This is a genomic window from Cupriavidus sp. CPT47-8839-RL05A, from assembly GCF_058792255.1.
In genome coordinates this window covers 1-55273 of record NZ_JBYTEG010000022.1, presented here as the reverse complement: position 1 = coordinate 55273, position 55273 = coordinate 1, and the positions used below count along the sequence as shown (strand labels likewise).

51 protein-coding genes, 3 pseudogenes and 2 riboswitches (1 of these 56 cut by a window edge) are annotated in these 55273 nt (G+C 67.4%); of the genes and pseudogenes, 16 read left to right on the top strand and 38 right to left on the bottom strand.

The window, feature by feature from the left end; genetic code table 11:
• Both AC3WVS_RS24455 and AC3WVS_RS24450 read left to right on the top strand, forming a co-directional pair.
• On the top strand, positions 1 to 424 hold the final stretch of the coding sequence (locus AC3WVS_RS24455; protein WP_492320678.1) for a serine hydrolase. 1301 nt of this gene lie to the left of the window's left edge; 424 of the gene's 1725 nt are visible here — the last part of the coding sequence; its start codon lies beyond the left edge, outside the window; it ends in the stop codon at positions 422 to 424.
• A 6-nt stretch (positions 425 to 430) separates the two neighbouring features.
• Positions 431 to 529 (top strand): annotated as a pseudogene (locus AC3WVS_RS24450) (SAM-dependent methyltransferase); the annotation flags it as partial.
• 37 nt (positions 530 to 566) lie between these two features.
• Here AC3WVS_RS24450 and dmpG read toward each other — a convergent pair.
• From dmpG to AC3WVS_RS24365, 17 genes are all read right to left on the bottom strand, one after another.
• A complete protein-coding gene (gene dmpG / locus AC3WVS_RS24445) occupies positions 567 to 1631 on the bottom strand; it encodes a 4-hydroxy-2-oxovalerate aldolase (RefSeq protein WP_492320677.1) in 1065 nt (354 codons plus the stop codon).
• Between the two features lie 17 nt (positions 1632 to 1648).
• On the bottom strand, positions 1649 to 2593 hold the full coding sequence (locus tag AC3WVS_RS24440) for an acetaldehyde dehydrogenase (acetylating) (protein WP_492320676.1): 945 nt from the start codon (positions 2591 to 2593) through the stop codon (positions 1649 to 1651).
• A gap of 24 nt (positions 2594 to 2617) precedes the next feature.
• Positions 2618 to 2836, bottom strand: coding sequence for a 2-hydroxymuconate tautomerase (gene thmT, locus AC3WVS_RS24435; RefSeq protein WP_492320728.1), 219 nt, complete (start codon positions 2834 to 2836; stop codon positions 2618 to 2620).
• On the bottom strand, positions 2833 to 3621 hold the full coding sequence (gene dmpH, locus AC3WVS_RS24430) for a 2-oxo-3-hexenedioate decarboxylase (RefSeq protein ID WP_035816275.1): 789 nt from the start codon (positions 3619 to 3621) through the stop codon (positions 2833 to 2835). The genes thmT and dmpH overlap by 4 nt, the downstream gene beginning before the upstream one ends.
• Before the next feature lie 36 nt (positions 3622 to 3657).
• The gene (dmpE, locus tag AC3WVS_RS24425) at positions 3658 to 4440 is read right to left on the bottom strand and encodes a 2-oxopent-4-enoate hydratase (RefSeq protein ID WP_492320675.1); all 783 of its coding nucleotides are present in this window, start codon (positions 4438 to 4440) and stop codon (positions 3658 to 3660) included.
• Positions 4441 to 4449: 9 nt separating this feature from the next.
• Positions 4450 to 5904 carry a 2-hydroxymuconic semialdehyde dehydrogenase gene (locus AC3WVS_RS24420; RefSeq protein WP_492320674.1) on the bottom strand — a complete coding sequence of 485 codons (1455 nt, stop codon included), beginning with the start codon at positions 5902 to 5904 and terminating at the stop codon, positions 4450 to 4452.
• A 48-nt stretch (positions 5905 to 5952) separates the two neighbouring features.
• On the bottom strand, positions 5953 to 6888 hold the full coding sequence (locus AC3WVS_RS24415) for a catechol 2,3-dioxygenase (protein ID WP_492320673.1): 936 nt from the start codon (positions 6886 to 6888) through the stop codon (positions 5953 to 5955).
• Positions 6889 to 6957: 69 nt separating this feature from the next.
• Positions 6958 to 7281: a 2Fe-2S iron-sulfur cluster binding domain-containing protein gene (locus AC3WVS_RS24410; RefSeq protein WP_492320672.1), complete on the bottom strand. Its 324-nt coding sequence runs from the start codon at positions 7279 to 7281 to the stop codon at positions 6958 to 6960.
• Between the two features lie 12 nt (positions 7282 to 7293).
• The gene (locus AC3WVS_RS24405; protein WP_492320671.1) at positions 7294 to 8370 is read right to left on the bottom strand and encodes an NADH:ubiquinone reductase (Na(+)-transporting) subunit F; all 1077 of its coding nucleotides are present in this window, start codon (positions 8368 to 8370) and stop codon (positions 7294 to 7296) included.
• Positions 8371 to 8407: 37 nt separating this feature from the next.
• Complete coding sequence (locus AC3WVS_RS24400; protein WP_492320670.1) at positions 8408 to 8767, bottom strand: phenol hydroxylase subunit P4; 360 nt, start codon at positions 8765 to 8767, stop codon at positions 8408 to 8410.
• 32 nt (positions 8768 to 8799) lie between these two features.
• Positions 8800 to 10320 carry an aromatic/alkene/methane monooxygenase hydroxylase/oxygenase subunit alpha gene (locus AC3WVS_RS24395; RefSeq protein WP_492320669.1) on the bottom strand — a complete coding sequence of 507 codons (1521 nt, stop codon included), beginning with the start codon at positions 10318 to 10320 and terminating at the stop codon, positions 8800 to 8802.
• 35 nt (positions 10321 to 10355) lie between these two features.
• On the bottom strand, positions 10356 to 10637 hold the full coding sequence (locus tag AC3WVS_RS24390; RefSeq protein ID WP_492320668.1) for an MmoB/DmpM family protein: 282 nt from the start codon (positions 10635 to 10637) through the stop codon (positions 10356 to 10358).
• Positions 10638 to 10669: 32 nt separating this feature from the next.
• Entirely contained in the window at positions 10670 to 11665 is a 996-nt protein-coding gene (locus tag AC3WVS_RS24385; protein ID WP_492320667.1) for an aromatic/alkene monooxygenase hydroxylase subunit beta, read from the bottom strand.
• Positions 11666 to 11715: 50 nt separating this feature from the next.
• Complete coding sequence (locus tag AC3WVS_RS24380) at positions 11716 to 11940, bottom strand: phenol hydroxylase subunit (RefSeq protein WP_013952185.1); 225 nt, start codon at positions 11938 to 11940, stop codon at positions 11716 to 11718.
• Positions 11941 to 12426: 486 nt separating this feature from the next.
• The gene (gene poxR, locus AC3WVS_RS24375) at positions 12427 to 14154 is read right to left on the bottom strand and encodes a phenol degradation transcriptional regulator PoxR (RefSeq protein WP_492320666.1); all 1728 of its coding nucleotides are present in this window, start codon (positions 14152 to 14154) and stop codon (positions 12427 to 12429) included.
• A 143-nt stretch (positions 14155 to 14297) separates the two neighbouring features.
• A complete protein-coding gene (locus tag AC3WVS_RS24370; protein ID WP_492320665.1) occupies positions 14298 to 15293 on the bottom strand; it encodes a tripartite tricarboxylate transporter substrate binding protein in 996 nt (331 codons plus the stop codon).
• A gap of 62 nt (positions 15294 to 15355) precedes the next feature.
• Positions 15356 to 16474, bottom strand: a complete 1119-nt coding sequence (locus tag AC3WVS_RS24365; RefSeq protein WP_492320664.1) for a muconate/chloromuconate family cycloisomerase — start codon at positions 16472 to 16474, stop codon at positions 15356 to 15358.
• Positions 16475 to 16585: 111 nt separating this feature from the next.
• Between AC3WVS_RS24365 and AC3WVS_RS24360 the strand changes: the two genes are divergently transcribed.
• Entirely contained in the window at positions 16586 to 17476 is an 891-nt protein-coding gene (locus tag AC3WVS_RS24360; protein ID WP_492320663.1) for a LysR family transcriptional regulator, read from the top strand.
• A gap of 7 nt (positions 17477 to 17483) precedes the next feature.
• On the opposite strand, the gene AC3WVS_RS24355 is transcribed toward AC3WVS_RS24360, so the two are convergent.
• Both AC3WVS_RS24355 and AC3WVS_RS24350 read right to left on the bottom strand, forming a co-directional pair.
• On the bottom strand, positions 17484 to 18242 hold the full coding sequence (locus AC3WVS_RS24355) for an enoyl-CoA hydratase/isomerase family protein (protein ID WP_492320662.1): 759 nt from the start codon (positions 18240 to 18242) through the stop codon (positions 17484 to 17486).
• Positions 18243 to 18319: 77 nt separating this feature from the next.
• Complete coding sequence (locus AC3WVS_RS24350) at positions 18320 to 19300, bottom strand: quinone oxidoreductase family protein (protein WP_492320661.1); 981 nt, start codon at positions 19298 to 19300, stop codon at positions 18320 to 18322.
• Between the two features lie 242 nt (positions 19301 to 19542).
• On the opposite strand from AC3WVS_RS24350, the gene AC3WVS_RS24345 reads away from it, so the two are divergent.
• Together AC3WVS_RS24345 and AC3WVS_RS24340 are read left to right on the top strand one after the other, a co-directional pair.
• On the top strand, positions 19543 to 20778 hold the full coding sequence (locus AC3WVS_RS24345) for a CaiB/BaiF CoA transferase family protein (RefSeq protein WP_492320660.1): 1236 nt from the start codon (positions 19543 to 19545) through the stop codon (positions 20776 to 20778).
• Positions 20779 to 20833: 55 nt separating this feature from the next.
• Positions 20834 to 21811 carry a Bug family tripartite tricarboxylate transporter substrate binding protein gene (locus AC3WVS_RS24340; RefSeq protein WP_492320659.1) on the top strand — a complete coding sequence of 326 codons (978 nt, stop codon included), beginning with the start codon at positions 20834 to 20836 and terminating at the stop codon, positions 21809 to 21811.
• 25 nt (positions 21812 to 21836) lie between these two features.
• On the opposite strand, the gene AC3WVS_RS24335 is transcribed toward AC3WVS_RS24340, so the two are convergent.
• A complete protein-coding gene (locus AC3WVS_RS24335; RefSeq protein ID WP_492320658.1) occupies positions 21837 to 22523 on the bottom strand; it encodes a GntR family transcriptional regulator in 687 nt (228 codons plus the stop codon).
• A gap of 387 nt (positions 22524 to 22910) precedes the next feature.
• Between AC3WVS_RS24335 and AC3WVS_RS24330 the strand changes: the two genes are divergently transcribed.
• Positions 22911 to 23120 carry a hypothetical protein gene (locus AC3WVS_RS24330; protein ID WP_492320657.1) on the top strand — a complete coding sequence of 70 codons (210 nt, stop codon included), beginning with the start codon at positions 22911 to 22913 and terminating at the stop codon, positions 23118 to 23120.
• 47 nt (positions 23121 to 23167) lie between these two features.
• Positions 23168 to 25372, top strand: coding sequence for a phosphocholine-specific phospholipase C (locus AC3WVS_RS24325; RefSeq protein ID WP_492320656.1), 2205 nt, complete (start codon positions 23168 to 23170; stop codon positions 25370 to 25372).
• A gap of 83 nt (positions 25373 to 25455) precedes the next feature.
• On the opposite strand, the gene AC3WVS_RS24320 is transcribed toward AC3WVS_RS24325, so the two are convergent.
• A complete protein-coding gene (locus tag AC3WVS_RS24320; RefSeq protein ID WP_492320655.1) occupies positions 25456 to 26427 on the bottom strand; it encodes an aliphatic sulfonate ABC transporter substrate-binding protein in 972 nt (323 codons plus the stop codon).
• Between the two features lie 155 nt (positions 26428 to 26582).
• Here AC3WVS_RS24320 and AC3WVS_RS24315 point away from each other — a divergent pair, with 155 nt between their 5' ends.
• Entirely contained in the window at positions 26583 to 26948 is a 366-nt protein-coding gene (locus AC3WVS_RS24315; protein ID WP_492320654.1) for a glyoxalase superfamily protein, read from the top strand.
• Positions 26949 to 26988: 40 nt separating this feature from the next.
• On the opposite strand, the gene AC3WVS_RS24310 is transcribed toward AC3WVS_RS24315, so the two are convergent.
• The 5 genes from AC3WVS_RS24310 to AC3WVS_RS24290 all read right to left on the bottom strand — a co-directional run bounded on the left by AC3WVS_RS24310 (position 26989) and on the right by AC3WVS_RS24290 (position 32894).
• Positions 26989 to 28365: a DUF1214 domain-containing protein gene (locus AC3WVS_RS24310; RefSeq protein ID WP_492320653.1), complete on the bottom strand. Its 1377-nt coding sequence runs from the start codon at positions 28363 to 28365 to the stop codon at positions 26989 to 26991.
• Between the two features lie 178 nt (positions 28366 to 28543).
• The gene (locus AC3WVS_RS24305; RefSeq protein ID WP_492320652.1) at positions 28544 to 30340 is read right to left on the bottom strand and encodes an ATP-binding response regulator; all 1797 of its coding nucleotides are present in this window, start codon (positions 30338 to 30340) and stop codon (positions 28544 to 28546) included.
• The gene (locus AC3WVS_RS24300; protein WP_492320651.1) at positions 30337 to 31026 is read right to left on the bottom strand and encodes a LuxR C-terminal-related transcriptional regulator; all 690 of its coding nucleotides are present in this window, start codon (positions 31024 to 31026) and stop codon (positions 30337 to 30339) included. The genes AC3WVS_RS24305 and AC3WVS_RS24300 overlap by 4 nt, the downstream gene beginning before the upstream one ends.
• A gap of 125 nt (positions 31027 to 31151) precedes the next feature.
• Positions 31152 to 32189 (bottom strand): hypothetical protein, encoded by a 1038-nt coding sequence (locus tag AC3WVS_RS24295; RefSeq protein ID WP_492320650.1) that lies wholly within the window; start codon positions 32187 to 32189, stop codon positions 31152 to 31154.
• 96 nt (positions 32190 to 32285) lie between these two features.
• Positions 32286 to 32894, bottom strand: a complete 609-nt coding sequence (locus AC3WVS_RS24290) for a glutathione S-transferase family protein (RefSeq protein WP_492320649.1) — start codon at positions 32892 to 32894, stop codon at positions 32286 to 32288.
• A gap of 116 nt (positions 32895 to 33010) precedes the next feature.
• On the opposite strand from AC3WVS_RS24290, the gene AC3WVS_RS24285 reads away from it, so the two are divergent.
• Genes AC3WVS_RS24285 through AC3WVS_RS24270 form a run of 4 tightly spaced genes read left to right on the top strand, consistent with a single transcriptional unit; the run spans position 33011 to position 38231 of the window.
• The gene (locus tag AC3WVS_RS24285) at positions 33011 to 33751 is read left to right on the top strand and encodes a DUF3348 domain-containing protein (RefSeq protein WP_492320648.1); all 741 of its coding nucleotides are present in this window, start codon (positions 33011 to 33013) and stop codon (positions 33749 to 33751) included.
• Between the two features lie 10 nt (positions 33752 to 33761).
• Complete coding sequence (locus tag AC3WVS_RS24280) at positions 33762 to 36899, top strand: DUF802 domain-containing protein (RefSeq protein ID WP_492320647.1); 3138 nt, start codon at positions 33762 to 33764, stop codon at positions 36897 to 36899.
• Positions 36896 to 37543, top strand: coding sequence for an OmpA family protein (locus AC3WVS_RS24275; RefSeq protein WP_492320646.1), 648 nt, complete (start codon positions 36896 to 36898; stop codon positions 37541 to 37543). The genes AC3WVS_RS24280 and AC3WVS_RS24275 overlap by 4 nt, the downstream gene beginning before the upstream one ends.
• Entirely contained in the window at positions 37536 to 38231 is a 696-nt protein-coding gene (locus AC3WVS_RS24270; protein ID WP_492320645.1) for a DUF2894 domain-containing protein, read from the top strand. The genes AC3WVS_RS24275 and AC3WVS_RS24270 overlap by 8 nt, the downstream gene beginning before the upstream one ends.
• 16 nt (positions 38232 to 38247) lie before the next feature.
• On the opposite strand, the pseudogene AC3WVS_RS24265 reads toward AC3WVS_RS24270, so the two are convergent.
• Together AC3WVS_RS24265 and AC3WVS_RS24260 are read right to left on the bottom strand one after the other, a co-directional pair.
• Positions 38248 to 38863: pseudogene (locus tag AC3WVS_RS24265) on the bottom strand (zinc-dependent alcohol dehydrogenase family protein); the annotation flags it as partial.
• A gap of 107 nt (positions 38864 to 38970) precedes the next feature.
• Positions 38971 to 39825: an amidohydrolase family protein gene (locus AC3WVS_RS24260; protein WP_492320644.1), complete on the bottom strand. Its 855-nt coding sequence runs from the start codon at positions 39823 to 39825 to the stop codon at positions 38971 to 38973.
• Positions 39826 to 39944: 119 nt separating this feature from the next.
• Between AC3WVS_RS24260 and AC3WVS_RS24255 the strand changes: the two genes are divergently transcribed.
• From AC3WVS_RS24255 to AC3WVS_RS24245, 3 genes are all read left to right on the top strand, one after another.
• Complete coding sequence (locus AC3WVS_RS24255) at positions 39945 to 40694, top strand: GntR family transcriptional regulator (RefSeq protein ID WP_492320643.1); 750 nt, start codon at positions 39945 to 39947, stop codon at positions 40692 to 40694.
• Between the two features lie 26 nt (positions 40695 to 40720).
• The gene (locus tag AC3WVS_RS24250; protein ID WP_492320642.1) at positions 40721 to 41701 is read left to right on the top strand and encodes a tripartite tricarboxylate transporter substrate binding protein; all 981 of its coding nucleotides are present in this window, start codon (positions 40721 to 40723) and stop codon (positions 41699 to 41701) included.
• A gap of 61 nt (positions 41702 to 41762) precedes the next feature.
• A complete protein-coding gene (locus tag AC3WVS_RS24245) occupies positions 41763 to 42752 on the top strand; it encodes a Bug family tripartite tricarboxylate transporter substrate binding protein (RefSeq protein WP_492320641.1) in 990 nt (329 codons plus the stop codon).
• 30 nt (positions 42753 to 42782) lie between these two features.
• On the opposite strand, the gene AC3WVS_RS24240 is transcribed toward AC3WVS_RS24245, so the two are convergent.
• The 5 genes from AC3WVS_RS24240 to AC3WVS_RS24220 all read right to left on the bottom strand — a co-directional run bounded on the left by AC3WVS_RS24240 (position 42783) and on the right by AC3WVS_RS24220 (position 49288).
• Complete coding sequence (locus AC3WVS_RS24240) at positions 42783 to 43787, bottom strand: MBL fold metallo-hydrolase (RefSeq protein WP_492320640.1); 1005 nt, start codon at positions 43785 to 43787, stop codon at positions 42783 to 42785.
• A gap of 39 nt (positions 43788 to 43826) precedes the next feature.
• The gene (locus tag AC3WVS_RS24235; protein ID WP_492320639.1) at positions 43827 to 44918 is read right to left on the bottom strand and encodes a porin; all 1092 of its coding nucleotides are present in this window, start codon (positions 44916 to 44918) and stop codon (positions 43827 to 43829) included.
• Between the two features lie 293 nt (positions 44919 to 45211).
• Positions 45212 to 45715, bottom strand: coding sequence for a TlpA family protein disulfide reductase (locus AC3WVS_RS24230; protein ID WP_492320638.1), 504 nt, complete (start codon positions 45713 to 45715; stop codon positions 45212 to 45214).
• On the bottom strand, positions 45712 to 46935 hold the full coding sequence (locus tag AC3WVS_RS24225; RefSeq protein WP_492320637.1) for a sialidase family protein: 1224 nt from the start codon (positions 46933 to 46935) through the stop codon (positions 45712 to 45714). The genes AC3WVS_RS24230 and AC3WVS_RS24225 overlap by 4 nt, the downstream gene beginning before the upstream one ends.
• Before the next feature lie 25 nt (positions 46936 to 46960).
• Entirely contained in the window at positions 46961 to 49288 is a 2328-nt protein-coding gene (locus tag AC3WVS_RS24220; RefSeq protein WP_492320636.1) for a TonB-dependent receptor, read from the bottom strand.
• A 156-nt stretch (positions 49289 to 49444) separates the two neighbouring features.
• A riboswitch (glycine riboswitch) is annotated at positions 49445 to 49543 on the top strand.
• Positions 49544 to 49662, top strand: a riboswitch (glycine riboswitch).
• Between the two features lie 11 nt (positions 49663 to 49673).
• Here AC3WVS_RS24220 and AC3WVS_RS24215 point away from each other — a divergent pair.
• On the top strand, positions 49674 to 50987 hold the full coding sequence (locus AC3WVS_RS24215) for a D-amino acid dehydrogenase (protein ID WP_492320635.1): 1314 nt from the start codon (positions 49674 to 49676) through the stop codon (positions 50985 to 50987).
• 351 nt (positions 50988 to 51338) lie between these two features.
• Here AC3WVS_RS24215 and AC3WVS_RS24210 read toward each other — a convergent pair whose 3' ends face one another.
• The 5 genes and pseudogenes from AC3WVS_RS24210 to AC3WVS_RS24190 all read right to left on the bottom strand — a co-directional run.
• Entirely contained in the window at positions 51339 to 51932 is a 594-nt protein-coding gene (locus AC3WVS_RS24210) for a type VI secretion system amidase effector protein Tae4 (RefSeq protein WP_492320634.1), read from the bottom strand.
• A 583-nt stretch (positions 51933 to 52515) separates the two neighbouring features.
• A complete protein-coding gene (locus AC3WVS_RS24205; protein WP_492320633.1) occupies positions 52516 to 52929 on the bottom strand; it encodes a PAAR domain-containing protein in 414 nt (137 codons plus the stop codon).
• A gap of 292 nt (positions 52930 to 53221) precedes the next feature.
• Positions 53222 to 54166 (bottom strand): branched-chain amino acid ABC transporter permease, encoded by a 945-nt coding sequence (locus AC3WVS_RS24200; RefSeq protein ID WP_492320727.1) that lies wholly within the window; start codon positions 54164 to 54166, stop codon positions 53222 to 53224.
• Positions 54167 to 54237: 71 nt separating this feature from the next.
• Complete coding sequence (locus AC3WVS_RS24195) at positions 54238 to 55122, bottom strand: branched-chain amino acid ABC transporter permease (RefSeq protein WP_492320632.1); 885 nt, start codon at positions 55120 to 55122, stop codon at positions 54238 to 54240.
• A 10-nt stretch (positions 55123 to 55132) separates the two neighbouring features.
• Positions 55133 to 55273 (bottom strand): annotated as a pseudogene (locus AC3WVS_RS24190) (ABC transporter ATP-binding protein); the annotation flags it as partial.

Below are 55273 nucleotides of genomic sequence, written 5' to 3'. Positions count from 1 at the left end.
CGAGATCTATCCCGACAACCTGGCCCTCACCTTCCTCTACAACCGGGAAGGCACCATTGACCGCATTGCGGCACCGCTGGAGCCGCTGGTCGACGATATTGTCTTCCACCGCATGGCAAGCGGCGACGCAACCACGGCCGCCTTCCGCGCACGCTGCGTCGGCGAGTACCGGCACAGCGTGCAGCGCATCGAGGTCGCACTGGATGCGGCCGGGCACCTGCACATGACCATTACCGGGCAACCCCGCTACCACCTGCTGCCGTCCGAGGGACGGACCTTCGAGATCGTGGAGTTGCCCGGCTGGCGCGTGGAGTTTCGTGCGCCGGCAGAAGGCTGCGTCGACGCGCTGGTGTTTTGCCAGCCGAACGGGACGTTCCTGGCGTTGAAGGCTGAAATCGACCTCCTTCATGGGGGTGCAACATGACTTGCGCACGTGGAGGAATGGGGACCGACTGACGCGCAGGTTGCCGCGCAGCCGGCCCTGGCCATGGAGCGTGAGCGCCCGATGCTGGCGATCGTTGCGGCAAGGGCCGCGCCGGCGTCGCCCCGACCGCCCCTGCCGACGGTCAGGCCACCGCCGCCGACGACACGCCCTGCCCCGCCTGCGCACTGCGCCGCGCCAGCAAGTCCAGCGCCACATCCACGATCATGTCTTCCTGCCCGCCCACCATGCGCCGCCGGCCCAGCTCGACCAGGATGTCGACCGTGCCCAGGCCGTAGCGCGCCGCGGCGGCCTCGGCATGGCGCAGGAAGCTGGAATAGACCCCGGCGTAGCCCAGCGCCAGGGTCTCGCGGTCGACGCGCACCGGGCGGTCCTGCAGCGGGCGCACGATGTCGTCGGCGGCATCCATCAGCGTGTAGAGGTCGCAGCCATGCTGCCAGCCCAGGCGCTCGGCGGCGGCGATGAAGACTTCCAGCGGGGCGTTGCCAGCGCCGGCGCCCATGCCGGCCAGGCTCGCGTCGATGCGGTCGCAGCCCTCTTCCACCGCGACGATGGAGTTGGCCACGCCCAGGCTCAGGTTGTGATGGGCGTGCATGCCGGTCTGGGTTTCCGGCCTGAGCACGTCCTTGAAGGCGCGGAAGCGCTCGCGCACGTCCTGCATGCCCAGCGCACCGCCGGAATCGACCACATACACGCATTGGGCGCCGTAGCTTTCCATCAGCTTCGCCTGCTGCGCCAGCGCCGCGGGCGTGGTCATGTGGCTCATCATCAGGAAGCCAACGGTGTCCATGCCGAGTTCGCGCGCATATTCGATGTGCTGGCGCGAGACATCGGCTTCGGTGCAGTGCGTGGCCACGCGCACCACGCGCGCGCCGGCGTCGTAGGCGGCGCGCAGGTCGTGCACGGTGCCCACCCCCGGCAGCAGCAGCGTGGCCACGCGGGCATGGCGCACGGTCTCGGCCACGGCGGCGATCCATTCCAGGTCGGTATGGGCGCCAAAGCCATAGTTGAAGCTGGAGCCCGACAGCCCGTCGCCGTGCGCGACCTCGATCGAATCCACGCGCGCGGCGTCGAGCGCGGCCGCGATGCGGCGCACGTGGGCCAGGCTGTACTGGTGGCGGATGGCGTGGCTGCCGTCGCGCAGCGTCACGTCCGAGATGTAGAGCTTCTTGGTGGGTTGTGCGGTCATCTTTGTCTCCCTGCGGCTCATGCGGACAGCCGGGTCTCGGCCAGGCGCTCGGCGCAGGCCAGTGCGGCGCTGGTCATGATGTCGAGGTTGCCGGCATAGGCCGGCAGGTAATGAGCGGCGCCCTCCACTTCCAGGAAGATCGAGGTCTTGAGCCCGCTCATCGGTCCCAGGCCGGGGATATTCAATGGCGCCGACGCGGCGATACGCTCGAACTGCACGCGCTGCTTGAGCCGGTAACCCGGTACGTAGCCCTGCACTGCCTGCGCCATCGCTTCGACGCTCGCCGCAATTTCCGCTTCATCGCCGTCCTCCGACAAGGTGAAGACCGTGTCGCGCATCATCAGCGGCGGTTCCGCCGGGTTGAGCACGATGATGGCCTTGCCGCGCGCGGCACCGCCCACCGAGCACAGCGCCTGGCTGGTGGTCTCGGTGAACTCGTCGATATTGGCGCGCGTGCCCGGCCCGGCCGACCTGCTCGAGATCGACGCCACGATCTCGGCGTAGTGCACTCTGGCCACGCGCGACACCGCCGCCACCATGGGGATGGTGGCCTGGCCGCCGCAGGTGACCATATTGATGTTGGGGGCGTCCAGGTGCTGGTCCAGGTTGACCACGGGCACCACGTACGGGCCGATCGACGCCGGCGTCAGGTCGATCACGCGCACGCCGTGCTGCTGCAGCACGCGGTTGTGGTGCGCATGGGCACCGGCCGAGGTGGCATCGAAGGCGATGTGGATATCGCCGAAGCCCGGCATGCCGACCAGCCCGTCGATGCCCGCGGCCGTGGTCGGCACGCCCAGGCGCGCGGCGCGGGCCAGCCCGTCCGACGCGGCATCGATACCCACCATGGCGCCCATCTCCAGGCTCCGGCCGTGGCGCATCACCTTGATCATCAGGTCGGTGCCGATATTGCCGGACCCGATGATGGCCACCTTGTGGCGGCAGCTTGTTTTCATGTCCATGTCGTTGTCCTTTTCGCGTGGGTGTCAGCGGCCCAGTTCCATGGCGGTCTTGCCGCCGATGCCGAACTGCGCCTTCGGCACCTCGGTGATCATCACGCGCACGGTTTCCACCGGCGCGCCCACCGCTTCGACCGCGGCATCGGTGAGCGCGCGGATCAGGCGCGCCTTCTGTTCGTCGGTACGGCCTTCGATCAGGAAGACCTGCATGATTGGCATGGTGTGTCTCCTTGCTACGCGGTTCAGGTGAAGCGCATCGATACCGTGCCCAGGTGCTGGTAGCGAACAGTGATGTTGTCGCCGGCCGCCACCGCGATGGCCTCGGTCACGCCGCCGGTCATGATGAAAGTGCCCGCCGGCAGCTCGCGCCCGCGCGCCCCCAGCATGTTGGCCAGCATGGCGACGCTGTTGGCCGGATGCCCGAGCACCGCCGCGCCGGCGGCGGTGGCCACCACCTCGCCGTTCTTCTCCAGCACCACGCCCAGGTTCTTCAGGTCCAGCCCCTCGGCGCCGCGGTGCGTGCCGCCCACGACGAAGCGCGCCGACGAGGTGTTGTCGGCAATCACGCTCTTCAGGTCGAAGCGGAAGTTCTCGTAGCGCGAGTCGATCACCTCCACCGCCGGCACCACGAAGTCCGTCGCGGCCAGCACGTCGCCGATATGGCAGCCTGGCCCCTTGAGCGGCGCCTTCAGCACGAAGGCGATCTCCGCTTCCACCTTGGGGTGGATCAGCGTGCCGGTATCGATGGCCGCGCCGTCCATGCAGGCGCCATAGTCGGTGAGGAAGCCGTACACCGGGTCGCTCACGCCCATCTGGCGCATCTTGGCGAACGAAGTCAGGCCCATCTTGAGCCCGGCGATACGGGTGCCGCGCGCCTCCTTGCGCGCGCGGATGGCGTCCTGGATGGCGTAGGCATCGTCCCAGTCCATGTCCGGGTATTCGTCGGTGATCTTGCGCACCGCCTCGCGCTGCAGCTCGGCGTTCTCCAGGTGCTCGGCGAGCCGGGCAATGGTGTCTTGTGTCAGGTTCATGGCTTGTCCTGCGCTGAATTGGAAAAAGGGTCGGGTTCAGACGAAGCGCACGCCGGCCGAGCCGATGCCGCCCAGGCTGATGCGCAGCTGGTCGCCGGCGGTTACGGGCACCATCGCGGCAAGAGAGCCGGACAGGATCACCTCGCCCCGCTTCAGGCCAATGCCCAGCCGGCCAAGGGTATTGGCCAGCCACGCCACCGCATTGACGGGATGCCCGAGCGCGGCCGCGCCGGCGCCGGTGGCGACGATCTCGCCGTTCTTCTCCAGCGTCATGCCGACCGTGCCCAGGTCCACGCTGCGCGGGTCCACCGCGGCATCGCCCAGCACGAACACGCCTGACGATGCGTTGTCAGCCACGGTGTCCTGGATGCGGATCTTCCAGTCGCGGATGCGCGAATCGACGATCTCGAAGCAAGGCAGCACATAGGCGGTGGCGCGCAGCACGTCGGCATTGGTCACGCCCGGCCCCTCCAGGTCTTCCTTCAGCACGAAGGCAATCTCGCCTTCGGCCTTGGGCGCGATCAGGGTGTCGGCGGGAATCGCCGCGCCGTCGGGGTAGACCATGCCGGACAGCAGGTGGCCAAAGTCGGGCTGGCGCACGTCGAGCATGTCCATCACCACGCGGCTGGTCACACCGATCTTCTTGCCGACCACGCGCTCGCCGGCGTCGAGCCGGTGCTGCACCATCGCCAGCTGGATGCGGTAGGCATCGTCGATGCTCAGCTCCGGCCACGATTCGGTCAGCGGCGCCACCGGGCGACGGGAGGCCAGAGCATGGTGCAGGCTGGCGCCGATCTCAAGGATAAGTTCGTTATGCATGACGGAACCTCACAGGCGGACGCAGACGTTGCGCAGCTCGGTGTAGAACTCGAGCGAATGGACACCGCCCTCGCGGCCGATGCCGGACTGCCTGGCGCCGCCAAAGGCGGTGCGCAGGTCGCGCAGGAACCAGGCATTGATCCAGCAGATGCCAACGTCCAGCGCGCTGCCCATGCGGTGCGCGGTGCCGAGGTCGCCGGTCCAGACCGTGGCGGCCAGGCCGTACGGGGTGTCGTTGGCCAGCGCGATGACTTCCTCTTCGGTGTCGAACGGGGCGATATGGCAGCAGGGCCCGAAGATCTCCTCGCGGATTACGGCGGCGCTTTCCGGCAGGCCGGTCCAGATGGTGGGCTGCACCCAGGCGCCTTCGGCCAGCGCCCCCGGCATCTGCGGCACGCCACCGCCGGTGACCACGGTCGCGCCGGCCTCGGCGGCCTTGCGGTAATAGGACAGCACCTTGTCGCGATGCTCGTGCGACACCAGCGGGCCCATGTTCACGCCGGGCTCGCTGGGCCGGCCCAGCTTCAGGCCCTCCGCCTTCGCCTTCAGCGCGGCGACAAAGCGCTCGAAGATCGGCCGCTGCACGTAGACGCGCTCGGTGCCCAGGCACACCTGGCCGCTGTTCTCGAACGCCGAGCGCATGATGCCGGCCACGGCCTTGTCGAAGTCCGCATCGGCGAACACGATGCCCGCGTTCTTGCCGCCCAGCTCGAACGACACCGGCCGCACGCCGTTGGCCGCGGCCTTCATGATGGCCTCGCCGGTGCGGGTCTCGCCGGTGAAGGTGATGCCGTTGACCTGCGGGTGCGCGGTCAGGAACGCGCCGGCCGAATCCGGGCCAAAGCCGTGCACCACGTTGTAGACGCCGGGCGGCACGCCGGCCTCGTTCATCACCTCGCCCAGCAGCGTCGCGGTGGCAGGGGTCTCCTCCGAGGGCTTGACCACCACGGTATTGCCGCAGGCCAGCGCCGGCCCGACCTTCCACGTCATCAGCAGCAGCGGCAGGTTCCACGGGCACACCACGCCGATCACGCCGCGCGGGCTGCGCACCGCGTAGTTGATGGCCTTGCCGCCATCGGGCGTGTCCATGGCAAAGCTCTCGGTCGGCACGTTGCGGATCAGGTCGGCAAAGACCTTGAAGTTGGCCGCGCCGCGCGGGATGTCGATATGGCTGGCCAGCCCGAAGGGCTTGCCTGTATCGGCAATCTCGGCCTGCACGAATTCGTCGAAGCGGCGGTTGATGCCGTCGGCCACCGCGTGCAGCAGCTCGACCCGCTGCGCGACGGTCATGCGGCCCCAGGGGCCGTGCAGCGCACGGCGCGCGGCCTGTACCGCGGCGTCGACCTCGGCCTGGCCGGCCTCGTGCACGTGGCCGATCACGCTGTTGTCGGCGGGGTTCCGGTTCTCGAACGTGCGTGCGGTGCCGACCCACTCACCGTTGATGAAGTTCTTGAAGTCTTTCATGTTGGTTCTCTTGAGTTTCAGCCTCTTCGATTGAGCCAGGGCGGGGACTCAGGTCAGCACATTCAGGAATGCTTCGTTCAGCTTCCTGTCGTGGTAGAAGATCGCGCGCCCGAGTTCGTTGTCGGTCCAGGTGATGGTGGGCTTGTCCGGATAGTGGATATAGCCGCCGGAGAAGACCTCGTTGCGGTTGCCGGAGGGGTCGAAGAAATAGATCGTCGCGCCGCGCGTGATGCCGTGGCGGGTCGGGCCGATATCGAGCGAGACGTCCTTCTTGGAGATGATGTCGGCCGCCTTCAGCACTTCGCTCCAGTTGTCGAGCAGGAACGAGGCGTGGTGGAAGCGGTTCTTCTCCGGGTGGCGGATAAAGGCGATGTCGTGCGCCTTGTTGGAGCAGGTCAGGAAGGCGCCGATCAGCATTTCGCCGTCCGGCCCCGCCACCACCTGCTCGGCCAGCGAGAAGCCCAGCACTTCGCGGAACAGCCTGACCGTGCCGTCGACATCGTCGCCGTACAGCAGGCAGTGGTCGAAGCGGCTGGGCGCCATGCCGCGCAGGTCGTCCGGCCAGGGATCGGGGTTGAGGTCGCCGGTGTTGCAGCCGAGCTTGTCCTTGTCGGCGAACAACTCGATGGCATGGCCGGTCGGGATGGTGAAGCGAAAGCGCACGCCGGTGTGCGGATGCTCGCCGGCGGGGATCCACTGGCAATCGGCGGCCAGGCCGGATTGCTCCACCTCCCGCGCCAGCCGCTCCAGCGTGTGGCCGCTGTCGACGCGGAAGCCCATGTAGTCCATGCCCGGGCTGTCGGCCTCGCGCAGCACCACGCTGTGATGGTCATGCTCGTCCCAGGCCTTCAGGAACACCCGGCCCTGCGCATCGCGCGCGGTTTCGATCAAGCCGAGCACCTCGGTATAGTGTTTCAGCGCCGGCTCCAGCTCCAGCACGCGCAGGGCCACGTGCCCCGGTCGCAATACGCCTGTCAATGCCATGATGGGTCTCCTGGTGTGGTGGTGGCGTTGTGTGGGTGCCACCTTCTTTGCTTGTGCTTCGTTCGCTTGCTACCGGCCCTGCTCGCGCCGCCACTGCTTTTCCAGGCAGCGCTGCAGCAGGGCCACCGGCTGCAGCCGGATATCGCTGTCCGGATAGGTCTTGCAGGCCAGCACCAGTCCGTCGCGCTCCTCCGCTTCGGACAGGCAGGCCCGGCTGACCTTGCCGGCGTGGTAATGCCCGGCCTCGATGCGGACCTTGCACACGCCGCAGCCGCCGCCGCGGCAGCCGGCGGGAATGCCGCGCCGGCCCAGCACTTCCATGGCCCGCAGCAGGTTCTGCTCCGGTGCGCACGGATAACGCAGCCCGCTGCCGGCGATCTCGACGGTATGCATGGCGCGCCTCCCTCAGATCTTGAACAGCGGGCTGCGCGCGCTGTTCTGCGCATCGGCCGCGGACAGGAACTTCTCGGTGTGGATGTCCGCCTCGAACAGCCGCCCCTGCATCAGCGTGCGGATACACGCTTCGATCATCGGCGGCGGCCCGCACAGATAGGCTTTGTGGCCGCGGAAGTCAGCGTTGCCGTCCTCGTTCCCGTTCGCGTAGAGCTGGCGCAGCACATCGTGCACGTAGCCGCGCGCGCCGTTCCAGCCGCTGTCTGCGGGTTCCTCCGACAGCGCCGCCACGTAGCGGAAGTTGGGGTGGGCCTGCGCCAGCGCCTGGAACTCCGCGTCGTAATACAGCTCGCTGCGGTTGCGCGCGCCCTGCACCAGCGTGATCGGCAGGGTTTCGCCGGCGGCCAGCAGGTCCAGGATCATCGCGCGCGGGCTCGACAGGCCGGACCCGCCCGCCAGGAACAGCATCGGCACCTGCGCCGACTTGCGCACGAAGAAGCGGCCATAGGGCGCCGAGAACGATAGTTCGTCGCCGACCGCCAGCTGGTCGTGCAGGTAGCCGGTGGCCTGCCCGTCCGGCACGCGCCGCACGTGCAGCTCGACCAGGTCGTCGCCCGGCGCGTTGGCCAGCGAGAACGCGCGCGGCTGGTCGCAGCCCGGCACGTTCAGGTTGACGTACTGACCGGCCTGGAAGGCCGTGCGTCCGCCATCCTTCACACGCAGCCAGATGCCCAGGATGGTGGGCGTCAGGGCGCGCGTCTCGACAACTTCGGCGCGATAGTCGGCCAGCGGCAGGCCCAGCGCATCGGCGTCTTCCTCGATGTCGGCCTCGATCACCAGGTCCGACTGCGCGGTCGCGCAGCAGGCCAGGCACTGGCCGTTGTCGCGCTCGAAATCCATCAGCGCGAAGCTGGAGGCCTCGCCCTGCTCGACCTCGCCGTCCACCACCTGCACCTTGCAGGTGGCGCACAGCCCGTGGCAGCAGGCATGGGGCAGCCACACGCCGTTGCGCAGGCACGCGTCCAGCACGGTCTGCCCGGGAGCGATGGGGATGGTCTGCCCGATCGGTTCAATCGTCAGCGAATACATCTTGGTCTCCTTCCGGTGGTGCCTTCGCCCGTGTGGGTCAGCTGCGGCTGCCGCCGATGCCGTCCAGCCCCGGCGTGCGGAAGCGGATCACGTCCTTGTGGCCCAGGCCGTTCTCTTCCAGCGAGCGGGCCAGGTCGGGCTGCCAGGGCTGGCCGCCGCGCAGCCACTGCACCTGGCCCCAGTCGATGCGGGCAAAGTCGGGGTGGTAGCCGTAGACGCCGGGCAGCACCTTGTCGACCACGTCGCGCAGCGGCATGGACGGCGGGAACGGGAAGCAATGCGGCGCGCAGAACAGCAGGTGGCCGTCCCAGCCGATATAGAGCAGCCGGTTGCCGTGGAACACGGCCTCGCGGTCGGCCGCCTCGAAGGCGTAGTCGCCGATGGATACGACGGGCATGGTTGTCTCCTTGTCTTGTGATGTGGGCCGCTTCAGGCGGCGTCCGCGGCAGGCCCGATGCCCTTCCACGCGTTCCAGTTGCGCTGGTCCTGCGAGCCCTCGAAGTCCAGGTTGTCAGCGCCCGGGTTCAGCCGGTACCACTTGAGCACGTCCTCCAGCGTGGCGCCGCCGCAGTTGCCCTGGTAGATCTGGTGCACCGGCAGCCAGGCCTGCGCGTACTTGGCGGGTTCGTCGTCGAAGATGTCCTTGCAGCCGTCCGAGCAGAAATGGAACTTCATGCCGTGGTAGCTGCTTTCGCGATAGCAGGTCTGGGTCGGGTCGTCCGGCTCCGAGAACACCATCGGGATCTGGCAGGTCTGGCACAGCATCGGCAGCGTGGCGTTGTAGAAGCGGTCGCCGGCCTCCTGGCGCTCCTGCCAGTGGTCCAGGCGCGGCTTGTAGTAGCGCTCGAAGGTCTGCGGATACTTCTCGGCCAGCCATGCCATCTCGTCGGCCTTGGGCACCCAGGTGTGGAAGCCGGCCGCGCCCGCGTAGTTGTAGAAGGTGGCCCAGGCCTCGTGCGTGATGCGGTCCTTGGTCTGGGTGGCCACTTCGTGGTACTTGGGCATGCGCAGGCCGTAGCGCTCCAGGTCCTTGAACAGCGCCCCGCCCGCCTGCTCGAAGTACATCTCCCAGGCCTCGGCCCACGACATCACGCGCTTGGGCAGCATGTAGTCCATCATCATGCCGACCAGCGTGAGCAGGCGGAAACCGCGCCAGAACCACTTGTCCAGCCACTTCTGCAGGATCGGGATATTGCCGGGATCCTGCTCGCACAGGAACTTGACCACTTCCAAACCAAGCGTCATGTGGCGCGACTCGTCGGACTGCGCGGAGAAGCCGAAGGTCACCGTGGCCATGTCGCCGTTGTAGGCGGCGCCCGACATGAACGGCATGAACAGCAGGTTGGTCAGCACATACTCGAACGAGAACGAGATCGCGGTGATGAACTCGAACGGCCCCGCGCTCATCGCGTCCTCGAAGTAGGACTTGGGCACCGACAGGTACCAGACCCGGTCATGCATGTGGCGCCATTCGCCAAAGCCGTGGAAGTACTTGTTGTAGACCGACAGCGTGTGCAGCTGGGTCTGGGCGTGGCGCAGTTCGTCGACCGACTGCATCTGCGCCGCCACGCGCGCGCCGGCGCCGCGGAAATGCCTGCCCAGGTGCGCGTAGCCGCGGTGGGCGGCGTATTCCAGCGGCGTCACGCCGGTCAGGAACAGCCGCAGCGCGTTCAGGTAGCGCGGATCGGATACGTTCAGGTGGCCGTTGTTCTGCACGAACGAGTCGATGATCGCGTACAGCTTGCGCTCCTTCTCCGACTGGTATTTCCAGTAGGCATCCATGGTCATGCGGAACGGGTCTTCCCATTTGTCCCAGTCGTGGATGCGGATGCCCTCGTACTTGTCGAACGGGAAGACCTTGTCCATCGGCTCGTAGGTCGTTTCCCAGGCCAGGTCCCGCGTCATCGAGGCGTACTTCTCGCGCAGGTTGAGCTTCTTGCGTGCGTCCATGATGTCTCCGTGATGTTCTCTATGCCGCGGCCGGGTCAGGCGTTCCAGCGCAGCGTGAAGGCGTCTTCGTCTTCGTCGATGTTTCCGCACAGCGAGATCAGGTTCAGGTGGATCTCCTGCAGGTCCCAGTCGCGGCCGAGCTTGCCGGCCACCAGTTCGCGCACGATGGTCAGGTGGCCGGGGGCGTCGATCTTGACCATGGCGGGGAACTGCGACACCAGCGCATGCGGGTTGGCTTCAGTGATGGCGTCGATGATGGGTCGGGTGTCGTCGTTGTTCTGCAGGGCGATGTAGACGTTGGCAGCGGTGGCTGACATGGCGTGTCTCCGTGGGGTTCGTTGTGGGCGGATCAGGCAGCCAGGCCGAGCTTGCCCAGGCGGACTTCGAACTGCTCGCGGCACAGCGCCACCATCTGCGCGCCGTCTTCGCCGGTGAGCGCATCGGCCACCGGCACCAGCGCCTGCGCCACCTCGGCGCAGGCGGCGCGCGCCCAGCCGGACAGCAGCACGCGGTTGGCATCGGACTCGGCCGCTGCGGCCTGGATCACGGCATCGACCCAGCGTGCGTGCTCGTCGCGCCAGTCGTTCATGAATTCGGTCAGCACCGCCAGCCCGGTGCCGCAGGCGCGCGCGATCACCGCGTCGGCATGCTGGTAGACCAGCGGGTAGAGCAGCCCGTCGAGCACCAGGTTCTGGGCGACGAAGGTCTCGAACCAGTCCCCGGTGACAAAGGTGTGCTCGACAAAGCGGCGCAGCGGCTGCCACGCGGCGCTCTCCAACCAGGCCACCCTGGCACGCTCCAGCGCCACGCCGGTATTGCCGTCCAGCAGCATGCCGATGCGCGACAGGTATTGGGCGATACCCAGGCGGTCCATCGCGCAATAGGTGCAGGCCTGCGTGATGGCCGTGCCCCAGCCATAGTCGGCGCAGTAGAAGTTGTTCATGTTGGCGCCCCACTCCACATGGCGCAGCGGCAGCAGGCCGGTGGCCAGGCGTTCCTGCCATTCGGCCGGCAGCGCCTGCAGCAGCCCGCGCTTCTCGACGAAGGCAAAGCTCTTTTCGGTGGCATCCTGCTGGCGCCCGCGCGCGGTCACGTAGGCGCCGTAGTAGAACTGGCGCGGGTCCTTCAGCGCGTACCAGTCCTGCATCACGATCGCCGTGCGGCGCTTGTCATACAGCTCGAAGCCGGGGTCCCAGGTGGGGCGGTAGTGGAAGTTCACCTCCGACTGCACGTCGTAGGTCGCCTCCTGGTAGCGCGACGCCGGCTTGTCGCCGAAGCGGCGCGCGACATGGCCGTAGGTCTGGCGCAGCGGCTGGATCTGCTGGGTCTTGATATCGACTTGCATCGCTTGGTCTCCTGTATCCCTTCTCTCTTTGTGATGCGGTGGCTGCGGCGTCAGTCGTCGGCTTGCGGCTGCGGCGCGGCTTCCAGCGGGGGCAGGAAGCGCACGCGGTTGACGCAGCAGAAGGCTTCGAACATCGGCTCCGGCATGATCAGTTCGACGTTGAGCTCCGGGTCGGCCACGCTGAAGGCGAACTGCACAAACCCTTCGGGGGTGCGGCCCTCGACCCGCACATAGCGCGGCGTGGCTTCGAACAGGGGAACCGACGGGGTGTTCATGGCGCGCTCCTTTGGCTGGACGCAGGCCTTACTGCGAAGACCGTGCCAGCGAGCGCGAAGCGTTGTCGGACAAGGGTTGCGGGGAATTGGCGATGACGAGCGTGCGCGTTAACCCGGAAAGGTCCGCGCGAAACCTGTCGATGAATTGATGAAGCTGTCCGCAAGCCTTGATCAAATCATCAAAAGCCGCGCCGGGCGGGCGTTTGCGGGCAGCGAGCCAATGCGGATGGGATTGCCCTGCGGCGCAGCAGCGTGCCTGGGCAAGCTGGGTGAGAAGACTTGATCTGGCAGGGAAAAATCGCTGGCGCGGTGCAGCATCGGGCAACTTCGGGCCGATGCGCGGCCGGGCGGGGCTGCATCAAATGATCAAGGGGGGAAATGCGAGGAGCCGGGAGAAGCGGAGGAGATGGGTGGCGCAGGGGATCGTGTGGACGCGCTTGATCTACGCGGGTGTGCTCCCTCAGCATTTGAAGCTTGAAAGCGGCCTCAGTTACCGTTGCCGTGCCCGTTGCCCCCACGCGTGCCGCGCATCTTCCACCGATACGCCAGCTGCGGCCGCGTAATGCCCAGCAACCGCGCCGCCTGGCTCATATTGCCGTCGGCCCGCTGCATGGCCGCCTCCATCAGCACGGTCTCGACGTCGCCCAGCGCCAGCTGCTGCTCTGACATCTGGTCCAGCAGCGCATGGACCGCGGCTTCGCGCAGGTCTGGCAAGGTGCCGCCCGCGCCCAGCCGCGGCGCGGTATCCACCACCGGTGCCACGGTGCCCGGCAGGAACAGGTGGTCGGCGGTGATCTGGCCGCCCTGGCTGGCCAGGATCACGCCGCGCTCGATCACGTTCTCCAGTTCGCGCACGTTGCCGGGCCAGTCATAGTGGCGCAGCTCGGCCAGCGCGCGGTCGGTGATGCCGACGATGCGCTTGCCGTGGCGCGCGCCGTAGCGGGCCACGAAGCGCTCGGCCAGCGGCCGGATATCGTCCAGGCGCTCGCGCAGCGGCGGGATCGTGACCGGGTAGACATTGAGGCGGTAGTACAGGTCCTTGCGGAAAGTGCCCTGCTTCACGGCTTCGGCCAGGTCGACATTGGTGGCGGCCACCAGCCGCACGTCCACCTTGCGCGTGCCGGTGCCGCCCACGCGCTCGACCTCGCCCTCCTGCAGCACGCGCAGCAGCTTGGACTGGGCCGAGGCCGAGAGTTCGCCCAGTTCGTCCAGGAACAGGGTGCCGCCATGTGCACGCTCGAAGCGCCCGGGGCGCGACTGGCTGGCGCCGGTGAAGGCGCCCTTTTCCACGCCGAACAGCTCGGACTCGATCAGCTCATCGGGAATTGCCGCGCAGTTCACGGCAATGAAGGGCTTGTCGGCGCGCCCGCTCACGCTGTGCAGCGCCTGCGCGAACCGCTCCTTGCCCACGCCGGTCTCGCCCAGCAGCAGCACCGTCACGTTGCTGGCCGCGGCGCGTTGCAGCAGGCTCCAGGCGGCGCGAAAGCCTGGCGAGGTGCCGACCAGGTCGGCCGGCGTGGCCGGGGTGCCCTGCAGCGCGCGCAGGTGCTCGACCTCGCTCTGCAAGGCGATGATGGTTTCGATCACGGGATCGGGCTGGTACAGCGCCAGCGCCTGCGCGCCGTCTTCCCAGGCTTCCACCGGCTTGCCGATGATGCGGCAGTGCGCGTGCCCGCAGGCGATGCACTCGACCTCGCGATACAGGATGGTGCGCCCCATCAGCGCCGAGGTGTAGCCGGTGGCGTAGCCGATCTGCATCCAGCAGGCAGGCTCGTCGACGATGCCGAACAGCTGGCGGTGGACGTCGCCCTCGAAGGAGTCTTCCCACAGGAATTCGCCATCGTAGATGCCGGCGGCGATGTCGATGTCGACCTTGACCGGCGTGACCCGCACCACCCCCTCGATGGTATGCAGGCAGGGCCCGATCTCCAGCTGGCCGAAGTCGCTGTGGCCGGCGCGCAGCTTGCGCGCGACCTCCGCATCGCGCATGCCCGAATGGAAGCCCATGCGCATGAACAGGCCGCGCGCCCGCTCCATGCCCAGGGTGTCCACCAGTTCCTTGCGCAGCGCGCCCAGGGCGGCGGTATGGATCAGGATCATGCGCTGCTCGTCCAGCCAGATCGCACCCTCCTCCATGGCGAAGCGCAGGCGGCGGGCAAGATCGGCCAGGCCATCGCGCATGGTGGCCGAGAACTTGTCGGTTGAACTGCTCATTGTCTCCCCTCAGTGCCGGCGGGTGATCCGCTCGAGTGTGCCTTTCGGCTGGCAGCTTATGCACATTATGTGCCAAGGGAAACGGGGGTGGGCAATGACATTGCCCGGGGACTACCCCAACCGGCCGCGCTGGGCCGGGCCGCTCAATCCGCCCGGATACCCCGCTGGCGGATCAGCACACCCCACTTATCGGTTTCCTTCGCCAGGTGCTCGCGCAGCACCGCCGGTGAACTGCCGATCGGCTCGGCGCCGATCAGCGCCAGCCGCTTCTGCACGGCCGGCTTCCCCAAAGCCTCGAGCATGGCGCGGTTGAGCGCGTCGATGACCGGCTGCGGCGTCTTCGCCGGCACGAAGGCGGCAAACCACGGCGACAGCTCATAGCCCGGCAGGCCGGCCTCCGCCACCGTCGGCACGTTGGGCAGCGCGCTGGAACGCTTGCTGGTGGTGACCGCGATCGCCGTCAGCTTGCCCGATTCGATATGCGGCCTGGCCGAGGTGATGCTGTCGAACATGTAGTCGACCTGGCCGCCCAGCAGATCCGTCATGGCCGGGCCGCTGCCCTTGTAGGGGATATGCAGCATGTCGACGCCGGCCATCGAGGTGAACAGCTCGCCCGCCAGGTGGATCGAGGTGCCGTTGCCGGCGGAGGCATAGGTGTACTTGCCCGGCGCCGCCTTGGCGTGCGCCACCACATCCTTGACGGTGCTTTCCTGGCGCCGCGCCTTGCTGGCCACCAGCACGTTGGGCACCACCGCCAGCAGCGACACCGGCGCGAAGTCCTTGACCGGGTCGTAGCTCAGCCGGCCGTACAGCGCCGGGTTCACGGCCATGCCGTTGGCGACGATGATCAGCGTGTAGCCGTCGGCGGGCGCGCGCGCCACCAGTTCGGCGCCGATATTGCCGCCGGCGCCCGGCCGGTTCTCGACCACGATGGCCTGGCCCAGCGTGCGCGACATGTCTTCGCCCAGCGTGCGGGCGATGTTGTCCATGGCACCGCCCGCGGGGAACGGCACGATCCAGCGGATCGGATGGTCGGGATAGGCCGCGTGCGCGGCCGGCGCTGCGAACGACAGGCCGGCAGCCAGTGCCAGCGCCCCTGCGCGGCTGGTGCTTGCCAGCCGCTGGAATAACGTCTTCATTGGTCTCCTCACTTGATGCGTGCAGGCACCGGTGTGCCATGCGGGGGGCGCGGCCTGCCAGTTCAGCCGCGCCGGTAGTGCGCCAGCTTGTCTTCGTCCAGCGCCAGCCCCAGGCCGGGGCCTTCAGGCAGGTGCAGGCTGAAGTCGCGGTACTCGGGGCGCTGCTGCACGATATCGTCCTTGAGCAGCAGCGGTCCGAACAGCTCAGTGCCCCAGGCCAGATGCGGCAGCGTGCAGAAGCCATGCGCCGCGGCGATGGTGCCGACGCTGCCCTCCAGCATGGTGCCGCCGTACAGCGCGATGCCGGCGGCGTCGCCCACCGCGGCGGTGCGCAGCATGCCGAAGATGCCGCCGGCCTTGGCGATCTTCAGCGCGAACACGTCGGCGCCGCCGATGCGCGCCAGCTCCATCGCGTCTTCCGGGCCGCACACCGCTTCATCGGCCATGATCGGCACCACGAAGCGCGCTGCCAGACGCGCCAGCGCCATGCGCTGCTCACGCGGAGTCGGCTGCTCGATCAGGTCGATGCCGGCGGCTTCCAGCATGGCGATGCCGGTGGCGGCGTCGGCCTCGTTCCAGGCCTGGTTGACGTCGACGGTGACGCGCGCCCGCTCGCCCAGCGCGCGCTTGATCGCGGCCACGTGGGCCACGTCGTCGCGCACGCTGCGCCGGCCGATCTTCAGCTTGAAGGTATGGTGGCGGCGCTCGGCCAGCAGTTGCTCGGCCTCCGCGATGTCGCGGGCGGTGTCGCCGCTGGCAAGCGTCCACAGCACCGGCAGGGTCGAGCGCACCGCGCCCCCCAGCAGCGTGGCCAGCGGCACGCCCAGGCGCTTGCCCTGCGCATCCAGCAAGGCGGTCTCCAGCGCTGACTTGGCGAAGCGGTTGCCGCGCGCGACCTTGCCCAGGCGCGCCATCGCGCCATGCACGTTGGTGGCATCCTGGCCGGCCAGCGCAGGGGCCAGGTAGGTGTCGATGGTCAGCTTGATGCCTTCCGGGCTTTCGTCGCCATAGGACAGGCCGCCGATGGTGGTGGCCTCGCCGATGCCCTCCACGCCGTCGCTGCAGCGCAGCCGCACGATCACCAGGGTCTGCTGCTGCATGGTGGCCATGGCCAGCTGGTGTGCCCGGATGGTGGGCAGGTCCACCAGGATGGCCTCCACCGAAGTGATAGTCGTGGTCATACCTTGTCGATGCAAATGGATATTGGGGCCAAGTATGCGGCTTGACTTTGCCTGCGTCCAAGACCGATGATGTCTCGATCGATACCTTGCAGGTATGGAAACAGGACAGCAATGGAACTCCGGCACCTGCGTTATTTCCAGGTCGTGGCCCAGGAACTGAACGTCACCCGCGCCGCCGAGCGGCTGCATATGGCACAGCCGCCGCTGTCGCGCCAGATCCGCCAGCTGGAAGATGAAGTGGGCGTGGCGCTGTTCGACCGCGTCGGCCGCGGGCTGCGCCTGACCGAAGCGGGCCGCTTCCTGCTGGAGCAGACCACGCAGCTGACGCAGCGGCTGGAAGAGACCATCGAAGGCACGCGCCGCATCGGGCGGCAGGACAAGCGCTGGTTCGGCATCGGCTTCGTGCCGTCAGTGCTGTATGGCGTGCTGCCGGAACTGATCCGCGAGCTGCGCGAATCAGACCGGCACGACCAGCAGGTAGAGGTGGGACTGGCCGAGATGATCACCGTCGAGCAGATCGAGGCGCTCAAGGCCGGCCGCATCGACCTGGGCTTTGGGCGCATCGCGCTGAACGACCCCGCCATCCGCCAGCAGGTGGTGATGGCCGAACCCCTGGTGGCCGCGCTGCCGGCACGCCTGCCCGCGCCGCGCCGCAAGGCGCTGACGCCACAGGCGCTGGCGGCGCAGCCGTTCATCCTTTACCCGGCCCGGCCGCGGCCCAGCTATGCCGACCACCTGCTGTCGCTGTTCCGCGCGCAGGGCCTGCAGTTGCGTGTGGCGCAGGAGGCCAACGAGCTGCAGACCGCGCTGGGGCTGGTGGCGGCCGGCATCGGCATCACCCTGGTGCCGGCATCGATCCAGCGCCTGCATCGCGACGACGTGCGCTACTGCCCGATCGACGCGCCGGGCTTCGTCTCGCCGGTGATCATGAGCTATCGCGAAGGCGACACGTCACCGTTCCTGGCGCGGGCGGTGGAATGGGTGATGCGGCAGGCGCAGTAGGCCTACATCAGGTGCCGGTGAACTGCGGCTTGCGCTTTTCCTTCCAGGCCAGCGCGCCTTCGCGGATGTCCTGCGACTGCGTGGCCCGGCTGATGTCGGCGGCCAGCGCCTCGGCATCCAGCGCGCCGCGCCCGATCGCGTTCAGGTGCCGCTTCATGCCTTGCACCGCCAGCGGCGCCAGCCCGGCCACGGTGTCGCTGAGCTGGTCGGCGCGCTCGCGCAGGCGCTCCGCCGGCAGCAGCTCGGTCAGGAAACCGCGGCGGAACATCTCGTCGGCGTCGATGCGCTCGGCGGTCAGGAACAGGTGCTTGGCGTGGTTCAGGCCCAGCCGGCTGATATAGCGCTCCATGCCGCGCTGGTAGAAATGCAGCCCCAGCCGCGCCGCGGGCATGAACATGTCCGCCGCGGCGGTGCCGAGCCGGAAATCGCACGCCAGCGCCAGGTCCGTGCCGCCGCCGTAGACGCCGCCGTGGATCTCGGCAATGGTCACCGCACGGCAGTCTTCCACCGCGTTGACCAGGGTCTCGAAGCCGGCGCCGCGCTGCCCGGCCGCGAGCCTGCCGATATCGAAGCCGCTGCAGAAGTACTTGCCGGCGCCGCGCAGGCGCAGCACGCGCACGTCGCTGTCGTTCACGGCATCGACATGCCGTTGCAGCTCGGCCAGGTCATCCGGCCCGAGGCGGTTGGCCACCGCCGGGCGGCGCAGCGTGATCGTGGCGACATGACCGGCAATGTCGAGCGAAGGAAGGGAACCATCAGTGTGCATCGGGAAAACTCCAGGTAGGGATCATTGGGCACCGGCCTGCGGGGCGCGACGGCGATTCATCTTGTGCTCGCCGGGGTTCAGGGAATCAGCACGGCCGAGCCCGTGGTGGCCCGGCCCTCCAGGTCGCGGTGCGCGTCGCGCACGGCGGCCAGCGGGTAACGGTGGTTGACCTCCAGGCGCAGCTGCCCGGCAGCGACCGCGGCGAACAGTGTGGCCGCGGCATTGGCCAGCGCCTGCGGGCTCGCAATGTAGGTGCGCAGCGTCGGCCGCGACACGATCAGCGAGCGCGCGTGCAGCAGCTGCAGGTCGAAGGCCTCCACGTCGCCCGACGCGGTGCCGTAGTTGATCGCCATGCCGCACGGCCGCAGGCATTGCAGCGACGGCACGAACACGTTCTTGCCGACGGCGTCGTAGACCACCGCCACGCCCTCGCCGCCGGTCAGCGCCTGCACTTCGGCCACGAAGTCCGCCTCGCGGTAATTGATGACATGGTGGCAGCCATGTGCCAGCGCCACCGCGCGCTTGGCCTCGCTGCCCACGGTGCCGATCACGGTCGCGCCGAGTGCGCGCGCCCACTGCGACAGCAGCACGCCCATGCCCCCGGCCGCGGCGTGCACCAGCACGGCGTCGCCCGGCTGCACTGCGTAGAGCCGGCGCAGCAGGTACTCGGCAGTCAGCCCGCGCAGCAGCGTGGCGCCGGCCACCTCTTCCGGGATTGCGTGCGGCAAAGGCACGACCCGGCCCGCTGGCACGTTGCGCGTCACCTGGTAGGCGCCGGGATGCATGCAGGCGACGCGCTGGCCGACCTCGAACCCTTCTACATGAGGACCAACCGCGGTCACCTCGCCGGCGCCAACCGAGCCCAGCGTGACCGGGAACGGCGCCGCGGTGTGCGGGCCATGCGCGCCCTTGCGCTGGTAGATGTCCGCGAAATTCAGGCCGATGGCCGACTGGCGCAGCTGCAGTTCGCCAGGACCGGGCGGCGGTACGGGGACCTGGCAGGACTCGAGCACCTCAGGTCCGCCCACCCTGTTAATACAGACGGCATCTGTCAGCATACAAATCCTCAAATTCGGGCGTCGGTCGGACACAGGGGTGATTGGACCCGGCCGCCTGGCCGCCGATCGCTCTATTCCATATGACTCGAATGGCATTTCCATGGGATCCAGGTGACGCAAATCCGCATGAATGCCCTCGCAGCCTACGCCTTCCCGCAGCGCTCCGCATCGTGGAAACTCCGTATACGTATTTTTATGATTGTTATTTGTATACTCTCACAATCCATCGCCAAGGAACTGCCATGACGTCTTTGCCTCCCGGCACTGAAGCCGCCGGGCCTCACGCCCCGCCTGCGGACCTGCCGCTGTCCGGCATCACCGTGCTGGACCTGTCCATCGCCCGCGCCGGCCCGGCGGCGGTGCGCCTGCTGTCGGACTGGGGCGCCGACGTGATCCGCGTGGAGCCGCCCCCGCCGCAGGACCGCGGTTCCGTCACCGGGCGGCGGCGCGGCTCGGACGAGCAGAACCTGCATCGCAACAAGCGCAGCCTGTGCCTGGACCTGAAGACGCCGCAGGGCGCCGAGGTGCTGGCGCGCCTGGTGCGCCGGTCGGACGTGGTGGTGGAGAACTTCCGCTCGGTGGTCAAGGAACGGCTGGGGCTGAGCTATGAGCGCCTGAGCGCGATCAATCCGCGCGTGATCCTGGCCAGCATCTCGGGCTTCGGCCAGGACGGGCCCTATTGCGAGCGCCCGGGACTGGACCAGATCGTGCAGGGCATGTCGGGGCTGAGTTCGGTCACCGGCGAGCCCGGCAAAGGCCCGCTGCGCGTGGGCATTGCCATCTCCGACACCACCGCGGGCATGTTCCTGGGCCAGGGCATCCTGCTGGCGCTGCTGCACCGCGCGCGCACCGGCCGCGGCCAATGGGTCCATACCTCGCTGATCGAGGGCATGCTCAACAAGCTGGACTTCCAGGCCACGCGCTACACCGTCGACGGCGAAGTGCCGAGCCAGCAGGGCAATGCGCACCCGACGCTGGTGCCGATGGGCACCTACCGCTGCCGCGACGGCGTGGTCAATATCGCCGCCAGCACTGACCGCATGTGGGCCAACTTCTGCCGCACCGTCGAGGCCGTCTGGCTGCTGGAAGACCCCGCGTTCCAGACCGCCGCGGGCCGTGCCGCCGACCGCCACCGGCTGGACCAGGCCATCAACCAGTGCACCGCTGCTTTCACCGCGGCCGAACTGACTTCGCGCCTGAATGCCGCCGGCGTGCCGTGCGGGCCGGTGTTCGATATCGGCCAGGCCTTCGAGGATGCGCAGGTGCGCCACCTGCGCATGACCCGGCCCGCCGAGCACCCGGCGCTGGGGCCACTGGAACTGCTGCGTTCGCCGATCAACCTGTCGGCCGCGCCGCACCCCGAGCGCTTTGCCCGCGCCGCACCCGATCCCGGCGAGCACACCGACGAGATCCTGCGCGGGCTTGGCTATGACGAAGCCGGCGTCGCGGCCCTGCGCGAAGCCAAGGTGGCGTCCTGAGCGCCAGCGGCCAGGACACGCGATAGCGACAACGAGAACACAAAAGGAGACAGCAATGAAACACACCCTCGGGCGCGCCGCGATCGGCACCGCTCTTGCCACCCTGGCTGCGTTGCCCGGCATGGCCGCTGCGCAGGACTACCCGACCCGGCCGATCCGGCTGCTGGTGGGCTACACGCCGGCGGGCGCGGCCGACTATGTCGCGCGCGTGTTCGGCGAGGCCTTGTCGAAGGAGCTTGGCCAGACCGTGCTGGTGGACAACAAGCCCGGCGCCGGCAGCACGCTGGCTTCCGCGGCACTGGCGCAGGCGGCCCCCGACGGCTACACCCTGGGCCTGGCCACGGCCACGCTGTATGGCATCGACCAGCAGCTCTACAAGGCCCGCTACAAGGCGACCGACTTCACCCCGGTGACGCGGCTGACCGTGTCGCCGCTGATCCTGGCCGTCAACAAGAACCTGAACGTCAACGACGTCAAGACCCTGGTGGCCAAGGCGCGCGCGCAGCCGGGCAAGTTCAACTACTCGTCGTCCGGCATCGGCGGCTCGCCGCATATCGCCGGGCTGCAGTTCGAGAAGGCCACCGGAGTCAAGATGACGCACGTGCCCTACAAGGGCGGCGCACCGTCGCTGCAGGCCGTTGCCGCGGGCGAGGTGGAGTTGTCGTTTGGCACGGCGGCGTCGGTGTTGCCGATGGGCACGCAGGGTGTGGTGAAAATGATCGGCGTGACCACGCCCAAGCCATCGGCGGTGGCGCCAGGCCTGCCGGCGCTGGCGGAGATGGGGCTGCCGGGCTTTGATTTCACCTTCTGGTTCGGGCTGTACGGGCCGGCCGGGCTGCCCGACGGCATCCGCGACAAGCTCTTTGCCGCCACCGCCAAGGTGATGGCTGATCCGCAGCTGCGCGCGAAGCTCGCTTCCAATGGCAGCGAGGTCTCCACCTCGGCGTCGCCAGCGGAGTTCGGCAAATGGGCCGCGGCTGACGGCAAGTCGGCCGTGACGCGGATCGAGCAGGCCGGCGTCAAGCTGGACTGAGCCTGCCTGCCCCCGCGGTCATTGACTAGCGCCGGCCGCGCTTGCCGCCGGCCTCGTCGCCGGGCATGGAAGCGATCATGTCCGCGTAGACGTCGCCCCCGGTGGCGATATGCCGGACCATCGCGGCCGCGGCATCATCCTCGTTGCCGCGCACGATGGCGCTCATCACCGCCTCATGCTCGGCCAGCGAGGCCAGGATGCGGGCGGGCTTCTCGAAGCGCAGGTCGCGCATGCCGCGCATGCGCGCGCGCATGGTGCGGATCTGCCGCGACAGGATGTCATTGCAGCAGGCCGCGTAGATGACGTCATGGAAGGCATCGTTGGCTTCGCGGTAGCGGTCGGAATCGGCACGCTCCGCGGCCGCGCGGCAGTCTTCGAACGCGGCCTGCATCGCCGTGCGCTGAGCCGCCGAGATACGGCGCGCCGCCAGCCGCGCCGCCAGCGCCTCCAACTGCACCAGGATCTCGTTCATCGCCGCGTACTCGCGCAGGGTGATCGACGATACGATCGCGCCCTGGCGCGGGACCAGGTCCACCAGGCCGGCCGACTCAAGCTGGATCAGGGCCTCACGCACCGGCGTGCGGGACACGCCGAAGCGCGCCAGCAGTTGCTGCTCTTCCAGCTGGGTGCCGCTGGGAAGCTTTCCAGAAAGAATCTCCTGCTCGATCGCGGCGCGGATGGTTTCGGACAGGCTCTTCTTTTCTTCAGACATGGACTGCGGCGGCGTGCGGAGGACGGGGATGGCGTGATTCTACCCTGCCCTGCGTATTCATTGATGCCTGTTGTGTGCACACGATGTGGCCTCACGGCACGCCAGCTTGACTAAGAGTGGGCGGGGCCAGCCAGCAATGGCAACTCTGCCAGTGCGACACTTTTGGTTACAAAACCAAATCGCCAAATGTGTTTGATGTCAAACATCTGACATTTGACCAATCAACAATCGCCCGCTGTCGCGACAAGCCAAGGCCAACCGCACCCGAACCGGCCAGTTCCCCGCACTTGTCGTCCGCGCTGCGGAAGTCCATGCGCCTGCATCTGATGTCGGCGCATGGGCTCGGCAATCGTTATCCCCCTCAACGACTACAAGGCAATGCACCAAATGAGACCCTCATTGCTGTTGCGTCCCACCCGCCCATGGCTGGCGGCCGGCACCATCACCCTCGCACTGATGCTTGCCGCCTGCGGCGGCGGCGACTCGCCGGGCGCGAGCGGCGGCACCCTGCAGCCCACCGCCGCCAACGGCAACCAACCGGAAAACGCCGGCAAACCTGACCAGCCCGGCGCCTGCTCCACGCGTTGCGCCCCGTGAAGCGGGCCCCTTTTTCGATCCAGCGACAGACCGACCCAGCCACAGCCATGACCTTCAACCCGTCAAAAAGACAGTTCCTGAAGACCAGCCTCGGCACCGGCGCCGCCGCCGCGGTGCTGGCCAGCTTTCCGCCCAGCATCCGCCGCGCGCTCGCGATCGAGGCCAACAACGCCACCGGCACCATCCAGGACGTCAAGCACGTCGTGATGGTGATGCTGGAGAACCGCTCGTTCGACAATTACTTCGGCACCTTCAAGGGCGTGCGCGGCTACGGTGACCGCTTCGCGATCCCGTTGCCCAATGGCAAGAACGCGTTCTACCAGACCGATGCCAACGGCAATCTCCTGACGCCCTACCACCTGGACGAAACCCTGGGCAACGCGCAGCGCGCCGGCGGCACGCCGCACACCTGGCCCGATGCGCAGGCCGCGTGGGACCACGGCCGCATGGACCGCTGGCCGGTGGCCAAGAAGGCGCTGTCGATGGGCTACTACGATGACGCCGAGATCCCGTTCCAGCGCGCGCTGGCCGACGCCTTCACGCTGTGCGATGCCTACCACTGCGCGATGCACACCGGCACCATCCCCAACCGCCTGTTCTACTGGACCGGCAGCAACGGTCCCACCGGCGACAACGTCGCGGTGATGATCAATGAGTTCAACGCGGGCGCCGATGTTGGTCCCTCCACCGAAGGCTGGACCTGGAAGACCTACGCCGACCGCCTGCAGGCCGCGGGCGTGGGCTGGAAGGTCTACCAGAACGTGCCGGACAACTATGGCTGCAACCAGATGATGAGTTTCCGGCACTGGCGCGCCGAGATGGAGAAGATGCCCGTCGGGCGCAAGCTCTCCAACACCGCCGGCACCGGCGTCAACCCGCCCTACAACCCGGACATCGACGACCAGTACAGCCCGCTGGCCAAGGGCTTCTGCAACACCATGCCCGACGGCGGCTTCCTGCAGTCGCTGCGCGACGACGTGCTCAACGGCAAGCTGCCCGAGGTGTCGTGGATCATCCCGCCGGCCGAGTTCAGCGAGCACCCCGGCCCGTCCAGCCCGGCCAAGGGCGGCTGGTACGTGCAGGCCATCCTGGACGCGCTGACGGCATCGCCCGAGGTCTGGAGCAAGACCGTGCTGCTGATCAACTTCGACGAGAACGACGGCTTCTTCGACCATAGCCCGCCGCCGACCGCGCCGTCACGCAACCTGGACGGCACGCTGGCCGGCAAGTCGACCCTCGACGACGAGCAGATGGCCTACGAGTACTTCAACTTCCAGCCCGCCACGGCCAAGCAGCCGCCGCAGGACGGCAAGCCCTTCGGCCCCGGCCCGCGCGTGCCGATGTGGGTGGTGTCGCCGTGGAGCCGCGGCGGCTGGGTCAACTCTGAAGTGTTCGACCACACCTCGGTGCTGCGCTTCCTGGAGGCGCGCTTCGGCGTGATGGAGCCGCAGATCAGCGCCTACCGTCGTGCCATCTGCGGCGACCTGACCAGCGCCTTCAACTTCGCCACGCCCAACACCGAGACCCTGCCCACGCTGGCGGGGCGCACCACCCGTGCCGACGCCACCAGCCTGACCGCCTGGCAGCAGACCCAGCCGGCGATCCCGGTGCCGGCCACGCCCGCGCTGCCGGAGCAGGACACCGGCACGCGTCCGTCGCGCAAGCTGCCATATGAACTGCACACCAGTGCACGCGTCGACGCCGCATCCAGGGCAGTCCGCCTGCTGTTCGCCAACGCCAGCACCAACCAGGCCGGCGCGCTGTTCCACGTCTATGACAAGCTGCACCTCGACCGCATTCCGCGCCGCTACGTGGTCGAAGCCGGCAAGACGCTGGACGATGCGTGGGACATCAATGCCGACGGCGGCAAGTACGACCTGTGGGTGCTCGGGCCCAACGGCTATCACCGCGCCTTCTCCGGCGACATCAACGAAGCGGTGACCACGTCCACCGAAATCCAGGTCTGCTACAACCCGTGCAAGAAGCCCACGATCCAGGTGAAGCTGCATAACGACAGCGACGCCGACGTGACCTTCACCGTCACGGCACTGGCCTACCGCGACGACGGCCCGTGGACGCAAACCGTGAAGCGCGGCAAGGTGGAAATGCTGGAATGGCCGGTGGCCGACAGCGGCAACTGGTACGACTTCGTCGTGACCTGCGAGGCCAGTCCGTCGTTCGCGCGGCGCTTTGCGGGGCGGATGGAGACCGGCGAGGACGCGGTCAGCGATCCGGAGATGGGAGTGGTTTGATGCGGCACGCCCCGGGGCTCGCGTTGAGCCCAGGGGCAGATTGTGCGACGCAAGTCGCGTAAGCGTGGCCGGCGCCCTGCCGGCTACGCCTTGCGCCAGACCGGCGACGCCGAGATCGCTACCTTGCGCGGCAGGATCTGCTGCGCGGTGAAGGCATCGGCGATGCGCTGCTGCTCGGCCAGCGCGGCGGCGTCGACCGTGCGCACCGCATAGCTGCGCCGCGCGTTCGCGGCTTCCACGGTGGCCGCATCCAGGCCGATCAGCGGCGCGTGCCAGCGCGCTGCCTCGGCCGGATTGCGCTTGACCCAGTCGCCCGCGTCGCGCAACGCATCGAACACCACCTCGAGCACCTCGGCATGCGCGCGCGCGAACGGCGTCGCCGCCAGGTAGAAGCGCCGATAGCTGGCCAGCCCCTCGCCATCGCGCAGCACACGCGCATTGGCCTGGCGCTGCACCGCGGCCAGGAACGGGTCCCAGATCACCCATGCCGCCACGCTGCCGCGCTCGAACGCCGCGCGGGCGTCGGCCGGGCTCAGGTATGCCGGTTCGATATCGCGGATCGACAGACCCGCGCGCGCCAGCGCTTCCAGCACCAGGTAGTGCGCGCCTGCGCCCTTGGCAAATGCCACCCGCTGCCCCTTGAGCTGCGCCACCTCACGGATCGGCGAGTCGCCACGCACGACAATGGCCTGTGCCTGCGGCGAAGGCGTCTCGCTGGCGTAGTAGGTCAGCGCGGCACCCGCGGCCAGCGCAAACGGCGGCACCGCATCGGCCACGTCGGCGCTCAGGTCGATATTGCCGAGGTTCAGCGCTTCAAGCAGCGGCAAGCCCGAGGTGAATTCGTACCACTGCACCGTCACCCCCTTGGGCGCCAGCGCCTTCTCCAGCGTCTGCCGCGACTTCAGCAGGATCATCAGCGTGGAGGACTTCTGGTAGCCGATGCGCAGCGCGGTCTGTCCTTGCCCCCAGCTGACGCCTGGCAGCACACTGGCGGCAGCCGCGGCGCCCGCTGCCGTCAGAAGCAGGCGGCGGCGTGAGTCATGGGTCGGGTTCATAGCGGTGTTCCGGGATTTCACTGGAGCGCCAGCTTAGACATGGGCCCGCACAAAGCCAACGAAGATTGTCGCGGATGCTTATGCGCCGGCCGCGCGGATCACCGCGGGCCGGCGTTATCATCCGGCATTCCTGCGCAACTACCGAACGGAAAGCCATGAACCTGTCTGCCGGCATCCCCATCCTCCGGATCTTCTCGGTCGACAAGGCCAAGGAGTTCTACCTCGACTTCCTCGGCTTCACGCTCGACTGGGAGCATCGGTATGAAGAGGGACTTCCGCTGTACGCGCAGGTCAGGCGCAGCGGCCTGACGCTGCACCTGAGCGAGCACCATGGCGACGCCACGCCCGGATCGGCGGTATTCGTGACGGTGGAGGATATCGATGCGCTGCAGCGGGAGCTGTCGGCCAAGGACTATCCGTACGCGAGGCCCGGTGTGGAGGATGTGGGCTGGGGGCGGATGCTGCAGGTGGCCGATCCGTTCGGGAACCGGCTGCGGTTTTGCGAGGTGGCGGAGGATTAGGTCAGCACTGGCAGGCGCCTTCCTGCCAAGACCGGCCCGCTCAGTTACGCTTGACCAGCGGCGCCGGGAACCACTCCCCGGACAGGACCGGCTGGTCCGCCCCATAGAGCCGGAACGTCAGGTGGTAGTTCTTTCCCTTGGGCGTGGGCAGCCAGTTGCCGTCAGGCGCATCCTTCGGCCTGGCAGGCGCGAAGTACAGCGTCAGCGAACCGTCCTCGCCATAGCTCAGCCTGGACTGCTTGTTGATCAGGAACCGGTTCTTCGCATTCGGGATCACGCGGAAGTTTTTGGCATCTACCGCAATCACCGACCAGAAGTATTTGACGTGGCGGGCGGGCAGCTCGTCCTTCGGGAAGGTGATGGTGTAGGTATTGCCGCCGTCGAGCTTGGTGCCGGTCCCGTCTGCATCCGTCTTGAAATAGACGACCTCATCGGTGCTGTTGGCCCAGATCCCGCCCAGGTTGATGCGGGTGCGGGTGTGGTAGTCGCTGCCGTACTTGCCGATGGTAGCGGGCCGGTTCCAGCCGTTCCTGATGGTACCTGCGGTGGAGAACGACTGTAAGAACGCCGGCAGCGTCTTCTCGCGGATGACCTTGTCCACCCGCGCGCGTTCGGCGGGGCTGCTGGCCACCGCGGCACTCACCGCGCGCACCTTGGCCTGGATGGGCTCCATGCCCGGATTGATGTCCGGCTCCGAGCCAAGCGCAACGGCTGCCGAGTCAAAGGCTTCAACGCCGGGGAGCTTGTCATTGCTGAAGGCGGGCGTGGCAGGTACCGGGGCAATCGTCGCCGTGCCAGTGATCCGTGTCGTGATCTGATGCTGCAGGGCAATGGCCTGCTTCTTGTCTGCGCCGATTTCCACCCGGGCCAGCACCCGTGCGGTCTTGCCCGGCAGGTCGATGCGCCTGGCATTGGGCGAAAGTGCCGCACTGGCACCCTTCAGGCACATCGCGAATTCGCCGCCTGGATGGTCCGGATAGGTGCGTTCGTTGATATTGGCGACGGTTTCGCCCCAGCCGTTCAGGAACTGAATGGTGTAGTAGCGCCCCTTGATGGCCGGCACGCTGAAGACCGTGCAGGTCTTTTCGTCGACCGCAACCCAGGCCTCGCTGTAGGCGACATCCAGGTTGGGGTTGGCCCACGACACACCGCCGACGTCGCGATGAATGATCCGGTTCCACTGGAAACCTTCCTTCCGGAAGTCGATTTGCTGCTGGCGCAGGACAAGCAGCCGGCCCAGCAGGTAGACGTAGGCATCGTTGATGTCCTGTTCCGACACCGCGGCCGTCGCGGAGCCCGACGAGACAGCCGACGCCGCAGCCAACGCCGCGGCCGACGGGCTATGGCATCCGGCGAGGCCCGCCAACATGGAAACGGCCAGCATGGAGGCAGCGACAGCGCGGTTTGAGATAGACATGGGGCCCTCTCTTTCCAGTATCGCGATTTGCGGTCGCTAGACTGTCGCTGAGAGGTCGAAAAAAGTGAACTAAATAAATTCTTCAGGTGATCTGAATAAAATCGATCCGGACACTTCTTTCGCCCCGGAAATGCCTGAGTGGGACCACCGCCGCAGGCAGACCCACCAATCCATGCTGTCAGGCAGCACAAAGCCATTGGAACAACAGGGCATGCAGCTGCGACGGCTCCAGTGGCTTGTGCAGGACCAGGTAGCCTTCGCGCTCGGCCTGCTGGAGCGCCTCGGAATCGAACTCGCCGCTGACCATGGCGCCGCTTGCGTCCGGGCAGCGTTCGAACAGCGCCTTGAGCACCTCGAAGCCGCTCTCGCCGGAGCGCAGGCGCTGGTCGCACAGGATCGCCTGGGGCTGCAGGCCGGCATCGACCAGTGCCAGGGCTTCCTGCCCCGACGCCGCGCACGCCGCCTGCACGCCCCAGGCCTCCATCAGGCTGGTCCACGCGGCGGTCACCAGCGGGTCGTCCTCGACGACCAGGCAGACGCCCTGCAGCAGGGTGGAGGCCGACAGGCCATCGGGCTCGTAGACCGGCTCGATCGCCGCCGGCGCCAGCGGCTTCGCTTCGGGAAAGCGCAGCCAGAACCTGGAGCCGCGGCGCTCCACCGAGTCCAGCCCGTAGGTGGCGCCCATCAGCGTGGCGCAGCGCGCCACCACGGCAAGGCCCAGGCCATGGCCCGCGCTGTCGATGCGCCACGCATGTTCGTTGCGATAGAACGGCGAGTAGACCCGCCCCTTCTCTTCGATCGCGATCCCCACGCCGGTGTCCCAGACCTCCAGCAGCCAGTGGCTGCCGCGCCGCCGCGCGGACACCAGCACCCCGCCGCGCTTGGTATAGCGCAGCGCGTTGTGCACCAGGTTGACCAAGGACTGGCGCAGCAGTGCGGGATCGGCCAGCACCGCGGCGGCGCCTGCGGGCAGGCGCACGCGCAGGTCCAGGCCGCGGCTGCGCGCCTCTTCCCGGAACAGCGACGCCACCTCTTCGACCAAGGGCGCAAATGCCACGGCGGTATTGCGCGGGCTGGCAATGCCGCCTTCGATCCGGGACAGATCGAGCAGTGAGTTGAACATCAGGTGCACCGAGCGCACGCTGCGCCGCAGGTCGTCCAGCGGCGGGATCAGGGCCGGGTCGCGGTTGCGCCGCGCAATGGCTTCGATCAGGAAGCCCATGGCATGCACGGGCTGGCGCAGGTCGTGGCTGGCGGTGGTGAGAAACAGGTTCTTGGCATGCAGGGCTTTCTCGGCCTCTTCCTTGGCCAGCCGGTAGCGCTCGGCCAGGCGGATGCCGTCATCCTCCATCCGTACCTGCTGCCGGAAGAACTGGTTGGCGATCAGCGCGTGCCGGTAGATGGCCAGCGCATACAGCAACGCGAGCGGCAGCACGAACGGCCAGTGCTCGGGGAAGCTGCGCGGGGTGTTGACGATCTGCAAAGTCCAGCAGGCAACGAAGAAGCGCTGGAATACACCGAGGATCGGCGTCTGGTGCGTGGCATTGGCCGCCACGATGGCGGCGATGCTGATATACAGCAGCAGCTTGAAGTCAAAGCCCCCCAGGCTGGCCGTCAGGACCGCGGCCAGCGACAGGCAGAAACCGTGCACCAGCGCCACGCGCTGCACAAACGGCAGCCAGCGCCGGACCAGGGCGTCATCGTCTTCCCGCTCTTGCTTGTAGCGCCGGAAGCGCAATTGCATCCACACCGCCGCGGCGCCATACCCCAGTGTCCAGGCCAGCAGCGCGCCGCCGTCCAGCTTCTGGACATACAGCCAGATGACGAAAGGCACCCCTACGAACGGAATCGCATTGACGCTGAACACCAGGCGCCCGAACGTCATGTCCAGCAGCCGCGCACGCGCGCGCGGGCTGATGCCGGCATCCGCATCCGGGCGCGACAAGCCAAGCAGCCGGGCGAGGGCCTTCTTCAAGATTCCAGCCTGCGCCCGTGCAGCAGGGCGATGGCCTCGATCCGGTTGCGCACGCCAAGCTTGCCGAGGATCGCGGTGACGTGCTCCTTGACGGTCTGCTCCGACACCGACAGGGTCAGGGCGATGCGCTTGTTCGGCAGGCCGCGCAGCATCATGCCAAGCACCTCGGCCTGGCGCGCCGTCAGGCCCAGTTCGCTGGGCTCCAGCGGCAACTCGCGCCGCGCCGACGGCGGCCCTGCCTGCTGGAACCAGCGCCGGCCCTGGCGCAGCGACGCTACCGCGGTGGCGAACACCTCCGGGGGCTCGTTCTTCAGGATAAAGCCGTGCGCGCCGGCCTCGCGCGCCTTGATGCAAACGCGCGCATCGTCGTCGGCGCTCATCACCAGCAGCTTGCAGGCGGGCAGGCGCGCCGCGGCTTCGCGCAGCAACCCGACCGCGGTGCCGTCCGGCAGCCAGAAATCCACCACCAGCAGCGCCGGGCATCCCTCCCGTTCCGTCAGCGCCGCGCATTCCCGCGCATCGGCTGCATGCAAGGCAGCGTCAAACCCGCAATGCGCCGCAAGGTAGCCGGCAATGCCGCGCGCCATCAACGGGTGGTCATCCACCACGATGGCATAGTTGCGGCACGCGCTGGCGTCGATGTTGGCGCCGCTATTGTTCTCTGCGGCGCCTTGACTTCTTGTCATGAGTTTCCCACCCCGGTTCGCGCGTATGGACTTGTCGATTGGTCTCGTCGCCTGGTCAGGTGGATTGTATTACCTTGACTGCACATGGGCACGCCGGCGCCGGGGCAAGCCCCGGCGCCTGGCGCTTACAGGCCGAACAGGCTGCGCGTATCGCAGAGGAAGCCGGTGCAGCTGGCCGGTTCGAAGTAGAAGTCCCGGATGGTGCCGCTCGGCAACCCGTAGGCGCCCATCAGGCTAGAGCCCTTCTGCCCTTCGGCGTTGGCCTGGGCCAGGAAGCCCGCGCTGGTCTGCTGCGACGCGAAGTCGTAGAAGCGGAAGGTGCTGGACTGCGACAGGTCCTTCTCGTAGAGGTTGACCTGCGTGCCGCCGCTGACGAACGGCACCTTGAAGCGATAGCCGCGCGCACCCTGCGTGTTGATCTGGGCGACGACATCGCCGTCGCTGGCCGGATTCGACAGGACCTCATAGCCATAGCGGGCGCTGCCCTGCAGGTCCTTGCGGAAGATGGCCACGGTGCTGCTCACGCCGAACGGGCCCAGGTACGCCGGAACCGCCAGGTAGTAGCCGTCTGCGCCCAGCGGGTTGGCCTGGTTCTGGACAAAGGCCGACAGGCTGGCATTGGTGTCCACCACCATGACCTTGTACGAGAAAGTCGACGACGACCCGTTGTCCTTGCGCATCAGCGCATAAATCTGGCCGCCCACCATGTAGGGCCCGCCCCAGACGAAGCCGCGCGCGCCATGGCTGTTCAGCCAGGCCTCGTACGCCGTGGCCCACGCCTGGACATCGGCGCCGCCCGGTTCCTGCGGCAGTTCATAGGTATAGGTCGTCTGCGCGTCCTTGACGTAGACCCCCTTCTGCTCGGAACCTGCCGGGTTCCCGAGGAAATAGAAGCCGCTGACGAAACGGAAGCCACGTGCACCCTGGCCATTCAGCTGGGTCAGGAACTCGGCGCTGATCCCGGTCACGGGCGTATCCTCGAACATCACCGTCCGCGTTGCGGTGCTGCCGCCGGTGCCGCCAGTGCCGCTGGTATTGCCGCTGTTGCCAGTGCCGCCCGACGAGCCGCTGCCGCCGTTGTCGTCACCGCCCCCGCCGCAAGCGGCCAGGGCCACGCAGAGGACTGCGCTCAGGACTTTCAGGCGATGCAGTCTGGTCTTCATGTGTTCCCCTTTGAAATCGCGTTCCACAGGGGGACTGATGTTGCATCGGAATGCCTGCGATTGGCACCCTACCGCGGTAGGCGCGCCAGCAGCCACCTATGCGCAGGGCAATGCCTCAAATGCGGGCAGCCGCTCAAGTGCCGCGGTCAGCGCGACCAGCGCCGGATGCCGCGCCGGATCGACCGCGCCCGGCATCATGAACTGCGCGAAGGTCCAGCTGACCGCGGCGGTCAGCTCGGCCTGGCCGGTTTCCGCCTCGCCAGCCGGGACCGGACGCGTGGCGAGTTCCGCCTCCAGCAGTGCAAAGGCGCTCTCGCGCTGGGCATCGACACGGTCCAGCCACGGCTGGTGCAGCTTGCCCGCCGGCCGCTGGCTGTGCTCATAGAAGTTCTGCACCACCTTCTCGCTCGCCGCCAGCGCCAGCCCGACGATGCGCAGCGCGGCCTGCCGTGACGCGGTTTGCGCCGGCATCAGGCTGCGGCCCGCCAGCGACTCGGCATAGTCGATGATAAGCGTCGAGTCCATCAGCACGACCCCGTTGTCGCAGACCAGCGATGGCGCCTTGACCACCGGGTTGATGCCATGGAAACGCTCGAATTCACGGAAGACGGACACCGACTCATGCGTGAACGGCAACCCGAGCAGGCGCAGCGAGATCGCCGTGCGGCGGACATAAGGGGAATCAAGCATGCCAACCAGTCTCATGGTTTCACTCCGTGGTGGGATGGGTCCGGGACGGATTCCCGCCAATCATCCACCACGCCAGCCGGCCGCGCCACCGCGCGGGCGTGTAAACTGCTGGATTTTTCGAATCCGGCGCAATGTTACAAGTGCCCCGGCGCACAGGTTTCAGCGGCCCGACGCTCGTCCGCCTGCTGGCTCGCCTGACTGACGCCGATGCCCCTCCTCCTGCAAGCTCGCTCTCGAGCCAGCTGAGCCAATGGCTTGGCTGGGCGGATGCGATCGCGCTGTCATCGGCGCTGAAGGCCAATGCGCCGGCAACGCCGCCTGCCGCACGTGCTGCCGACAGCACTGAGGCACGCGAATGCGCGCGCGTGCGCGCCGCGCTGGCCGATGCCATCGTGGAAGACACCACGCTAGCCGGCAAGCGGCGCGGGCCGGCCCGGCCGTCCGCGCTGCCCGACCCCGTGGACGCGCAGGTCGACTACGCGGTCTATCGCCAGCGCTACCTCACGCTGCAACAGACCATGGAGACCTCGATCGGCGACCTGCGCGGGCGCCTGCGCGGCGCGTTGTCCGGCCACGCACCCGGCATGGCCAAGCTGGCCATGGTCGATGCCGTGATGGAGCGCGTGCTGGGCGCGCGCGAACAGAGCCTGCTGGGCGCCTTGCCGACGATGCTGGAGCCGCACTTCCAGCGCCTGCGCCAGGCCGAAGCCGCGGCGCTGGCCGAAGCCCAGGCCGCGGGACAGCCCGCAACGGCCAGGCCCGGTGCGTGGCTGGCGGTATTCCGCAAGGATATGCAGAGCGTATTGCTCGCCGAACTCGACATCCGCTGGCAGCCCCTTGAAGGCTTGCTGGCGGCGCTGCAAGACAGCTAACCAGAACATCATGACCCGATACCTTACCCATATTGTCGCTTTCCTGGCGGGCCTGGCCATCGTGTGCTGGATCGCCGCCGGCTATGCAGGCACGAACTTCCTGGCGCTGGCCGTGACGCTGCTGATCGGCGGCTGCTACCTGGCGGGGGCGTTGGAGCTGTACCGCTACCGCCAGGCCACCGCCACGCTGGCGCAGGCCGCCGCCGGATTGTCCGAAGCGCCGGCCAGCCTTGGCAGCTGGCTGGAACGGCTGCATCCCAGCCTGCGCGACAGCGCCCGCCTGCGCGTGGAAGGCGAGCGCGTCGGCCTGCCCGGGCCCGCGCTGACACCCTACCTGGTCGGCCTGCTGGTGCTGCTGGGCATGCTGGGCACGTTCCTGGGCATGGTGGCGACCCTGCGCGGCACCGGCATCGCGCTGGAGACCGCCACCGACCTGCAGGCCATCCGCGCCTCACTGGCCGCACCGGTCAAGGGCCTGGGCTTTGCGTTCGGCACCTCGGTCGCGGGCGTGGCCACGTCCGCGATGCTGGGGCTGTTGTCGGCATTGTGCCGGCGCGAGCGGATCCAGGCCGCGCAGGCGCTGGATGCCCGCATCGCCACCACGCTGCGCCCCTACTCGCGCGGCCACCAGCGTGATGAAGCGTTCCGGCTGCTGCAGCGCCAGGCCGACGTGATGCCGGCACTGGTCGAGCGCATGCAGGCCATGATGACCACGATGGCCGAACAGAACCAGGCCCTGACCGAGCGCCTGGCCGCCAGCCAGGACGCCTTCCACGGCAAGACCGAAGTGGTCTACACGCGCCTGGCGTCTTCGGTCGAGCAATCGCTGAAGGACAGCATTGCCGACAGCGCCCGTGCCGCAAGCGCAGCGATCCAGCCTGCGGTGGACGCGACCATGGCGGGCCTGGCACGCGAAACCACGGCCTTGCGCGACAACGTGACCCAAGCCGTGCAACAGCACCTGGATGGGGTATCGAGCCGCTTCGAGAGCGCCACCGCGGGCGTTGCGGATACCTGGAACCAGGCGCTGGCCGGGCATCAACGCGCGAGCGAGGCACTGGCAGCGGACCTGCGCACATCCCTCGACGGCTTTGCCCAGACCTTTGAACAACGCTCGGCCGGGCTGCTGGACAATGTCGCCACCCGGCTCGACACGGCAGCCGCCAGCGCTGCCGACGCATGGCGCGAGGCGCTGTCGCGCCAGGAGCGCACCGGCGAGAAGCTCGCCGGCGACAACCGGCAGGCCCTGACGGCCGCCGCAGCCGCGTTCGGCGAGCATGCGGCGACACTGGTGCGCACCGTGGGCGAGTCGCATGCCGGGCTGCAGACGCAGCTGGCCGCGCACGACGCGCAGCGCCTGGCGGCCTGGACCGATACGCTCGGCACCATGACGGCTGCCCTGCGCCAGGAGTGGGAGCAACTGAACGCGCATACGGTAAGCCGCCAGGACGAGATCAGCACGACGCTGGCGCAGAGCGTGCGCGAGATCTCGGCCCAGACCCAGGCGCATGCCAGCCAGACCCTCGCGGAAATCGACCGCCTTGTGCAAGCCGCTTCGGACGCGCCGAAGGCGGCCGTTGCGCTGCAGGCGGAACTGGCCTCGCGCGACGAACAGCGCTTTGCCACCTGGGCCGATACGCTCGACAGCATGACCGCAGCGCTGCGCCAGGAGTGGGAGCAACTGAACGCCCACACGGTAAGCCGCCAGGACGAGATCAGCACGACGCTGGCGCAGAGCGTGCGCGACGTCTCGGCCCAGACCCAGGCGCATGCGAGCCAGACCCTTGCGGAGATCGACCGCCTGGTGCAAGCCGCGTCGGACGCGCCGAAGGCGGCCGTTGCACTGCAGGCGGAACTGGCTGCGCGCGATGCACAGCGCTTCGCCGCCTGGACCGATACGCTCGGCTCCATGACGACTGCCCTGCGCCAGGAGTGGGAACAGCTGAACGCGCACACGGTAAGCCGCCAGGACGAGATCAGCACGACGCTGGCGCAGAGCGTGCGCGAGATCTCGGCCCAGACCCAGGCGCATGCCAACCGCACCCTCGCTGAGATCGACCGTCTGGTGCAGGCCGCAACGGACGCGCCAAAGGCGGCCATCACGCTGCAGGCCGAACTGGCTGCGCGCGATGAACAGCGCTTTGCCGGCTGGACCGATACGCTCGGCACCATCGCCGCCACGCTGCGCCAGCAGTGGGAACAGGCCAGCACGCACGCCGCCACGCGCCAGCAGGAGATCTGCGAGGCGCTGGCGCAGACCGCGCGCGCGATCTCGACCGAGACGCAGGCGCATGCCAGCACCACCCTCGCCGAAATCGACCGCCTGGTGCAAGCCGCGGCCGAGGCACCCAAGGCCGCCACCACATTGCAGGCGGAACTGGCATCGCAGGACGCGCAACGCATGGCCGCCTGGACCGACACGCTCGGCACCATGGCCGCATCGCTGCGCCAGGAATGGGAACAGACCAGCGCGCACACCGTCAGCCGCCAGCAGGAAATCTGCGAGACGCTGGCCGTCACCGCGCGCGACATGGCAGCCCAGGCGCAGGCCCAGGCCACCGGCACCATCGCCGAAGTCGCCCACCTGATGCAGGCCGCATCCGAAGCGCCCAAGGCCGCCGCGGAGGTCATCGCGGAACTGCGCGAGAAGCTCACCGACGGCATGGCGCGCGACAACGCCATGCTGGAAGAACGCAGCCGCATGCTGGAAACGCTGGGCACGCTGCTCGATGCCGTGAGCCACGCCTCCACTGAGCAGCGCAGCGCGGTCGACACCCTGGTCGCCACCACGGCGGACCTGCTGGACCGCGTCGGCACGCGCTTTACCGACAAGGTCGAATCCGAAACCGGCAAGCTCACCGACATCGCCGCGCAGGTCACCGGCAGCGCGGTCGAAGTCGCGAGCCTGGGCGAGGCCTTTGGCGTGGCGGTGCAGCTGTTCAGCGAATCCAACGGCAAGCTGATCGACCACCTGCAGCGCATCGAGGCCGCGCTGGACAAGTCGATGACGCGCAGCGACGAGCAACTGGCCTACTACGTGGCGCAGGCGCGCGAAGTCGTCGACCTGAGCATGCTGTCGCAAAAGCAGATCCTTGAGGACCTGCAGCAGCGCGCCGGCCAGCAAGCGCCCAGCGCAGAGGCGGCATGAGAGAGGACCTTGACGCCGGCGTCGAGCCGACCGTTCCCGCGTGGGCCGTCTTTGGCGACCTGATGTCGGTGCTGCTGGGCGCGTTCGTGCTGGTCCTGCTGGGGGTCATCGGCGTGCAGATGGAACTGTCAGCCAGGCTGGAAGCCGAGGTGAAGCAGCGGCAGGAGGAAGCACAGCGCCGCGAGACGCTGGAAAAGGCACTGGCAGGGCCGCTGGCGGCCGGCCGCGTGACGCTGGTGAACGGCCGCATCGGCATCAGCGGCAACGTGCTGTTTGCGCTCAACTCAGACCAGCTGCAACCTGACGGCCGCGATCTGCTGAAAAGCCTGGCGCAGCCGTTGTCGGCCTACCTGCGCAGCCGCGACGAGATCCTGATGGTGAGCGGGTTTACCGACGACCAGCAGGTGCGCGAAGGCAACCGCCGCTTTGCCGACAACTGGGAGCTGTCGGCGCAGCGCGCCCTGACCGTGACCCGCACCCTGATCGATGCCGGCATCCCGCCCACCTCAGTGTTCTCGGCCGCCTTCGGTTCGCAGCAGCCGGTGACACCGAATGCCGATGCCGAGGGCCGCGCAAAGAACCGGCGCGTCGAGATCTCGCCGGTGCCGCGCGTGACCGCAGGCACGGTGAAGGCACATGGCTAGCCTCGACGTGGCAGCCGATATCCGCGCGCAACTGGACGCCTGGCAGGCCAGCGGCGCCGACTATGCCGATCCCGTGCGCTTCCGCCTGATGCAAGCGCTGGCCCGCCGCGCCGCCGCACACAGTGGCGCGGTGCGGAGCTTGCTGGATGAGCGCCTGCGTGGCCTGGCCGCCGCGTATGCAGCCATCGTGCAGCGGTACACAGTTCAGGACAGCGATGTTGCCGATGGTACCGCGCCGCCCACGCCAACAGCCGGCCCGGCAGCCAGCGCGCTTGGCGCACTCGTGCACGACATCACCGCGCGCGCCAGGCCCGCCCTCGCGGTTGCCTCAAACGATGCACGATCGCCCACGCCGGTGCCGGCAACCGCACCCCAGTCCGACGCGCCGCTGGTCGATGCCCTGGCCGACTACTTCCGCGAGACTTGGGCCAGGGTCAGCGTCGAGCAGCACTTCCGCCTGTCGCTGGAGCGCGTGCCGGAGAATGCCGGGCCGCTCAATACCGACCATCTCGTGCATCGTTCGCTGTCCCTGATGCGCGAGACGTCGCCGGAATACCTGCGGCATTTCCTGTCCTATGTCGAGGGCATGGCCTGGCTGGAGCAGTTGGGCGCGGCGGCAGCGGCCGAAAAAGAAGCGGCGCGCGCCGCCGCGGCCAAAAAGAGCGTGCGCGGCAAGGCTCGCAAATAGCAGTCCGGCCCGCGCCTCAGCGCAGCCGCCCCACCACCTTGCCGAAGGCCCCGCGTTCCAGGTGGTCGAGCGCCGCGGGCAAGTCCCCGAACCCATACTCGCTCTCGATCACCGGACGCAGCGCCAGCCAGTCCACGGCACGCACCAGGTCCTGCAGCGCGCGCCGGTGCGACACGCCGATCCCCTGCACGGTCACGCGGCCATGCAGGACCGGATAAGACGCTGGCGCGCAGCTCATCCCCCTGAAGATTGCCGATCACCGAGATCCGGCCGCCCTGCGCCAGCGCGGCAAGCGACCGGCCGAAGTTGTCTCCGCCAGCCAGTTCCAGCACATGGTCGGCACCGCCGCCGCCGGTCAGCTCGCGCACGGCAGCCGGCCAGTCAGCGGTGCGGCCGCGATGGACGCCATGCGCCGCGCCCAGCTCCTGCACGCGCGCCAGCTTGTCGTCGCTGCCTGACACCACGATCACGCGCGCGCCCTGTGCGCGGGCGATCTGCACCGCAAACAGGGCCACGCCGCCGGTGCCGATCACCACGACGGTGTCGCCGGGCCGCGTCACCGTGGCCTCGGCCAGGGCTTGCCAGGCCGTCAGGCCGGCGCAGGTCAGCGTACTGGCCTGCGCGGCGTCCAGGCCAGCCCGTTTCCTGCCGAACAAGCTGAGGGTGACGATCGATTTGCTGGTGGAAGCGATTCCCGGGGTGCTGGCGCTGGATTGAAGCCGGCGGCGCCAGCCGCCCGCTATCCCTTCACCGCAAACCCGTACAGCGCTGCCGCGTTGCGCCACCGGAGCGCAGCGGACAAGGCCGCGCCGGCCGCTTCGCTGTCACCGGGCGCCCCTTGCCCCGGCCATGCGGCAAGCATCCGGCACTCGTCGACCCGAGCCGGCGCCTCGTGGTTGGTCCATGGCCAGTCGCTGCCCCACAGCAGCCGGTCAGCTCCCACGACTTCGTGCCATCGCTGCGCAAACCTGGTCCAGTCCTGAGGGGATGCAAGCCGGTACGGCGCGCTGATCTTCACCCAGACCTGGCGGCGCGCGCGCACGGCAGTCGCAACGTCGAAGATCGTGTCCTCGGCTCCCTCTGCACCAGGCCGGCCGAAGTGGTCAAGCACGACCGGCGCGCCGGCATCGCCAAGGGCCGCGTCAAGCTGCGCCAGCACCATGGCGCCATCACCGTTGCGGGTATGGAGTTCGACATGCCAGCCGAGCCCGGCGATCCTGGCGAACAGCCCGCGCCACGGCGCGGTGGAAATGCGCTGCCAGTCCGGATCGCCATACAGGTTCAGGCGGATGCCCCGCACGCCGGCCGCGTGCAACGTAGCCAGTTCCGCATCCGTTACCTCAGGGCCGACCACCGCGACGCCGCGCAAGCGCCCGGGCATGGCCTGCAGCGCGGCCAGCAGCGCCGCATTGTCGGTGCCGAGAAAACTGGTCTGCACCACCACCCCATACAGATCCCCCAATCCGGCAAGCCGGGCGTGCCAGTCCTTCAGGTCAGCGGCATAGGGCGGCCGGTAGCGGGCCGATGGCGCGGCCACTCCGGCATCGAACACGTGGAAGTGGGTATCCACCAGCGGCAAAGCGCGCTTGCTCATCAGTCAGCCCCTCCGTGGCGCGGCTCAGTGGCGCGGGTATATCCGGATATGGCATCCGAACCCGCGTCAGTATTCTAGTCCTCTAGAGGACATCGACATCAATTTAGCACGGGTTCGGCATGCCAGACAACGCGCTGCTCCAGACTACAACCACCGCCGCGGGCCTGAGCCGCTACGGCCAGATCGCGGCGGAACTGCAGGCAAATATTGTTTCGGGCGCGTGGGCGCCCGGCAGCGCCATCCCTGCGGAAGGCGCGCTGGCCAAGGAGTTCGGCATTGCGCTGGGCACCATCCGGCAGGCCATCGCCGTGCTGGTCCAGCAGGGCCTGCTGGAGCGCGTGCAGGGCAAGGGCACCTTCGTGCGCAAGGGGCTCAACGGGGCCAGCCTGATGCGGTTTTTCCGCTTCGGCGGCGCCGATGGCGCGCCGGCGGTGCCGCGCTCGGAAATCCTGTCGTGCCGCACCGTGCGCCTGGACAAGGCCATGGCAACCCGCTTCGGGCTGCCGACCGGTGCGCGCGGGCTGGCGATCTCGCGCCGCCGCTGGCTGGAGGACACGCCCCGGCTGCTGGAATCGATCTGGCTGCCGCTGCCGCGCTGCGAAGCCCTGCAGCAACTCCCTGCGGCGCAGTGGGGCGACCTGCTCTACCCGCTGCTGGGCAGCGCCTGCGGCATCACGGTCCATCGCGCCGTTGACGAAGTGACCTTCCGCACGCTGGCAGCAGACGAGGCAGCGTTGCTGGACTTGCCGGATGCGCATCCGTGCGCGGTCGTGACCCGGCATGCCTTCGACCTGGGCGGCAACTGCATCGAATACCGGCTGACGCGGGGCGACGCCTTTGCCTTTCGCTATACCGCGGACGTCCGCTGACGGACCGCACCCGAGGAGACAGACCCATGCACGCACGCCACGCGATCGCCGCCACGGTCGCTGCCCTGATCGCCACCACCACGCTGGCGCAGGCCGCCGACACCGCCGCGGCCTGGCCGGCACGGCCCATCACGATCGTGGTGACGTATCCGCCGGGCGGCGGCGCGGACCTGATGGCACGGCTGATCGCGCCGGGTCTCGGGCGCGAGCTGGGCCAGACCGTCGTCGTCGAGAACCGCCCGGGTGCCGGCGGGCAGATCGGTGCCGCCTATGTCGCCAAGGCGGCACCGGACGGCTACACCATGATGGTCGATGCCTCCTCTTATGCGGTGAATCCCAGCCTCTATCCGCGCCTGCCCTACGATCCGGACAAGGCCTTCCGGCCGGTCGGCGTGCTGGCGCGCTATCCCAACGTGCTGGTGGCCACGGCGGGCTTTCCCGCCAGCAAGGTCAGCGACGTCCTGGCCATGGCCAGGCAAAAGCCGGGCTCGGTCGCCTTTGCGTCCTCGGGCAATGGCTCGGCGCAGCATCTGGCCGGCGTGCTGTTCGAGCAGCGCGCGGGGGTCGACCTATTGCATGTGCCCTACAAGGGCGGCGGCCCCGCCATGACCGATGTCATCGCCGGCCAGGTGCCGCTGTTCTTTGCCAACGTCGCTTCGAGCCTGCAGCACATCAAGGCCGGCAAGCTGAAGCCGCTGGCGGTGACCAGCCATGCCCGCACCCAGGCATTGCCGTCCGTGCCCACCATGCAGGAAGCCGGCGTGGCGAGCTACGAGGTCTATGAATGGAACGCGGCCTTCCTGCCCGCCGCAACGCCGGACCCGATCGCAGCGAAGCTCGCTGACGCCCTGCAGAAAGTCATGACCAGCCCCGAGATCCGGCAACGCGTGGCCGAGCTGGGCGGCGAGATCGTCGCTGCGCCGCCAGCACAGGCACGGCAATTCATCGACGGGCAGGCCCGGCTGTGGGCCAAGGTCATCCGGGACGGCAACATCAAGCCCGAATAGCACCAACTGGCACCGACTCTGCCCCACCACGGCCCAGCTACAGAACTTTCAGGAGAAATGCATGACCCCGATAAATCCCCTTCGCCGCCATCTGCTCAAGACCACCGCCGCACTGGGCGCGTGCGCGCTGGCGCCAACGCTGGCGCGTGCCCAGGCCTGGCCGGCCAAGCCGATCCGGCTGGTGGTGCCGTTCGCGCCGGGCGGCAGCTCGGAGATCGTGGCCCGCTCCACCGCGGCGGAGCTGACCAAGCTGCTAGGCGTGTCAGTCTTCGTCGAGAACAAGCCCGGCGCGGCCGGCAATATCGCCATGGGCGAAGTCGCGCGCGCCGATGACAACCACACGCTGATCCTCGGCCATATCGGCACGCTGGCGGTCAATCCGTTTATCTTCCCGAAGCTGCCCTATGACCCCGTCAAGGACTTCCGCGCGATCTCGCTGCTGTCCAAGGTGCCGAGCCTGTACGTGGTCCACCCGGACGTCCCCGCGAAGAACCTGAAGGAGTTCGTGGCGTTGGCCAAGAGCAAGCCCGGCAAGCTGAACTACGGTTCGGCCGGCAACGGCAGCGCCGGCCATCTGGCCTTTGAATACCTGAAGGCCGCGACCGGCACCTTCATCACCCATGTGCCGTATCGCGGCAGCGGTCCGCAGATCACTGACCTGCTGTCGGGGCGGTTGGACGCAGCCGCGGTCGGCGCGCCGGCGATCATCCAGTTCATCAAGGCCGGCAAGGTGCGCTGCATCGCCACCGGCACGACCCAGCGCATTCCCCAGCTGCCCGACGTGCCAACGGTTGCCGAACAAGGCTATCCCGGCTTCGAAATGACGCAGTGGTATGGCCTGCTGGCACCGGCATCTCTGCCCCAGGCGGCCGCCGACAAGCTGGCGGACGCCACCGTGAAAGCAGTGAAGAGCAAGTCGTCGGTCGAGCGCCTGAGCGCGGATGCGGCGATTGTGGTGGGCGACACGCCGGCCGAGTTCTCGCGCTTTATCGCGCAGGAGCAGCAGCGCTGGAAGCCCATCATTGCGCGCGCGGGAATCAAGCCGGATTGAACGCAAGGGGATGGCGCGGCGCGCCGGGGCTCACGGTCGCTCCTGCCACACCGCGACGCCACCCGGCGTCCCGGCACGGCCATCCAGGCTGATCTCCACGCGCGTCAGGTCCTCGCCGATCAGTAGTTCACCGGCATACGTCTTGCGGACCCGCTCGGCAATCTGCCCGACCGTGGCATCGCCGTTCAGGCCGATGTGACTGAACACCGCCAGCCTCGGCCCCGCAGCCTGGAAGACCCGCGCGGCATCCTCCGGCGAGGACAGGTGATCGTAGATGGCACGGTACGCGGGGTTGGAAGCCAGCAGCGCATCGGGGATCAGCGTGACGCAATGCACCAGCACGTCGGCGTTCTTTGCCTGCGCGACCACGGCGGGACTGAACCGGGTATCGCCCGACAGCACCACCACCCGGCCCCGATAGTCAATCCGGTAGCCATACGACGGCCGGATGTTGTCGCCGTGGTCGTTCTCGAATGCCGTCACGCGGACCCCGTCTTTTTCATAGACGACCCCGGGCGCGACGTCGCGGGCATCGATGGTGATGCCCGCAAGCGCGCTGCCCTCATCCTTGTGCCGGATGGCGATGTCCGCGGCAAAGGCCTGGCGCAGCCCATCGGCAAGCGCGCGCGTGCCCGCCGGGCCGTACAGCGCCATGGGCTTGTCGCGGCGGCCGTAGGGCGGCCGCAGCCAGCCAGTCAGCCACAGGTCGGGCAGTCCCACCAGATGGTCCGAGTGGAAGTGCGTCAGGAAGTGCGCGTCGACGCTGCCCAGCGGAATCCGCAACTGCCACAGGCGCACGGCCACATTGCGGCCAAAATCAAAAACCAGCTTCTGGCCGCCGGCCTCGACCAGCGTGCTGTAGCCAGCGCGCGTTGCCGAAGGCACCGGGGTGCCCGTGCCCAGCAGCGTCACGCGGAAATGGTCAGTGCGTTCCGGGGCGGCCGCAGCCGGGGCGGGCGTGGCGGCGACCGACAAGGCCGTGGCACACATCAGGGCGATGCCGGTCAGCATCGCCAGCAAGCGGGATGATTTCATCGTTCTACCTATTGAAAAGGGTGACAGCGCTGCAGCGCCTCAGAAGATCTGCTTGACGCCGAGCATCACGCCGGCCTGGTTGCCGCCCGCGCTGGGATTGCCGCCGGGGCTGCCGCCGCTGACCGACAGCGCCGACTGGCCGCCGTTGTCGATATAGCCCGCCGTGGCATACACGGAGGTGCGTTTCGAGAACGCGTAGGTGCCCCGGATCGCGCCAAGCCAGGCCTTGTTCGCGCTGCGCCGGTACTTCACGTAGAAGACTTCGCCGGCAAGGTTGAACGCGGGCGTGATGTCGTAGGACGCCCCCGCGAACCAGAGGTCGCTGCGCGGGGTGCTGCTTGCTTCGTTGTTGCGAGACAGCAGTCCCAGGCCCAGCTTGGTCCGCGGCAGCAGCATGTAGCCGCCCAGCGAGAAGCGGTCGTCCTTCAGGCTGCTCCGGGTCAGGCCACCAAAGGCGCCGGGGCCGCCGCGCAGCGAATCGTAGGCGGCGCTCACGCCCCACCAGTCAGTCTCGTACATCAGCATGGCCGACCATTCGCGGCAGGCGCGCGAGTCCGCGGGGTTCTCGCCCGCACAGTTGGTGCCGGCCGGGCCCGGTCCCGCATTGACGGTATCGCGGCCCAGGCTGTACGTGGCGCCAACGGTGACGCCACCGAACTTGCCCTTGTACGAGACCGCGTTGTCGGCGCGCGTGTTGGGGATATAGCTGTCAATCGAGCCGACACCGTAGACGTTGGAGGTAAGGATGTCGGTATCCAGACGCGCCCAGAACAGCATGGTGTACTGGCGCCCAAACCCGATCTGTCCCCACGGGCCGCTCAGCCCGACGAAGGCCTGCCGGCCGAACAGTCGCGCGCCCTGATTCGAGACGCCTGAATCCGGCGCGAAGCCGGATTCCAGCACGAACACGCTCTTCAGCCCGTTGCCGAGGTCTTCCGAACCGCGCAAGCCCCAGCGCGATGGCACAGTCGCAGCCAGCGACGGCTGGCGCACCAGGTCATTTCCCGCCGCACCCACGTGGTTGAGGTATTCCACACCCGTATCGATCACCCCATAGAGCGTCACCGATTGCGCCGCCGCCACCAGCGGCATGGCGGCAGCCAGGCCGGCCGCGTATCTGTTGAATTTCATTCTGTCTCCCCTGCTTCCTGTGGCGGCAACCTGCCAGGCACCCTGGCAGCCCCCATATGTTCATATTTGAACATCTGTTTCTTTATTGAACCACCACGGGCGAATACTACCGCCCCGTTTTATGGAGGCCGAGTGGGGAAACTACCGATGTGTGGGGAGGGGTTATGGCACGCCGCTGCGCTGCGCGTCACGCAGGCGCAGCCGACAAGAAAGGCGGTGAACCGCGTTTGCCTGAGGCGCGCTCCAGCGTGGGCTGCGGGCCCGCGCTGGCCTCATGGAATTCCGGTGCGCGCTCAGCCGGCGATGCCAGCCCAGCGCAGGTGCTTGCCCCAGTCGGCGTCGCTGATCACGCCGGACACGCCGTGCCGCTGGCCATCGGCGCGATAGAAGTAGGTGCGCGGCATCTCGCCCATCCAGTCCGGATCGACCGCATAGCGCAGCCGCTCCTGCGGCTCGTGCCCGAACACCCACGCGTTGCGCGTGAGCCTGACGCGCTGGAGCAATTGCTGCACCTGTGGCAGCGCGTCGGGGTTGTCCGTCGCCAGCGTGACGACGCGCAGGTCCGGATGCCGCGCGCGCAGCTTGCCGATGGCGTCGAAGTTGCGCTTGCAATAGACGCAGTCGAGCGACCACACCACCAGTACAAAGGGCTTGCCCTTCTGGCTGGCCGCCAGCTGGGCGGCGCTGGCCGATGCGAACACGGCGACGCGGTCGGCCGGTTGACTACCGGCATTGGCGGCCGTCATCGCCAGGGTCAGGACGGCAGCGGCGAGCAGCTTGCGGCGGGATGGCATCATGCACCCTCCTTGCCCAGCGGGAACACCTGGAAGCCCTCGGCCTCGGTACGCCACAGCACGTAGGCGCGGCCCGCATGCTGCAGCAGGTGCGGCTGGTCCGAGTCGCGCTCCGTGCCGGCCAGCTTGCGCGTCTGCCAGGTCTTGCCGCCATCGTGCGACAGCATCGCGGACAGCCGCGTCTGCTGGCCGTCGAACGATTTCCAGGCCACCGCGATCTCGTTGTCGTTCAGCGCGACGATGTCGGCATGCTGCGCGCGCGGGTCGTCCAGCGGGCGCTGTGCCTGCAGCTTGCCGTCCTTCCAGCGCCCCACCGAGACCGTGGGCTTGCCTTCGCGCACGTTGAACCAGACCATGTGCACCGTGCCATCGGGCGCCACCGAAGCGCCGGGGCCGTGGTGCGGGCAGGCGTCGATGCGCCAGTCGTCAAAGGTGGCGCGCTGCATCGGCGTGGCCTTGCCGTCGGTGCCCAGCAGCGCCAGCGCGTGGTCGCGCGCGTTGGGCGGGAACACATGGCGCCACAGCGCCAGCATCTTGCCGTCGGGCGTGGGCGACAGCGCGATGCGGCAGCATTCGCACGACTGGTCGGCGATCTTGTAGTCGCCCTGGAAGGTCTTGCCCTGGTCGGCGGAAACCGCGTAGTAGACCGCGGCGCCGGCGTACGGCTGCTTGCGCGCCTCGGCGGCAACCACGTCGCGCTTGTCGATCCAGCTGACGAAGACGCGCCCGGCGTTGTCCACCGCGATGGCGTCGAAGCGGTGGGCGATCTGGTCGCGGTTGGCATGCACCGTCAGCGGTTCGGCAAAGGACTTGCCGCCATCGGCGGAATGCGCAAAGCGGATAAAGCCGGTCCACGGCTTGGGCAGCGGCTGGGTCCAGGTGACGAAGATCTCGCCATCGCGCCCCGCGGCGACCTTGGGCCGGCTTTCATGATCGGCGGCGACCTGCTCCGGCACGTTGTTGACATGCTGCGCCGGCCCGAAGCTGCGGCCGTAGTCGGTCGATGCACGTACCGCGACGTAAGGGCCGTCCTTGTAGGCGACCCACAGCTTGCCGTTTCGGTCGAACGCGGCGCCGGTGCCCAGCTCGCTCATCTTCGCGGCCTTGGCCTGCGCGCCGTGGCCGCTGTGATCGCCGTGCGTTTGCGCGGTCGCGGCCAGCGCGGCACCGGCCATCATCAGCCCGGCAACGATCAAGCGGAAACCGGGGCGAACGCCTTGCATGGATATGGTCAGCCTGTTCACGTGCTCAGAAGGAAAGTTTCGCCTCGGCGTAGAACGTCCGGCCCGGATACGGGTGGTAGACGTAGTAGCGCTGGTCGGTGAGGTTGTCGATGCCAAGCCCGAGGCGCACGTTCTTCGCGGGCCGGTACGTCAGCTTGACATCAAAGGTCAGGAAGCTGCTGGTGCCGCCGAAGGTGTCGGGATTGACGTCGGAATTGTCGAGCGTATTGTACTGCCGGCCCGAATAGGTCATGGCCAGCGTGCCGGCCCAGGCCGGCGTGATGCGATAGGTGCCCATCAGGTTGGCGCGCCACTTGGGAATGCGGTAGAAGTACTTGCCCACCGAGGCCGGGTTGTTGGCGTTATCGAGCGTCTTCGAATGGTTGTAGGCCCCGCTGGCCGACAGGTCGAAGCCGCTGACGAACACATCGCGCGCGTCATAGGCCAGCTCGATGCCGCGGGTGCGCACGCGGTCGACGTTCTGGAAACTGGTGACGGTCGGGAATACCGTGGTATTGGTCTGGCTGACCAGGGCATCGCGGATATCGTCCTCATACACCGAGACCCGGAAGTACGACGAATCCAGCGTGCGCTCGAAGGTCAGGTCCTTCGAGAATGACCGCTCGGGCCGCAGGTTGGGATCGTTGTTGATCAGCGCGGTGCCGGTGATGCGGCCCTGGAACAGCTCGCTGACAGTCGGGTAGCGATAGGCCTGGCCCAGCGACAAGCGGCCCAGCCAGTCCTGCCCGAAGGCCTTCTCCAGCGCCAGCTTGGGCGACCAGTTGGATTCGCTGCGCACCGGGTAGCCGATGTCCACGCCGGGCTGGCTGCGGCTGCCGTCATAGGCGCGCCAGTGTTCGTAGCGCACGCCGGGGATCAGCTTCCAGTCCTCGGCAAAGTACCAGGCGTCCTGCGCATAGAGCGCCTGGGTCTCGGTCTTGCCGGCAAAGGCGTTGTTGAAGGCGGTGATGGTGACCGCCTGCCAGTCCGAGGTGTTGTAGGTGGTGTTGCTCAGCCGGTAATTGTCATAGTGGTAGCCGAACGTGACCCAGTGCCCGCCCTGCAGCTGCTGCGGGCGGTAGTCGGCCTTCAGGTCGAGCGTGCGCCAGCCGGTGCCGTCGCCATAGGTCACCGTGCCCGGCCCGCTGCCGGCGGTGTTGGCGCTGCGGCTGATGTCCTTGCTGACATCGAACAGCGACGCCACGCCCGAGAAATTCCAGCCGGTCTCATTGCGCGTGCGCAGCGACAGGCCATAGAGCCAGCGCGCGTCCTCGCCATTGCTGGGGGCAAAGGCGTTGGCGGGAATCACATAGCGATAGCCGCCGATATTCACGGGACCGCTCGACACAACATTGCCATCGGCATCGCGCAGGTAGCTGCCGGTGGCGCTGGATCGGTCCTGCTGCCAATAGGCCGCGGTGAACTGCGCCTGCAGGGTATTGGTGATGTCGTAGCCAAGCTTGAGCTTGAGCTGGTCCTGCACCGTGTGCGTGACGCCCTCGCTGTTCACGCCCATCACCACGCGGTCGCGGCCGGTCTGGTCCTGGTCGAAGTAGGCGCCGGTGACCGGCTTGTCGGCAGAAGTGGCACGGGCCGTGGAGCGTGCCGCGGTATAGAAGCTCAACGGCTGGCTCTTGCTGTCCTGCCGGTCCACGCTGACCAGCCACGAGAACGGGCCGACGCGGTCGCCCACATAGGCGTTGGCGTGGACCCCGTTGAAGTTGTCGTGCGTGCCGTACAGGCTGAAGCGCTGCGTGAACAGCTGCACGCTGGCATCGCCCTCGAGCTTCTCCGGCGTGCGCGTGGTGATCAGCACCGTCGCACCCAGCGAGTTGCCGGGATATAGCGCCGAATACGGGCCGTACAGCACATCCATGCGCTCGATCTCGGCGCTGTTGACCAGCGACCAGCGCGGCGGGAAGCTGAAGTCCGACCCCAGCAGGTTGGACAGCAGCAGGCCGTCCGCATACACCAGCCCGCGCGCCGACTGGCGCGAACTGGTGCTGCGCACCGAGATGATCGAGTTCATATCGCCGATGAAGCGCTTGCGTACGGCGAGGTTGGGCGCGTACTTGAGGGCGTCTTCCGTGTTCACCACATTGAAGTCGGCCATGCGGCGGCTGCTGATGCCGTAGGCCGGCGAGGGCGTGTTGGGCGGTATCGCCGGCGTCTCGGCGCGCTCCGACTTGGCCGAGACCACCACCTCCTGCAGCGGCTCGGGCGCGTCCACCACCTGGGCGGCGGCGACGGCGGGGCCCATCAGCACCGCCGAAACGGCCAGTGCAATGCGATTTTTCTTCACTGGAAAACCTTGTTGTCGTCTTTTTCGACTCACTCCACCTGAGCGCAGCATACGGCGCCTCTCCCCGAGAGCGAGCGCTGACATTTTATGGGGCACGGGGACGCAGGCCGATGCGACATAGCGACGCGGGCGGCAGGCCGCCTAAGCGTTAACCCGCATATCCAACGTCGAGCCTTGTCACTACATTGCCCCGATTGGCATCAAGCCAATGTGATGCAGGGAGAGACTGTCGCGGCGCCCGCCGCGGACAGCGCCGAAGGAGCAACCGCCCCGGAAACTCTCAGGCAAAAGGACCGGCATCACCAGTCAGTACACTCTGAAGAATGCCGGACGCTATCGTCCGCCGGCATACCGAAGGAGCAAGCGCGCCCCGCCCTCGCGGCCGGGTGTCGTGAATCTCTCAGGTCCAGAACAGAGGGGGCGTCCGCCACGCATATTGCGTCCGGGCTCCCACCATCGACGTTCCTGGAACCTGCAGATCATGAAATCAATCGCTGTCATCGGCGGTGGCATCACGGGTGTCACCACGGCCTACGCGCTGGCCCGGCGCGGATTCTCCGTCACACTGTTCGAACGCCACCGCTATGCCGCCATGGAGACCTCGTTCGCCAATGGCGGCCAGTTGTCGGCCTCCAACGCCGAGGTCTGGACCCACTGGTCGACCATCGTCAAGGGCATGAAATGGATGCTGCGCAACGACGCCCCGCTGCTGGTCAATCCCCGGCCCAACTGGCACAAGCTGTCCTGGTTCGCCGAGTTCATCGCCGCCATCCCCCACTACCGCCGCAACACCATCGAGACCGCGCGCCTGGCCATCGCCGCGCGTGAACACCTGTTCGCCTGGGCGGCGCAGGAAGGCATCGATTTCGACCTGAAGAAGGAAGGCATCCTCCATATCTACCGCGACAAGGCCGGCTTCGAGCATGCCGGCCGGGTCTCGGCGCTGCTGGCGCAGGGCGGGCTGGAGCGGCGCGCCGTGACGCCCGAGGAGATGCGCGCGATCGAGCCGACGCTGGCCGGCTCGTACTACGGCGGCTACTTCACCGAGAGCGATTCCACCGGCGACATCCACAAGTTCACCAGCGGCCTGGCCGCAGCCATCGATCGGCTGGGCGTGCGCTGCCTGTACGGCCAGGACGTGCAGGCGGTGAAGGCCGACGGCAGGCGCGCCACCGTGACCGTGCAGGACGGCGCCGACACGGCCACCTCCAGCTTCGATGGCGCCGTGATCTGCGCCGGCACCGCCAGCCGCGCGCTGGCCGCGGGGCTGGGCGACCGGGTCAACATCTATCCGGTCAAGGGCTATTCGATCACGGTCAACCTGACCGACGAGGCCAGCCGCGCCGCCGCACCGGTGGTCAGCCTGCTCGACGACGAAACCAAGCTGGTCACCAGCCGCTTGGGCGACGACCGCTTCCGTGTGGCCGGCACCGCCGAGTTCAACGGCTACAACCGCGATATCCGCGCCGACCGCATCCGCCCGCTGGTGGAATGGGTGCAGCAGTGCTTTCCCGGCGTCAGCACGCGCAGCGTGGTGCCTTGGGCCGGGCTGCGGCCGATGATGCCGGACATGCTGCCGCGCGTGGGGCGCGGGCGGGCGGCATGCATCTTCTACAACACCGGGCACGGGCACCTGGGGTGGACTTTGTCGGCGGTGACGGCTGATATGGTGGCGGGAGTTGTCGACCAGCATTTCGGCGCGAACGTGGCAGTCGCGCCGGGTGCGCCGCTGGCATTGGCCAAGGCCTGAGTTCGCGGGTGTTTTCTCCCACTCTCCCATTTGTGGGATAGGGGCCACTGTGCGCGAACAGCGCCGCGCCATGATGGAAGCATGGGGCGGCGCATGTATACGCTTGAAGAATAGTGGACGTGATGCCCTATCTTCGCCCGGATGAGTATCCAAGCCATCCACCAATTAATGAGGCTGCGACCATAGACACGAACCAGCCAACAAAGAACAGATTCGCTGCATGCTGCTTCGTGTCGAACAAACTTCCTGTCCCGCGCAACACTACAATGCCGAAGAGATATAACCCGCCCCAAGCAGCAAGCGTAGCCAGGACAGCGCCAACAATAGCGCCGATGACTGCTCTCAGTATCTTCATTTTATGGGGAAGAAAATAATTGTCTTCGAGTTGCGAAAATCTGACCAAACACCTGGAACCACAATATTCCAACTTACTCTTAGACCAGTACCAAAGCCTGTAAGTTTTTCCCCATTCCATAAATCGATATGGCCTCCGCTAGCATTCCCTGCCGCCTCTCCGTCACGCGCCCAATAGCCATCGAACATTATTATTCCGGTTCGCCCCTTTACTTTGCCCACCCAGTCCCGCCCTGTAATATTCTCCGCCTTCCCTAGCCCGGCAAAAGGCTGCAATTTCAACCACTCCCCGAGTTCGTTTGCTCGCGTGGCAGTGGCCTTCCCGTCTGCCGGAAGAATAATACGCCCGATACTCGGCTGCCCGGACAGCGGCTTCACAAGCTTCGATGAAAAGGACTTCATCTCGATGCCGACCCGATGAAGAGTAACACTCATTCGGATCGCGCACTGATCGGAATAGGCCGGATTGTCATATGGATTGCCCGACGGATAGTTGGCCCAGAGTTCCTGAAACGTTACCACCTTAAGCTGCACCTCCTTAATGGAATTCGGTGTCGCGTTTGTTGTCACGATCGTTTTCTTATTGGGCATACCTCATACCTCTTCCTGTCTTGCTAGAGCGTCATCGCCCCAATAAATTGCGTACTCGTTGAGATTCTCTGTATATATGCGGGGTAGCTTGCCGCTTTCGTCTATACACCCAGAGAATGCTCGCCCGTCGGGCGTCTCGATGAAGTAGGGGTAGCCTTCCAAGGGTGTATTACCCGCTCGGACTCGGACTCGGACTTGCTCGTCGTAGTCACCTGTCGCGGGCGAAGTCAGGTTCGAAGAGGCCAAGGACGCGGACGATGGCGGCGGCGGCGCATTGCGGCCTCCCCGGTTCACCTCAATAATGAAATCCGTCCGCGAGTGGATGACAACCGGGTGAGTCGGGCACTTGCAATTGACTCGCGCACCAGTCACCAACATCTGTTTGCCGTCTATATCGACGGCCAATAACAGTCATTCATCACCGCCCCCCCACCTTGCAGGCGGGGCAGGTTGCATGGTCGCCTTCGACACCGACTATCAGGTCATGATGGAATATGCTGCGGCCCGTGGCGATGAGTATGCCGCCCGAGCTTGTCTTGTCTCCGTTCCGGAGTGCGTAGCGAATATCCGGCATGACGGCATCTTAGGCGCGCACGGGATAGTAGGCGGGATCGAGCAGGCCAAGGATAGGCTTGTCTGCCGATTCGTGGAATTCCAGCGCCGTCACGGGACTGAACACAATGGTGTCCCCATTGCGGGGGCTGCCGATGAGGGCCACCGGCACGCCTGCTGACTCGCACGCGTTGCCTGCGCCCGCCATAATCACCGCTGTACTGCCATCCTGGTAGGTCGCCACGTCGCCAACCCGGACGATGGGACGGCCATCGTAGCTTTGATTGCTGGAACCCTTCACGACTTCACCGCCGTTGGCGGTCTTCGCACCTTCGAATGCTGCAACGTAAATCTTCTTGGTTTTCGTGTCTTGCATCATTGATCCTGGGTTGGAAACGGCTTTTTTGCCGAATGCCATTGAGCCGAAATCGGCAGTGGGGATCAATCAGACATGGCCTAAATTTGGGGATGATTTTTCAAAAGTCTTACATGACGGCCGGGCGGCCGGAAGCCTATTGTTCGCGGGACGACCGCAACCGGCCTCCTGGCTGTGGGGCGCTCGGTGCGGCAGCCGCACGCTCGGCCTGCGCCCGCACTATCAGTTCCCCGATCGCCTGCGCGAGCCGCGTGTGGGCTTCCAGCCCCATCTTGTAGGCCGCATTGAGGGAGGGATACCCTCTCCCCGGCCCCTCTCCGGCAAGCGCGAGAGAGGAGAAACTCCATAGACGGTTTTCGCCTCACCCGGGGCGTCGCCCCAAACTCCCCACAATCCCCTTGCGGAACGTCAGCACGCACACGATGAAGATGATCCCGGTCACCATCGACACCGATTCCCCGAGCCCGTTGAACCAGTCGATGCCCGTCACCGCCGCAAGGTAGCTGCCCAGTTCGCCAAGCTTGTTCTCCAGCGCGATCACAACAAACGCGCCGACGATCGGCCCGGTCAGCGTGCCAAGCCCGCCCAGCAGCGTCATCAGAATGACCATGCCGGACATCGACCAGTGCACGTCGCTGAGGGTCTCGAAGCTCAGCACCAGCGCCTTGACCGAGCCGGCCAGCCCCGACAGCGCCGCCGACAGCACAAAGGCGGTCAGCTTGAAGCGGTCGACGTCATAGCCGAGCGAGACCGCGCGCGGCTCGTTCTCCTTGATCGCCTTCAGGATCTGGCCGAACGGCGAGTGCACCGTGCGCACGATCAGCGCAAAGGCGGCCACGATGATCGCCAGCGCCACGTAGTACAGCGTCAGGTCGTCCGACAGCGGCAGCACCCCGAACAGCTTGCCGCGCGGGATGCCCTGCAGGCCGTCCTCGCCGCCGGTAAAGGGCGCCTGCAGGCAGATGAAGAACAGCATCTGCGCCAGCGCCAGCGTGATCATCGAGAAGTAGATGCCCTGCCGGCGGATAGCCAGCGAGCCCACCACGTAGCCGATCAGCGCACCCGTGCCGGTGCCCAGGACCAGGCCGATCTCCGGCGTCACGCCCCACACCTTCATCGCATGGCCGGCCGCATAGCCGGCGCCGCCGAAGAAGGCCGCATGGCCGAACGACAGCAGCCCGGTATAGCCGATCAGCAGGTTGAAGGCACACGCAAACAGCGCGAAGCACATCACCTTGAGCACGAACACCGGATACGCACCGGCCAGCGGCGCGGCCAGCAGGCACGCCAGCACCACGCCGTACATCACCTGCTTTGGCAGGCGCCCCGCCACCTGCTGCTGCCGCATGCCGATTGCGGCGATAGATTGTCCGCTCATCACTTCTCCTTTCCGAACAGCCCTGCCGGGCACAACAACAGCACCACCACCATGATGACGAAGACAACGGTGGAAGATGCTTCCGGGTACAACACCTTGGCCAGCCCTTCGATCACGCCCAGCGCCAGCCCGGTCAGGATCGCGCCCATGATCGAGCCCATGCCGCCGATCACCACCACCGCGAACACGACGATGATCAGGTTCTGGCCCATCAGCGGCGACACCTGCATGACCGGCGCGGCCAGCACCCCGGCAAACGCGGCCAGCGCCACGCCGAAGCCGTAGGTCAGCGTCACCATCCGCGGCACGTTGACGCCGAACGCCTCGACCACCTTGGCGTTCTCGGTGCCGGCGCGCAGGTAGGCGCCCAGCCTGGTCTTCTCGATCACGTACCACGTCGACAGGCAGACCGCCAGCGATGCCCCAACCACCCATACGCGGTAATTGGGCAAGCGCATGAAGCCGAGGTCGGAGGCGCCCTGCAGCGCCTCGGGCGGCGCATAGGGCAGCCCGGACACGCCATAGACCGAGCGGAAGATGCCTTCGACCACCAGCGTGATGCCCAGCGTCAGCAGCAGGCCGTAGATGTGGTCGAGCTTGTAGATCCAGCGCAGCATGGTCTTCTCGATCCCCACGCCCAGCGCGGCCACCACCAGCGGCGACAGCAGCAGCATCACCCAGTAGCTGAGGCCGGCATAGGACATGCCGGCCCACGCCAGCACCGCGCCCAGCATGAAGAGCGCACCGTGCGCGAAGTTGATGACGTTCAGCAGCCCGAAGATCACCGCCAGGCCCAGGCTCAGCATGGCGTAGAAGGCGCCGTTGACGAGCCCGAGCAACAACTGCGACAGCAGCGCCGGGAGCGGGATTTCAAACAGGTTCATGAGTCGCTCCTTATACGCCCAGCAGTTCATGCAGCACCGGCATCTTGGCCTCCAGCTCATTGGCTGCGAAGCGTTCGACGATGCTGCCATGCTCCATCACGTAGAAGCGGTCGGCCAGCGGCGCGGCGAAGCGGAAGTTCTGCTCCACCAT

What these genes read in the sequence shown, in the direction of transcription:
- dmpG (WP_492320677.1), bottom strand. Translation starts at nt 1,631, where the DNA reads ATGACCGCACAACCCACCAAGAAGCTCTACATCTCGGACGTGACGCTG.
- AC3WVS_RS24440 (WP_492320676.1), bottom strand. Translation starts at nt 2,593, where the DNA reads ATGGACATGAAAACAAGCTGCCGCCACAAGGTGGCCATCATCGGGTCC.
- dmpH (WP_035816275.1), bottom strand. Translation starts at nt 3,621, where the DNA reads ATGAACCTGACACAAGACACCATTGCCCGGCTCGCCGAGCACCTGGAG.
- dmpE (WP_492320675.1), bottom strand. Translation starts at nt 4,440, where the DNA reads ATGCATAACGAACTTATCCTTGAGATCGGCGCCAGCCTGCACCATGCT.
- AC3WVS_RS24420 (WP_492320674.1), bottom strand. Translation starts at nt 5,904, where the DNA reads ATGAAAGACTTCAAGAACTTCATCAACGGTGAGTGGGTCGGCACCGCA.
- AC3WVS_RS24415 (WP_492320673.1), bottom strand. Translation starts at nt 6,888, where the DNA reads ATGGCATTGACAGGCGTATTGCGACCGGGGCACGTGGCCCTGCGCGTG.
- AC3WVS_RS24410 (WP_492320672.1), bottom strand. Translation starts at nt 7,281, where the DNA reads ATGCATACCGTCGAGATCGCCGGCAGCGGGCTGCGTTATCCGTGCGCA.
- AC3WVS_RS24405 (WP_492320671.1), bottom strand. Translation starts at nt 8,370, where the DNA reads ATGTATTCGCTGACGATTGAACCGATCGGGCAGACCATCCCCATCGCT.
- AC3WVS_RS24400 (WP_492320670.1), bottom strand. Translation starts at nt 8,767, where the DNA reads ATGCCCGTCGTATCCATCGGCGACTACGCCTTCGAGGCGGCCGACCGC.
- AC3WVS_RS24395 (WP_492320669.1), bottom strand. Translation starts at nt 10,320, where the DNA reads ATGGACGCACGCAAGAAGCTCAACCTGCGCGAGAAGTACGCCTCGATG.
- AC3WVS_RS24390 (WP_492320668.1), bottom strand. Translation starts at nt 10,637, where the DNA reads ATGTCAGCCACCGCTGCCAACGTCTACATCGCCCTGCAGAACAACGAC.
- AC3WVS_RS24385 (WP_492320667.1), bottom strand. Translation starts at nt 11,665, where the DNA reads ATGCAAGTCGATATCAAGACCCAGCAGATCCAGCCGCTGCGCCAGACC.
- AC3WVS_RS24380 (WP_013952185.1), bottom strand. Translation starts at nt 11,940, where the DNA reads ATGAACACCCCGTCGGTTCCCCTGTTCGAAGCCACGCCGCGCTATGTG.
- poxR (WP_492320666.1), bottom strand. Translation starts at nt 14,154, where the DNA reads ATGAGCAGTTCAACCGACAAGTTCTCGGCCACCATGCGCGATGGCCTG.
- AC3WVS_RS24370 (WP_492320665.1), bottom strand. Translation starts at nt 15,293, where the DNA reads ATGAAGACGTTATTCCAGCGGCTGGCAAGCACCAGCCGCGCAGGGGCG.
- AC3WVS_RS24365 (WP_492320664.1), bottom strand. Translation starts at nt 16,474, where the DNA reads ATGACCACGACTATCACTTCGGTGGAGGCCATCCTGGTGGACCTGCCC.
- AC3WVS_RS24360 (WP_492320663.1), top strand. Translation starts at nt 16,586, where the DNA reads ATGGAACTCCGGCACCTGCGTTATTTCCAGGTCGTGGCCCAGGAACTG.
- AC3WVS_RS24355 (WP_492320662.1), bottom strand. Translation starts at nt 18,242, where the DNA reads ATGCACACTGATGGTTCCCTTCCTTCGCTCGACATTGCCGGTCATGTC.
- AC3WVS_RS24350 (WP_492320661.1), bottom strand. Translation starts at nt 19,300, where the DNA reads ATGCTGACAGATGCCGTCTGTATTAACAGGGTGGGCGGACCTGAGGTG.
- AC3WVS_RS24345 (WP_492320660.1), top strand. Translation starts at nt 19,543, where the DNA reads ATGACGTCTTTGCCTCCCGGCACTGAAGCCGCCGGGCCTCACGCCCCG.
- AC3WVS_RS24340 (WP_492320659.1), top strand. Translation starts at nt 20,834, where the DNA reads ATGAAACACACCCTCGGGCGCGCCGCGATCGGCACCGCTCTTGCCACC.
- AC3WVS_RS24335 (WP_492320658.1), bottom strand. Translation starts at nt 22,523, where the DNA reads ATGTCTGAAGAAAAGAAGAGCCTGTCCGAAACCATCCGCGCCGCGATC.
- AC3WVS_RS24330 (WP_492320657.1), top strand. Translation starts at nt 22,911, where the DNA reads ATGAGACCCTCATTGCTGTTGCGTCCCACCCGCCCATGGCTGGCGGCC.
- AC3WVS_RS24325 (WP_492320656.1), top strand. Translation starts at nt 23,168, where the DNA reads ATGACCTTCAACCCGTCAAAAAGACAGTTCCTGAAGACCAGCCTCGGC.
- AC3WVS_RS24320 (WP_492320655.1), bottom strand. Translation starts at nt 26,427, where the DNA reads ATGAACCCGACCCATGACTCACGCCGCCGCCTGCTTCTGACGGCAGCG.
- AC3WVS_RS24315 (WP_492320654.1), top strand. Translation starts at nt 26,583, where the DNA reads ATGAACCTGTCTGCCGGCATCCCCATCCTCCGGATCTTCTCGGTCGAC.
- AC3WVS_RS24310 (WP_492320653.1), bottom strand. Translation starts at nt 28,365, where the DNA reads ATGTCTATCTCAAACCGCGCTGTCGCTGCCTCCATGCTGGCCGTTTCC.
- AC3WVS_RS24300 (WP_492320651.1), bottom strand. Translation starts at nt 31,026, where the DNA reads ATGACAAGAAGTCAAGGCGCCGCAGAGAACAATAGCGGCGCCAACATC.
- AC3WVS_RS24295 (WP_492320650.1), bottom strand. Translation starts at nt 32,189, where the DNA reads ATGAAGACCAGACTGCATCGCCTGAAAGTCCTGAGCGCAGTCCTCTGC.
- AC3WVS_RS24290 (WP_492320649.1), bottom strand. Translation starts at nt 32,894, where the DNA reads ATGAGACTGGTTGGCATGCTTGATTCCCCTTATGTCCGCCGCACGGCG.
- AC3WVS_RS24285 (WP_492320648.1), top strand. Translation starts at nt 33,011, where the DNA reads ATGTTACAAGTGCCCCGGCGCACAGGTTTCAGCGGCCCGACGCTCGTC.
- AC3WVS_RS24280 (WP_492320647.1), top strand. Translation starts at nt 33,762, where the DNA reads ATGACCCGATACCTTACCCATATTGTCGCTTTCCTGGCGGGCCTGGCC.
- AC3WVS_RS24275 (WP_492320646.1), top strand. Translation starts at nt 36,896, where the DNA reads ATGAGAGAGGACCTTGACGCCGGCGTCGAGCCGACCGTTCCCGCGTGG.
- AC3WVS_RS24270 (WP_492320645.1), top strand. Translation starts at nt 37,536, where the DNA reads ATGGCTAGCCTCGACGTGGCAGCCGATATCCGCGCGCAACTGGACGCC.
- AC3WVS_RS24260 (WP_492320644.1), bottom strand. Translation starts at nt 39,825, where the DNA reads ATGAGCAAGCGCGCTTTGCCGCTGGTGGATACCCACTTCCACGTGTTC.
- AC3WVS_RS24255 (WP_492320643.1), top strand. Translation starts at nt 39,945, where the DNA reads ATGCCAGACAACGCGCTGCTCCAGACTACAACCACCGCCGCGGGCCTG.
- AC3WVS_RS24250 (WP_492320642.1), top strand. Translation starts at nt 40,721, where the DNA reads ATGCACGCACGCCACGCGATCGCCGCCACGGTCGCTGCCCTGATCGCC.
- AC3WVS_RS24245 (WP_492320641.1), top strand. Translation starts at nt 41,763, where the DNA reads ATGACCCCGATAAATCCCCTTCGCCGCCATCTGCTCAAGACCACCGCC.
- AC3WVS_RS24240 (WP_492320640.1), bottom strand. Translation starts at nt 43,787, where the DNA reads ATGAAATCATCCCGCTTGCTGGCGATGCTGACCGGCATCGCCCTGATG.
- AC3WVS_RS24235 (WP_492320639.1), bottom strand. Translation starts at nt 44,918, where the DNA reads ATGAAATTCAACAGATACGCGGCCGGCCTGGCTGCCGCCATGCCGCTG.
- AC3WVS_RS24230 (WP_492320638.1), bottom strand. Translation starts at nt 45,715, where the DNA reads ATGATGCCATCCCGCCGCAAGCTGCTCGCCGCTGCCGTCCTGACCCTG.
- AC3WVS_RS24225 (WP_492320637.1), bottom strand. Translation starts at nt 46,935, where the DNA reads ATGCAAGGCGTTCGCCCCGGTTTCCGCTTGATCGTTGCCGGGCTGATG.
- AC3WVS_RS24220 (WP_492320636.1), bottom strand. Translation starts at nt 49,288, where the DNA reads ATGCTGCGCTCAGGTGGAGTGAGTCGAAAAAGACGACAACAAGGTTTT.
- AC3WVS_RS24210 (WP_492320634.1), bottom strand. Translation starts at nt 51,932, where the DNA reads ATGCCCAATAAGAAAACGATCGTGACAACAAACGCGACACCGAATTCC.
- AC3WVS_RS24200 (WP_492320727.1), bottom strand. Translation starts at nt 54,166, where the DNA reads ATGTACGGCGTGGTGCTGGCGTGCCTGCTGGCCGCGCCGCTGGCCGGT.
- AC3WVS_RS24195 (WP_492320632.1), bottom strand. Translation starts at nt 55,122, where the DNA reads ATGAACCTGTTTGAAATCCCGCTCCCGGCGCTGCTGTCGCAGTTGTTG.